At 39.4% G+C, this 57,671-nt stretch carries 45 protein-coding genes (2 of these 45 cut by a window edge); 10 read left to right on the top strand and 35 right to left on the bottom strand.

Going from position 1 to position 57,671, the window contains the following annotated elements:
• From AC07YT_RS15225 to AC07YT_RS15145, 17 genes are all read right to left on the bottom strand, one after another.
• Nucleotides 1-277, bottom strand: partial view of a contractile injection system tape measure protein gene (locus AC07YT_RS15225; RefSeq protein ID WP_086545867.1) — the beginning only. Its footprint begins 1,211 nt before the window's first position; only the first 277 of its 1,488 coding nucleotides appear in the window; its start codon is at nt 275-277; its stop codon lies off the left edge, out of view.
• A gap of 4 nt (nt 278-281) precedes the next feature.
• On the bottom strand, nt 282-3,944 hold the full coding sequence (locus AC07YT_RS15220; RefSeq protein ID WP_086545866.1) for a hypothetical protein: 3,663 nt from the start codon (nt 3,942-3,944) through the stop codon (nt 282-284).
• 11 nt (nt 3,945-3,955) lie between these two features.
• Nucleotides 3,956-7,903 (bottom strand): baseplate wedge protein, encoded by a 3,948-nt coding sequence (locus AC07YT_RS15215; RefSeq protein ID WP_086545865.1) that lies wholly within the window; start codon nt 7,901-7,903, stop codon nt 3,956-3,958.
• Entirely contained in the window at nt 7,904-10,993 is a 3,090-nt protein-coding gene (locus tag AC07YT_RS15210; protein ID WP_086545864.1) for a baseplate J/gp47 family protein, read from the bottom strand. It lies immediately after the preceding gene.
• A gap of 3 nt (nt 10,994-10,996) precedes the next feature.
• Complete coding sequence (locus tag AC07YT_RS15205; RefSeq protein WP_086545863.1) at nt 10,997-11,416, bottom strand: GPW/gp25 family protein; 420 nt, start codon at nt 11,414-11,416, stop codon at nt 10,997-10,999.
• Between the two features lies 1 nt (nt 11,417).
• On the bottom strand, nt 11,418-11,696 hold the full coding sequence (locus tag AC07YT_RS15200) for a PAAR domain-containing protein (RefSeq protein WP_086545862.1): 279 nt from the start codon (nt 11,694-11,696) through the stop codon (nt 11,418-11,420).
• A 2-nt stretch (nt 11,697-11,698) separates the two neighbouring features.
• Nucleotides 11,699-13,426: a type VI secretion system tip protein VgrG gene (gene vgrG, locus AC07YT_RS15195; RefSeq protein WP_086545861.1), complete on the bottom strand. Its 1,728-nt coding sequence runs from the start codon at nt 13,424-13,426 to the stop codon at nt 11,699-11,701.
• 6 nt (nt 13,427-13,432) lie between these two features.
• A complete protein-coding gene (locus AC07YT_RS15190) occupies nt 13,433-14,152 on the bottom strand; it encodes a CIS tube protein (protein WP_086545860.1) in 720 nt (239 codons plus the stop codon).
• Nucleotides 14,153-14,154: 2 nt separating this feature from the next.
• Complete coding sequence (locus tag AC07YT_RS15185) at nt 14,155-14,316, bottom strand: DUF5908 family protein (RefSeq protein ID WP_494945390.1); 162 nt, start codon at nt 14,314-14,316, stop codon at nt 14,155-14,157.
• Between the two features lie 12 nt (nt 14,317-14,328).
• The gene (locus AC07YT_RS15180; protein ID WP_086545859.1) at nt 14,329-14,787 is read right to left on the bottom strand and encodes a phage tail protein; all 459 of its coding nucleotides are present in this window, start codon (nt 14,785-14,787) and stop codon (nt 14,329-14,331) included.
• Nucleotides 14,788-14,792: 5 nt separating this feature from the next.
• On the bottom strand, nt 14,793-15,227 hold the full coding sequence (locus tag AC07YT_RS15175) for a phage tail protein (RefSeq protein ID WP_086545858.1): 435 nt from the start codon (nt 15,225-15,227) through the stop codon (nt 14,793-14,795).
• A gap of 22 nt (nt 15,228-15,249) precedes the next feature.
• The gene (locus AC07YT_RS15170) at nt 15,250-16,695 is read right to left on the bottom strand and encodes a phage tail sheath family protein (RefSeq protein ID WP_086545857.1); all 1,446 of its coding nucleotides are present in this window, start codon (nt 16,693-16,695) and stop codon (nt 15,250-15,252) included.
• 3 nt (nt 16,696-16,698) lie between these two features.
• A complete protein-coding gene (locus AC07YT_RS15165) occupies nt 16,699-18,483 on the bottom strand; it encodes a phage tail sheath family protein (protein WP_086545856.1) in 1,785 nt (594 codons plus the stop codon).
• Nucleotides 18,484-18,501: 18 nt separating this feature from the next.
• Nucleotides 18,502-19,611: a hypothetical protein gene (locus tag AC07YT_RS15160; protein ID WP_086545855.1), complete on the bottom strand. Its 1,110-nt coding sequence runs from the start codon at nt 19,609-19,611 to the stop codon at nt 18,502-18,504.
• Nucleotides 19,608-20,216: a Pvc16 family protein gene (locus AC07YT_RS15155; protein ID WP_086545854.1), complete on the bottom strand. Its 609-nt coding sequence runs from the start codon at nt 20,214-20,216 to the stop codon at nt 19,608-19,610. Before AC07YT_RS15155 ends, AC07YT_RS15160 begins: the two co-directional genes overlap by 4 nt.
• 411 nt (nt 20,217-20,627) lie before the next feature.
• Nucleotides 20,628-21,320, bottom strand: a complete 693-nt coding sequence (locus AC07YT_RS15150) for a lysoplasmalogenase (RefSeq protein ID WP_086545853.1) — start codon at nt 21,318-21,320, stop codon at nt 20,628-20,630.
• The gene (locus tag AC07YT_RS15145) at nt 21,310-22,527 is read right to left on the bottom strand and encodes a sterol desaturase family protein (RefSeq protein ID WP_086545852.1); all 1,218 of its coding nucleotides are present in this window, start codon (nt 22,525-22,527) and stop codon (nt 21,310-21,312) included. The genes AC07YT_RS15150 and AC07YT_RS15145 overlap by 11 nt, the downstream gene beginning before the upstream one ends.
• A 195-nt stretch (nt 22,528-22,722) precedes the next feature.
• Between AC07YT_RS15145 and AC07YT_RS15140 the strand changes: the two genes are divergently transcribed.
• Nucleotides 22,723-23,073: a hypothetical protein gene (locus AC07YT_RS15140; RefSeq protein WP_145954223.1), complete on the top strand. Its 351-nt coding sequence runs from the start codon at nt 22,723-22,725 to the stop codon at nt 23,071-23,073.
• 549 nt (nt 23,074-23,622) lie between these two features.
• Nucleotides 23,623-24,255 carry a phosphatase PAP2 family protein gene (locus AC07YT_RS15135; protein WP_086545850.1) on the top strand — a complete coding sequence of 211 codons (633 nt, stop codon included), beginning with the start codon at nt 23,623-23,625 and terminating at the stop codon, nt 24,253-24,255.
• Here AC07YT_RS15135 and AC07YT_RS15130 read toward each other — a convergent pair.
• The gene (locus AC07YT_RS15130; RefSeq protein ID WP_086545849.1) at nt 24,252-24,860 is read right to left on the bottom strand and encodes a Crp/Fnr family transcriptional regulator; all 609 of its coding nucleotides are present in this window, start codon (nt 24,858-24,860) and stop codon (nt 24,252-24,254) included. The two genes, AC07YT_RS15135 and AC07YT_RS15130, sit on opposite strands and share 4 nt — an antisense overlap.
• A gap of 222 nt (nt 24,861-25,082) precedes the next feature.
• On the opposite strand from AC07YT_RS15130, the gene AC07YT_RS15125 reads away from it, so the two are divergent.
• Nucleotides 25,083-25,748, top strand: coding sequence for an HAD family hydrolase (locus AC07YT_RS15125; protein WP_086545848.1), 666 nt, complete (start codon nt 25,083-25,085; stop codon nt 25,746-25,748).
• A 72-nt stretch (nt 25,749-25,820) separates the two neighbouring features.
• Here the strand turns inward: AC07YT_RS15125 and AC07YT_RS15120 are convergent, their stop codons facing one another.
• Complete coding sequence (locus AC07YT_RS15120) at nt 25,821-26,993, bottom strand: aldose epimerase family protein (protein ID WP_086545847.1); 1,173 nt, start codon at nt 26,991-26,993, stop codon at nt 25,821-25,823.
• A gap of 393 nt (nt 26,994-27,386) precedes the next feature.
• On the opposite strand from AC07YT_RS15120, the gene mgrA reads away from it, so the two are divergent.
• Entirely contained in the window at nt 27,387-28,376 is a 990-nt protein-coding gene (gene mgrA, locus AC07YT_RS15115; protein WP_086545846.1) for an L-glyceraldehyde 3-phosphate reductase, read from the top strand.
• 55 nt (nt 28,377-28,431) lie between these two features.
• On the opposite strand, the gene AC07YT_RS15110 is transcribed toward mgrA, so the two are convergent.
• Complete coding sequence (locus AC07YT_RS15110; RefSeq protein ID WP_086545845.1) at nt 28,432-29,577, bottom strand: PAS domain-containing sensor histidine kinase; 1,146 nt, start codon at nt 29,575-29,577, stop codon at nt 28,432-28,434.
• Between the two features lie 120 nt (nt 29,578-29,697).
• The gene (locus tag AC07YT_RS15105) at nt 29,698-30,867 is read right to left on the bottom strand and encodes a DUF3095 domain-containing protein (RefSeq protein WP_086545844.1); all 1,170 of its coding nucleotides are present in this window, start codon (nt 30,865-30,867) and stop codon (nt 29,698-29,700) included.
• A 159-nt stretch (nt 30,868-31,026) separates the two neighbouring features.
• On the opposite strand from AC07YT_RS15105, the gene AC07YT_RS15100 reads away from it, so the two are divergent.
• Nucleotides 31,027-33,429 carry a TonB-dependent receptor gene (locus AC07YT_RS15100; RefSeq protein ID WP_086545843.1) on the top strand — a complete coding sequence of 801 codons (2,403 nt, stop codon included), beginning with the start codon at nt 31,027-31,029 and terminating at the stop codon, nt 33,427-33,429.
• Between the two features lie 216 nt (nt 33,430-33,645).
• On the opposite strand, the gene AC07YT_RS15095 is transcribed toward AC07YT_RS15100, so the two are convergent.
• The 6 genes from AC07YT_RS15095 to AC07YT_RS15070 form a co-directional block, all read right to left on the bottom strand.
• Nucleotides 33,646-33,843, bottom strand: coding sequence for a hypothetical protein (locus AC07YT_RS15095; RefSeq protein WP_145954222.1), 198 nt, complete (start codon nt 33,841-33,843; stop codon nt 33,646-33,648).
• A 103-nt stretch (nt 33,844-33,946) separates the two neighbouring features.
• A complete protein-coding gene (locus tag AC07YT_RS15090) occupies nt 33,947-34,267 on the bottom strand; it encodes a hypothetical protein (protein WP_086545841.1) in 321 nt (106 codons plus the stop codon).
• A 133-nt stretch (nt 34,268-34,400) separates the two neighbouring features.
• Nucleotides 34,401-34,697 (bottom strand): Dabb family protein, encoded by a 297-nt coding sequence (locus AC07YT_RS15085; RefSeq protein ID WP_086545840.1) that lies wholly within the window; start codon nt 34,695-34,697, stop codon nt 34,401-34,403.
• 48 nt (nt 34,698-34,745) lie between these two features.
• On the bottom strand, nt 34,746-37,442 hold the full coding sequence (ligD, locus tag AC07YT_RS15080; protein WP_086545839.1) for a DNA ligase D: 2,697 nt from the start codon (nt 37,440-37,442) through the stop codon (nt 34,746-34,748).
• A gap of 10 nt (nt 37,443-37,452) precedes the next feature.
• Nucleotides 37,453-37,626, bottom strand: a complete 174-nt coding sequence (locus tag AC07YT_RS15075; protein WP_478356243.1) for a DUF3606 domain-containing protein — start codon at nt 37,624-37,626, stop codon at nt 37,453-37,455.
• 106 nt (nt 37,627-37,732) lie between these two features.
• Complete coding sequence (locus tag AC07YT_RS15070) at nt 37,733-38,944, bottom strand: glycosyltransferase family 87 protein (protein WP_086545838.1); 1,212 nt, start codon at nt 38,942-38,944, stop codon at nt 37,733-37,735.
• A 301-nt stretch (nt 38,945-39,245) separates the two neighbouring features.
• On the opposite strand from AC07YT_RS15070, the gene AC07YT_RS15065 reads away from it, so the two are divergent.
• Entirely contained in the window at nt 39,246-39,470 is a 225-nt protein-coding gene (locus tag AC07YT_RS15065) for a DUF3606 domain-containing protein (RefSeq protein ID WP_086545837.1), read from the top strand.
• A gap of 19 nt (nt 39,471-39,489) precedes the next feature.
• Here the strand turns inward: AC07YT_RS15065 and AC07YT_RS15060 are convergent, their stop codons facing one another.
• The 8 genes from AC07YT_RS15060 to AC07YT_RS15025 form a co-directional block, all read right to left on the bottom strand.
• The gene (locus tag AC07YT_RS15060; protein ID WP_086545836.1) at nt 39,490-40,626 is read right to left on the bottom strand and encodes a serine hydrolase domain-containing protein; all 1,137 of its coding nucleotides are present in this window, start codon (nt 40,624-40,626) and stop codon (nt 39,490-39,492) included.
• Between the two features lie 64 nt (nt 40,627-40,690).
• Nucleotides 40,691-41,152: a VOC family protein gene (locus AC07YT_RS15055; protein ID WP_494945389.1), complete on the bottom strand. Its 462-nt coding sequence runs from the start codon at nt 41,150-41,152 to the stop codon at nt 40,691-40,693.
• A 1,002-nt stretch (nt 41,153-42,154) separates the two neighbouring features.
• Nucleotides 42,155-43,588 carry a TolC family protein gene (locus AC07YT_RS15050; protein WP_086545834.1) on the bottom strand — a complete coding sequence of 478 codons (1,434 nt, stop codon included), beginning with the start codon at nt 43,586-43,588 and terminating at the stop codon, nt 42,155-42,157.
• A complete protein-coding gene (locus tag AC07YT_RS15045) occupies nt 43,581-46,751 on the bottom strand; it encodes an efflux RND transporter permease subunit (RefSeq protein ID WP_086545833.1) in 3,171 nt (1,056 codons plus the stop codon). Before AC07YT_RS15045 ends, AC07YT_RS15050 begins: the two co-directional genes overlap by 8 nt.
• Before the next feature lie 24 nt (nt 46,752-46,775).
• A complete protein-coding gene (locus AC07YT_RS15040; RefSeq protein ID WP_086545832.1) occupies nt 46,776-47,858 on the bottom strand; it encodes an efflux RND transporter periplasmic adaptor subunit in 1,083 nt (360 codons plus the stop codon).
• Between the two features lie 686 nt (nt 47,859-48,544).
• A complete protein-coding gene (locus tag AC07YT_RS15035; protein WP_145954221.1) occupies nt 48,545-49,048 on the bottom strand; it encodes a hypothetical protein in 504 nt (167 codons plus the stop codon).
• Entirely contained in the window at nt 49,045-50,259 is a 1,215-nt protein-coding gene (locus AC07YT_RS15030) for a hypothetical protein (protein WP_086545830.1), read from the bottom strand. The genes AC07YT_RS15035 and AC07YT_RS15030 overlap by 4 nt, the downstream gene beginning before the upstream one ends.
• Nucleotides 50,260-50,285: 26 nt before the next feature.
• Entirely contained in the window at nt 50,286-51,704 is a 1,419-nt protein-coding gene (locus AC07YT_RS15025) for an amidohydrolase family protein (protein WP_145954220.1), read from the bottom strand.
• 438 nt (nt 51,705-52,142) lie between these two features.
• On the opposite strand from AC07YT_RS15025, the gene AC07YT_RS15020 reads away from it, so the two are divergent.
• The 4 genes from AC07YT_RS15020 to AC07YT_RS15005 form a co-directional block, all read left to right on the top strand.
• The gene (locus tag AC07YT_RS15020) at nt 52,143-54,875 is read left to right on the top strand and encodes a hypothetical protein (RefSeq protein WP_086545828.1); all 2,733 of its coding nucleotides are present in this window, start codon (nt 52,143-52,145) and stop codon (nt 54,873-54,875) included.
• Nucleotides 54,868-55,887: an NAD(P)/FAD-dependent oxidoreductase gene (locus AC07YT_RS15015; protein ID WP_086545827.1), complete on the top strand. Its 1,020-nt coding sequence runs from the start codon at nt 54,868-54,870 to the stop codon at nt 55,885-55,887. Before AC07YT_RS15020 ends, AC07YT_RS15015 begins: the two co-directional genes overlap by 8 nt.
• 108 nt (nt 55,888-55,995) lie before the next feature.
• A complete protein-coding gene (locus AC07YT_RS15010; protein ID WP_494945388.1) occupies nt 55,996-56,130 on the top strand; it encodes a hypothetical protein in 135 nt (44 codons plus the stop codon).
• Nucleotides 56,131-56,756: 626 nt separating this feature from the next.
• On the top strand, nt 56,757-57,671 hold the 5' end (the start) of the coding sequence (locus AC07YT_RS15005) for a DUF11 domain-containing protein (RefSeq protein WP_086545826.1). 2,001 nt of this gene lie beyond the right edge of the window; 915 of the gene's 2,916 nt are visible here — the first part of the coding sequence; it begins with the start codon at nt 56,757-56,759; its stop codon lies beyond the right edge, outside the window.

Here is a 57,671-nt window from a genome sequence, read left to right as displayed (position 1 = left end):
TATGATAATTCTGGTTTCTAAAATAAGTACACACCTGAATAACAATCTGTTCTTCAATATTTTGAATCAGTTTATCTAAAGATAAATTTCCCAGATCTATATTTAACTGATCGATGCGAATGGTTTGGTTGAATGCAAATTCATCAAAGATAGAATTGAAAATATCGGGCAATCTTGTTTTACAAAAATCGCCGATTTCTGCCTGCACCTTTTCCCAATCCTGTTGACTGGCAACAGTGAGCAACATTTTTTGCGATTGGATGAGGTGTTTATTCATCACATTATTTTTTTCCTAAATCAAAATTTTCAACAACATCTTCGTCAACAATTTCAGTATCTCTTTCTTGTCTTCCCTGAGGTGCAATTCCTTCCATTACAATATGGTATTTGCCTGGATTTAAATTAAAACTGTATTTGTTTCCTGTAAACTCACCCTGCTGTATCGGTGCGCCAGCAGCATCTGTGATTGTAATTTTAAACTGTTTAGCATAAGCCACGTTACCACTTAATTCGTAAGTATCCTGACCAATACGTCCAACGCCAATAAAGAAAGTAATCAAGGCTGTACCTACCTCATTACCGGTTTCGCTTTCGATAACGGCATACTCCAATTCATCTACAGCAACTACCGATCTTCTGGCACGGCTATCTTTTGCAACCTTTTCCGGGTCGAGGGTATATACCAAAATCTGTTTATTCAGGTTTGGTTTAGGTTCATAAACTTCTTCCTCAAATTTTACCGATCCCAAATTGGGCCCGTTTTTAACAATAACCTTATAATCGCCGGGATGGTAAAGATTATTGAGTACCTGTATTTTAGCGGTATTAATTCTGCTTGGAGTATAGACCACAAAACGCGAAATGGGCGCTACCAAAGGTGTAAGTTCTTTATTGCGGTAATCTTTTGCATCGCATTCGCAACAGCCATCATCTTCGTAAAGTGTAAAATCGGCAATCACGTTATCGGCAATGTTTGGCAATCCTTCCCTACCTATTTCTTCTACCAGTTTATCATACTGTTCGTTAAAACTGGCTTCGAACTTGCTTAAATAATCTCCTCTTTTTCGCTTTCCCGTAACAATGATTTCTTCAAGCTCTTTTTCTCTGCCTTTTTCTACAGCTTTACGTTTTTCTGTAAGCACTTTTAAATGACCTTCGTATTCTTTTAAAGCCTCGGCCTCTTCTTTTCTGGCCTTTTCGATCACTTCTTCGCTGACTTTAAGTTTTTCTGCCAGCTCTGATTCCATAGTCCCGGTAAGTTCCTTCAGCTCTTTTGTTTTGTCGGCTTCGGTATTTTTCCTTAATAAGACTATTCTTTCTTTGTATTCTTTTTCGAGTGCTTCAGTTTTAACAGCATCTTCGCCTGTAGATTTTAAACTTCTTATTTTATTTTCAAGCTCGCTTTTTATGGCTAATTCTTCTTTCTTGATTTCATCAGCTGTAAACACTTTACGCTTATTAATTTCTTCGATCCTACCTGCTAAAGCTTCTTTATACTGGATTTTAACCTGGCCAAGTTCGTTTTCATGTTCCTCTATGCGTGTTTTTATTTCAGCGGACCGGGTTTCATAATTTGCCTTCACCGTTTTTTCAGCCTTCGTGATTTCTGCTATTTCAGTCTCTTTATGCGTAACTGGCACGGCCACTGGTGCTTTGCCAATAGTTTGGTATTCGATTTCACGACCTGTATGGTAGAGCAATAACAGCGTATTGCCCTTATTTACACCGGCCAAATGTTCTACCGCACCCGCCCTTCTGATATAATCATAAAACGAAATATTTGTACCGAGGCTTTTGTTCCGCTGCGACCTGATATCGGTTAAAGTACCAATATTGATATAAGGCCTGATCATAAATACATTTAGCGCCCTGTGCACAATGGTTGCCGCCATGAGATAAGCCATCAGTTCTACATTGCCCTCGTTATTAATGATTTTGACCATGAGTTTCATTCCCTTCACATAAAGCGAAATTAAACCTGTATACACCGATTTGAAACGGTTTTCGTCAAAGTCGGAAAATTCCAGGGTGAGGGTGGCAATCAGTTCTTCAATGTTATCGTTAAACTGGGCAACCATATTCAACGCATCACGCTGCAGGTCATTGGGCGTTTCTTCCAGTCTTCCTTTACTGTTATTTATTCTGGAATAATTGGCTTGGTTTATCCGTTCGTTAACCATGCCGGCTTTAATAAAAACATTGTTGATGTTGCCGAAAGTAGATGTTTTTTCTGTCTGGCCGTTTGTATCGTTAAAAGTTTCGTTTCCGCCAGCTTTTGCATTAAAACGGGTTTCTTTTTTGGTATTTACACCAACAACGGCATCTTTTGCCGCATCTTTTACATCATCAAACCTTGCGATCATTTTTTCGGCCAGGGTACTGTATTTGATCAGGTTATTGAGATAATACAGCATTACGTTCCGCCACACCAGGTACTGCGAATCGAGATCGGGATAACGGCAAATGTTTTTTGTTGTTCCTCCCTCGCCCATAAAGATGGAACGTACCTTAAAAGGAAGGTTCAGGTTACGCTGTAGTCTTTCATACTGTTTTACTGCCACATCTTCTTCAATGGCCAGGTGACCTTCCATCCTAAAAAATGTGGTGTCAGAAAAATTGTAAAGCAATGGTGCCTCCAGTTTGCTTTTACCGTAAGTCTGTAAATTTAAGGGCAGTTGATAATGGTAGCTGAGCGGTTTGCCATTATCGCAGCCATGGCATAAAGATTCGTTCCAGTAAGTTTCAAAATCGGCAATACCGCGGTCGAAGTAAATCGGCAAAGCCCTTTTGCCTATATTTTGCCACTTTTCTTTACTCGGGGTAGCCAAAATACCGCGGTCGTTTTTTTCGTTCTGGCTATCGTAAAAACCTGTTAACATGTTCAGGGTTCTTCCGAAAACCGTAACCAGTTTTTTGCTCCAGTCTTTATATTCGTTAAATAACGGCGAGTATTCAAACTCCTGACGAAAAACAGATGGCGGACAGGTATCGCTACCCAACATTAAATGCATAGGGAAAGCATCTTCATCGGGCAAACAAACACTGTTGAGGTGCATGGCGATGCAGCGCAACTCTTCGTACGATTTTATAATATCTTCAAAGGCATCGTACACGTATTGAAATCCATAAGCCTTACCGCTTAGGTACTGCGCAGAAAGTTCGATCAGTTTTGCCTCCCATGTGGCGCGTATGCTATCAAAATCGTAATTGGGAAAATGGCGAGTCAGTGCCGGCAGTTCACTATAAATAATCGCCAGTTGTTTGGTGAGCTTCTCTAGTATTGCCGCAACCGGACTTAGATAAGTATTAACCAAAGCAGGGTAATTAGCTGCAGCAATTGGTGTAATTAAAGCCCTTGGATAATCGATCGTTTCCAACTCATACAGAGCAGGATACATAGCGCCGCCTTTATTTTTATTTGAGGTATTGATATTGATCAGATCGGTTCTTTTGATCAGCAATTTGCGGATAGTAAAGGTATTTTCTTTACCAAGGTCATCGCAGCTTTTGCCCAAACAGCTTTTAAGGTCGCGGGCTGCCGATTCCAAAAATAAAACCACTACATAATCGCTCAAAACCAATGCACCAGTAATTGGGCCGGCTCCCATGGCAGCCGCATTTTCTGCGGTAACCAATTCTAAAAGCGGGGCATTATTAAAATATTTATAATCTAAGCCATCGGGTAAGGTATAAGGTTTATAGTGTGTTAAATCGCAATCGCCAAGTGAAATGAGAAAACCCCATGAAGTTACGCCGAGCCCTTTTGAAATGTGTACGGTATTTTCGCCGTAGCTTGCATGTAGACCACAAACGATCCCCCTGCCGATCAATCTAATCCTGGTTAACCTGCTTTCCTGAAACAAAAACTGCTGTGTATTATTCAGCTGACCTGCTGTTAGTACCTGATTTTCTTCAAAAACCGTTGTTTTATTAATGAGTTCCATAGCTAGATTAGTTAAAAAATACCAATGTTAGTTTGATTTAGGATTAATGGATTTTTCTGCACTTCGTTTTCGTTACAGCTATGCAGTTTGCCGGATGGATAAACGCTTCTTAAACCCTGAATTGCTTCTATAAAGTTTTTCAGCGCTTTTACCCTTTCTGCGTCTCCTGGACTGCTTGTATTGATCTGGATCAGCCAGTTTTTATAGGCTGTTTCGAACTGGTTCATCTGTAAGGGGTTTACCCAGCATACATTGAGTACTACATGTGCCGGGCATTCTTCTCTCAGCGTTTTTTCAATAAATGTTCTGAAATTCCGTTCCCTGAAACGGTTTGGCCAATAAGGTAATACCGCGGTCATCACGAAACTGTAGGTATCGGCAATTTTGCATTGCACACAATCTACATCCGTGTGGATATCCAATAAAGTATCAAAATCACGTTTTTTAGGTCTTAAGAGTAGATGTTCGATCAAATGTAGTCCTTCACGATCGATAAATATCCTGTTAAAGAAATTCACCATATCCAGTCTGGCCAATTTTTCCATACCGGCCCTGATGATAATGGTTTTAGGCGTTACATTTTTGATTTCGAACAATTTGGTGTAGCTCAATTTTGGCGCTACCACAAAATCGAGCAGGATATCCGAAATAATAGTGGTCTTATTATTGGCAAAACTGATGTTCAATATTTCGAATTCAGTTCTCTCTGCTGAAGGTATAATGAAATTCATTTTATCACCTATGCGCAGCCTGTTGGTTAAATCGCTGCCGGTAACAGTAAGCTTGCGGCCATTTTCGAATATATAAGCGTTAAATGTTTCGCTGAAGCTTAATTTACCATCAGGATAATTATTTGGTAGTGTTTCATTAATTTCTACTTTAATATTTGGCCCAAGGGCCACCGTATTTTTCACGGTATAAGTGCCATTATTGGATAGAGAATCAACAATATTAACTACTGGAGAGGCTGTGCTGTCTTCAATAATTTCAGCCAGCTGATGGTTATAATTCTTGCCTTTATGTTTGCCCAATGTTTCGCCGTAAATATCGAATATTTCGAAATGGTAATTTGGATCGTACACTGTTACATTTTCGGGCACAAAACGATAATAATCTTCATCTGAAGCGAAACGGATAAATTTCCAAAGTAAATTTGCAATGGTATTACTGGTGGTTTCCGCAGCATCAGCACCTTTTACTTCCGGGCCTTCAACCTCTCCGGTGATGATTACTTTTCTACCTGCATCTTCTGTTGGCAAATCGAACAGTTCATATTTAATCGTATGCAATGGCGGCGTTGTAGTGCCATCTACGGTGTGAGAAGTAACCTCGAAATAATTAAATATGGGCGCAGCTAAATTTTTACGATTGCTTAAAATATTACCACATAATTCTTTAGTACATAGATCACTATGACTATTAATTAACGTATTGCTATCGGCTTTAGTTAATGCGGTATTTTTACTTTTTGCGATAACTTTTTGTTCAATTAAATCGGCATAAAGCAAAACCTGGAATTTGCCCGCAGCAGTTCCTGCGATTATCTTATAATTATTGATGTGTACGGCAGCACTGATCAGTTCTTCCATTGCGGCTTTTGCCAATAACTGATCATTAAAACTATTGATGCCTTCGAAAAGGATTTTTGTAGATACTTTGGTATCGATGCTCCATTTATTGCTTACAGGCAGGATCCTGAAAGCATTAGAAAAATGTAAATCATCAGTTTTTTTAGCATCAATCCCAAGGAGCATACCCACACGTTTTTCGTAACCTGAAACATTTTGATAAAACCAGTTCAGTTCATTTTTGTAATTAAAAGCCTTCCCGCGATTACTGCTGATTTCGGGATAGGCATTTAAAAATGAAAGTTTATCTTTAATCAGTTCCGCCCCTGCTTTTTGTCCCTCGTTGGTATAAGCAATGAGTGCATAATCGCTAAACTGTTCACAAAAACGCGCCAAAAGATGATCGAGAAACCGGTTTTTACGCTTTTCGTAAACGCTTTTACTTTCGGTAATGCCCTGTAGCCTGGTTGCGTAATCATTTACGAAAATCTTTTGATCTGTAGCATGGGGCACGATATCGGCATGCACGGCTGTTTTTATTAAAGACTCACTGAAGTAAGTTTTATTCAGCAAAGGCTGACCAAATTCATCAAGTTCCTGGTTTAGGCTAAACAAGGCTTTTAAACCGTTTATCTGCTGCAGGTAATTGTACAATAACTGATCGAAAAAAGAAAGGAAACCTTTAAACTGCTTGGCCTGTGCCAATCGCAGGTTTCTTTCATCATCTACAGTTGGTAAATTAGGAATACCTTCACTGCCTACACCATATATTAAAGGAAAATCTTCCTGTACAGAGGTGTAATCAGTTATTTCACGCCAGTTCCCGATGGGCAAAGCCCTATCCAGAATTGGATTTTCGGGGTAACGTTTTCTTGCGGTTGCGAAAAGTCCCCTGTATCTGGCTTCCATTTCATGCTGATCGAAAGCAAAAGGAAGTTTGTGTTTGAAAAACGACAAATTGGAAAGCTCGGTTGATAACCTTGGCACATAAAATTTATCGATGGCTAATGAAAGGCACCATTTTACACTTTTTTGGGTAATATCATTACTGCCATTATCTTCAGGGAAATTAGCCAGCTGCAAACCACTAACGGATTGCACCACCTGTTTACCATCAATTTTAACATCCATAATAATCCTGATCAGATCACTTACATGGATGGTACATTGCTGTTCAGAAGCATTTAACTCGTCATCATCGATAAAACCATGTGTTAAAGCAGGTCCGTCGAAAATTTCTTCAGTAGTTTTGCCTTTATTTTTCATATCAGGTAAACTGTAAAAATATACATCCGGAGAAAGAAACTGCGCCAGCTGAAAATAGATTTCGGCAGCAACAGTAGCAGCATCAACAAAAGGATCGATCTCAATATCGCCGCATATTGCTATTTCTTCCACTTTTAAAGCCCGGGTTTGGAAATAATCCTCGCATAGCGGTCTGTTATCATTTAACCTGTCTTCTGCCTTTTTAATGATGTTTTTAATGATGGCTATTTTGCGTTTATAACTTTGTAACAGTCCATTTGGCGCATCAAAAATGAAATGATTCAGTTCAGTATCTATTTCGCTCAAACCGGTAATGGCTACAGGTACCCCAGCCACTTTCTTGGTTCCTGCAAGTGTAACCGTATGATCCAGATCGTTACTATCAATCAATTCATATCCTGTCGGAAGTTTCTCAGCCTTGATTTTAAGACTTTTAATGTTATTGATAATGTTTGTATCACTATTAAAATCTATAGTAAGATCATCCCAGCGGGGAAAATGGATGGTTACATTAATTTCTACACCTTCCAACCATAAATCGCTGCTAAAATTATTAATGATGTAGGTTCCTTCCATGGCATTGGAGTTTAAATCGCCATAAATAATGGATTGATCAAACTCGATCAGGAAATTATACAGGCCCTTTACAAAATAACCTGTCCCATCTGTTGCGGTAGGGAAATACTCCAGTTTTTGTTGTGCCTGGTTTACGTAAATTTTCATTTCGGCATCCTCAGCAGGAATCACCCAGGCGTTTTTTATGCCCAAAGTTTCCTGATCAACCTGTACGGCCACATCCATTAACAGTTTCCTGAAATCTTTAATGGTAACCGGCGCATTATGCAGAATCTGCCTTGCGGTAAAAAAGTTATGAAAATCGACCTGGTCAATATTGGGATTATTGGCCAGCAGATCCTGCATATCGAAAGTTAAACGGTAACCCAGGTCGGTTATGGCATAACACAGTGCTTCAAGCGTAGTGATACCCGGATCGTGCAGGTTATAATCAGTCCAGTTTTGCTGGCTCAAAGCCTGTATCCGGTTAATACCCATTTCCCGCAGTTTATCAAACTGCATGCTTTCCTGTTGAGGACTGTTTTTCGATATGGTTTTTAAATCGCTCATTTAATTACAACCGCATTCGTTAACGGGAACAAATTCACCTTTTGCTATAATGGTATTATCATTGCAATCCACACAATCGCAATCGGGATTGCTGATTCCGGCAATGTCGTTGATGTTGATAATGGAGTGATCGGGATAAGCAGTTAAAATACTTGCTGCTGTAGCTGTTTCTGCTGTTTCCAAATCTTTCGACGAGATATCTTCCAATCCTGCAGGCCGGTAGAGGTACATTTTAAAACAGGTAATATAATCTACATAAGCCAACTTCTCCAGCTGATAGATGATGGTCGATTTTTCTATTTTACCACCAAATTCCATTTGAATGGAAGCATTGCCTGTCCAGGGGGCCAAAAGCAACCTGATCTGGTTTTTAAGTTGTGGGAGGTAAATATTTTCTTCGTAACCGTCTCTCAGTTTTACATGGAAATGCAGCTTTATTTCTTCAAAAATTGGGTTCTGAACATTCAGCCTCGCAAATGCCGAATTGGTTTTGGCCAGGTATGCTTTAATCATTTCCAAAGTATTTTTAGAAACCTTTGGTTTTAACGGGTTTGGCGCATTGCTGATGGCTATATCAGGTACGGCAATAATGGTTACATCGCCCGGCGACAAAGCGTTGTAGCTGCTCACGTTACCGTTGTAAAAAGTATGGTTAATGCATTTGGTGGTATACACATTGGGAAATTGTGCCAAAATAAGGCGTTCGTAATCCCACTGGGTGATGGCCCTTCTTTTATGCCTTAATATTTCGCTCACACGCAAATGATAATCGTTGGCATTTTCGGTTCCTTTTCCATCAAAAGAACCATAGGGCTGTACTACTTTTTTTACTGCATTATCGGGGTCTTTTAATTTTGAAATCACGCCTGCTTCGATGGCAATTTTTTCGGGCACCACGTCATTGTAAACTTCAAATTCGGCTTCTGCAGCCTGGGTTGTGATGGAAATAATATCGCATACGGCAGCGGCATTTGCAGTTACCGCAGCCCTGATCCATAACAGGCCATTTGCCAGGAGTGTATTATCAGTATTTACGGTTTTAGGAATATTTAAGGTAACAATGCCCGTGGTTAAAAGTCCGTTGGTTTGTTCTCTTAAAATGTTTATTTTTTCAAATTCTATCCAGATATTATGCTGAAGATAGGCCCATTTGATTATTGCCTTATCAAAATCAGGATTGGCACTACCCTCGCTTACCTGAAACAGCAAACTTAAATTCTGCGGTACAATAGCATCACTTAAACCCATATACAGTTCACCTTCATTAGGTTTAACAGGAAGCAACTGTACGGCACCATGGGTAAACGGATGCGCTTCGGCAAGGCCGAAAGGTTCGATAAAATAAAACCGGTGTATGCGGTTATCATAAGTTGATTTAACATCAGCACTTACCGAAAGATCTATTGTTGCTGCACTGCTATAATCGATTGTTAAATTCTGAATGAGCGGCAAATAGGGTGGATTGGGCAATTTAGGTACCGTGGTTTTGCCTATAACAGCTGTACTGAATACCAGCTGATAATCAGCCTGGCCAAATGTACCTTTGGTGAATTTAAGTTTTAAATAACCGCGCTCGGTTTCGAGGTTATAAGCATCGTTTACTTTGGTGTTGTAATCTGCTTCAAAATCAGCTGGTATACTTAAATCTGTTGAAAACAATGCATTGGGTGCATCGCCATCTGCTGCAGTAAAAAGTGCAACCTCTGGCGCTGTCGAATTGATCCAATTGCGGTGTAAAAGAAAGGAAACTTCGGCTTTAAAATCGCTGTTTTTAACGTAAGTGGATTTATCACGTCCGTTACTGTCGTTAGCCAGATTAACATAGAGATCGTAGTATGTGGCAAAAGTAACGGCAGGTAAACCTAAATATTCGAAATTCAACCTTAAGCTGCTGAGGTTATGCTGAAAAACCTCGTTGCTGCCTACATAAAAATTGGCACCTACACCTGGTACCGGACCAAAAATCTCCATGGGTTTAGCGGCATCCAGCTTACCCAAACTGTTTTGTACGAATAGGTTTTTTACGCCCTGAACATCCGTTTTAATAGCTACGCTATCAATTGCAGCAAAGGTTAAACCGGCATAAAGGTTTGGTGCCGGTAGTAATTCCACTTTTAATACCGGGAAATCGGTCCTGAAATCCTCTACATGAAGTTTTTGACTATAATCGACCAGTTTAGGTATGCTTTCGTCGGCGAAGAGTACCATTTCGAGCAAGCCAGGATTGGGAAATGTTACCGAAGTAATTTCTACTGTTGTCCATCCTTTTTCTGCGGTAATACTGGCCTTAAAATTTTCGGGTTTAATTACCGGCGCTACCAGATAAGGTGCATGATAGCTAAATGACAGGGTTATTTTACGTTTTCCTTCGGCCATCCTGAATAAAGGAGAACTGATGGCAAAACCGATATTGGCGGGAGGCCGCGTTTCGTTACCAAATGTATCCCAGCTGCCATCTTGGTTTACCACTTCTGCACCAATGCCATCGCCCGAATTTGCAACCGGCGAAGCCTTAATCCTTGACTTTTCCGTCTGATCAACCAAAATAGATTTAATACTGGCTACCTGTGCATGGCTAAAGCTAAAATCAGACAGGAGTTTATAAAATTGCTCCTGTTTTTTACTGTTTTTACCCGCCTTAAATTCCGTTTTATCGTTTAAAACATATTGCGATATGTGTTTGGCCAGCGCTACAATGAGGTATACTTTATCGGGGGCGGCAGCCTTTTTTTCAAAACCCAAAACGGTTTCGAAGAAATAATCCAAATGTTTGCCGGTAAACTGGTTAAGGTCTTTTTGAGCAATGGCATATAATTCGAGGAAAGAATCGAAAAGCGCCAGATGGGGTTCGGAAGTACCATCTTTTTTTAATTCATCTATATTGAAAACACTTTGCCAGTCGGTTTTTTTCTCCAGCCCATCATAATAATAGTAATTGATATAGGCTGCAAGGTTATCGCAAAACTGATAAAGGCTTTTTTTATCTCTTTCATCAATAGCAATAAAAGATGTATCCAAGGCTTTGGGTAAGCGGTTTAAACGGTTGGTTCCGTTTCTTGGGTCATTATTTTTATTGCAGTTGGTACTCATTTCTTAAATATTTGTGCCTTCGGTTAAATAATAAGGGTAAACAATATTGTTCCTGGTATTGGTACTCCTGACGGTGTATTCTATTACCAGGTTGATGATTCCGTTTTCTTCATTTTTAAAAACATCCAGTTTATCGAGTTTAATGCGTGGCTCGTAATAAATTATGGCCCTTCTTATCCTTTCGGTGATCCTGGTCACCAGTGTAACATTAATGGGCTCGAAAATCATATCTTCCACATTGCAACCATATTCGGCCTGCATTACCCTTTCGCCCACTGCCGTACCAAAAAGGATTTCGAGGCTCTGGTTAATATCAATCACGTCGCTTACCATGCCGGTTGCAAAGCGATCGGTACCTTCATACTTGGTAATTACTGGCGGAAAAGTCCAGCCTTTGCCTAAAAAGTTATTTTCAGTATCCATTTTATCCTATTGTTACAGTTGGGCAGCCCACTACGGCACTTGCGCCACAAATACAGCTATCGCCGGTTCTTACCGCAGGCAAACCACCAATAAATACCGTTGCACTACCTGCCGGAAAAGGACTTACGGTTGGCTGATGACTATTTGGCGGCAATACACAAACATGGTTATCGCCAACCACGCTGGCAGGCATGCCACCTATTAAAACGGTAGGTACCCCAGGGCCAATTATAGTTCCACCGTGGTTAGTGGTATCGGTTACTCTTGCTGCGTTTGCCATTTTTAATTAATTTGAACCATGCTTCCCTTCACTTTTGTAATCGCCGACGAACTTAATTCGGTGCCTCCGCTTCCGCTTAGTTTTAATTGTGCATTGGCGTTGGTCGTAATGTTTGTTCCATCGATTTTTAAATCGCCTGATGCTTTTAGCGTAATGTCTTTAATACTTTCAATCTTGATCCCGTCCTCTCCCATTTCTATTTTGTTGCCATTCATATCCTGAATAGCGATTTGTTTCTGGTCTTCATCGAGCTTTATGGAATGACCTCCCGGTGTTTCTATTTTGATGATTTTCTTTTCATCATCAAACGATAACTGCAGTTTCGATTTCGTGGATAATCCCTTCAGGTAATTATCATCTTTAGCCTCTACATGTGGTGGAAATGAACTGCTATATAATCGGCCTAAAATCACGGCATCCCTCGGATCGTCGTTTATGAAACCGACAATTACTTCATCGTCTATTTCGGGATTCCAAACCCATCCATGGTCTTTCCCGGCATCTACGGCCGCCAATCTGGCCCAAATCCCATCACCTTCCTTTTCAACGGTAGGCAAACGCACCCTGATCCGGTTTTCACCATCGGGATCACTTTCCAGCTGGGTAACGATACCGATCTGCAATCCATTTACCGGTGGAATGATTCCGGAAGCAGGTTTTTCTACAATATCATCGAAGCTGTAGCTGTGAAGGTTTTTATCAAGTCCGAACTGGACATGACTGTACCACGCTGCTTCGCCTGAATAGGAATGGATTACACCGGTTACCCAGCATTTACCGCTAAAACGTTCACCTATGCCCAACAGTTCCACAATAATTCCAGGTTTCAACTTATGATCACCCTGCACCCTAAAATTGCCGATAAGCCTGTTTAACCTGCTCCTGAACAGTTGTGCACTTGCCCATTCGGCCGATTCCTGTTCGGCAACATTGCCCGAATGATAAAGACTGTTATCTTCCCATCCGAGTACACCTGACAAATCATCGCCCGAAATATTTCCCTGTTGGGGCAACGATTTTGCTGTTGATGTTTCTTCTTTTACTTCCTGGCTGGTATAATTCCAGTTTTTGGTAATCACCTGAGGATATTGCGTACGGGCGTCCATCTGGGCTTCGAAATCGTAAATTTCGGAGCCATAAGTATAGGTAGCCGTAATCTCCTGCCCCGCATCGGGCAAGGCAATGCTTAGTTTTCCTGCCTCAGTTATGATCAAAGCACTATTTAATTCGGCACGGGTAACAATAAAATCCCAATTGCTGCAATTAAACTGTACCAATTGCTTGTGCTGCAAGTCTAATCCATCTATATCGGCAGTAATGCCATTTTGCCCAGCCAGATCGGTAATGGCATCAGCATCACTGGTGTTTTCCCAGATTTTATTTTTACGTCCTGCGGTAAGTTTAACGGCTTTATCCCTGCATTCTATTTCCATCTGACTGCCACTTTCGTTGGCTTTAATGGTTTGACTAATGATTAAACCTGAAAATATCACTTCATTTTCGCCGTTGTAACCAGCGGCAATCTCAATTTCGGCTCCGGGTATAAAATCTGTGCCATTGCTCAATTCAAAATTTTGGGCTGCTGCACTCCCGTCCATCACCACCACCCTGGCCTTTGGTATGGCATTAACCAGGTTGGTAACCACAATTTCCAAAATACCAACCGCATCAGACAAAGCCTGTCCGTTTACTTTAATACTAAAACTCTGAGCACCTGAATTAGCTGGCATGGTAAATTATTTTTCGATTGGAGGGAACGTAATACGCGCTCCCTGTTTTAATTTTCTAAAATTATTCAGACTGTTGGCCTTAGCCACTTCCAAATAATACCTGTCGTTTTTATAAATATGGTATGTCATTAAAGGCAGCGGATTATTGCCCTCTACATTTCTGTAATGTGTTAAATCGGGTGAACTGCGTCGTTGTTCGTTCGATTGTTCGGTGAGTGAGGTATAACTGGTAAAAGTGCAGTCGGTTTTTGCCCTAAGTGGTTTTCCGCTATTATCGAACAGCGTGTAGGTAACTTTAACCGCGGTAAGCATACCCTGAAAAGTAAGCTCGCCCCAGTGTATTTTCAAAAAGTTTGGCTGATGCGTATCTTCCTTAATCTTGAAACAGCTATCGATAAAATGCTCGATCACCTTGTGTACGGTCTTATCATTTTGTACATCGGCCTGAAAGGTTGAACTGCCCGAATAAGAAGCAGATGTGGCATCCCAAAGCAAGTCTAAATTAAGCTCTTTTCCCCTCGACGATTTAAACTCCCCAACCCCATCGGCAGCATTTACCGGTGCATCGTGATCGAGTTCGTTTTTATAATCGATAAAATAAGTATTGGGATTGTACAACACCTTAAAAGTTTCGATGGGTGAACCCGAAAAATTGTTATCTGAATAAACATCTATGACGAGTTTTTCCAGATTGCCCAATCGATCATGCAGTTGACTTAAAGCCATAGTTACCTCTCATTCTTATTTTTGATCTGTAATCTCAACTCCTCCAATGCCTTCTTTAATTTCTTATCCGTAGCCGTTTGTCCGGTTGCACTTGGTGGCGCAGATCTGGCAACATTGTTGGTTACGGTTGCTGTAATATTCAGTTCCCTAATTTCTACTGGCATGTGTACTTGTGGTTAAAAAATTTCGATCCTTCTAAAATACTGGTGTGCAAACTCTATACTTTCTATTACCAGGCCGTTCTGCTGTGCATTAAAACCCTCTACCGACCACTTTACAGGATAAGCATTTACAAAATTCCAGGCCTGCAGGGGAACATGTGCATCGTTCAGCAAAATCAGGGTAATATCTTTAGGGTTGAATGTAAACGCCTCTACCGATTCTTTAAACCATTTCATTGCTGCCGAGCCAATCAACAATCCCCTTTTTAATGTAAGGTTGCTGTAAGTTACCGCAGTTGGCAATTTATGTGCAAAGCGGTTTTCTCCTCCTTCTTTATACTCTTCTGTCGCAATATTTGCCTCAAAACCCGTTGCATCCGTAAAACCAATATCGGGCAGGCCATCATATTGTGGAGATAAACCTTCTATGCGGAGCAAAAAATGGAAACCAACAGGAGGATTTACAATCTTCATAACAGCTAGGTAAACTCAATACTTAAACCTTCGTGTGCCAGTTCAACCGTTTCTATGGCGACTTCGTTACCGGTAGAGTTTAATGTTGGCCCGTCTACTTTTGACGGCCATGCGCCCCTAACTTTCCAAACCACCACCGGTTCGTGACTTTCGTTAAGCAAACTGATTGTTAAATCCCTGCGTTCAATTTTATTCAAACTCACGGTATTAAACCATTGAAAAAGTTCGTTATCGCCTTTTGTTATGCCTCTTTTCATCGAAATGGCAGTATATTGCTGCATTCCGGGCATTTTGGTAACATGGTATTCTGGCGAGTTTCCTTCGCGATAATCAATAGACTGGGTTTCAACGGTTAAACCGCTAACCTCTGTAAAACCAATTCGCGAACCGCCCCATTCCACCTGAAAGTGAAACACCGGCAATGGATAAGTATTTGCCATAATTTTTATAATTTATGATGAATTATTCTTGTAATTTATGTGAGAATTTTAAGATGATAAATTCTGCCGGGCGCACGGCTGCCATGCCGATTTCTACATTCATTCTGCCTTCGAGGATATCAAGCGAGGTCATGGTTACCCCCAAACCAATGCGCACGAAGTAGGCGTCGTCGGGTTTTGCGCCCTGTAATGCCCCCTGACGCCAGAGCTGGTTTAAGAAATTCTCGCACATGGTTTTTACGCGCAGCCAGGTATTGGCATCATTGGGTTCGAAAACCACAAACTCAGTGGCTTTTTTAACGCTCTCTTCAACAAAATTATAAAAACGCCTTACCGAAATGTACCGCCATTCGTTATCGTTTCCTGCCAGGGTACGTGCTCCCCAAACCAAAGTTCCCTTGCCTGTAAAAAAGCGGATTACGTTAATTGATTTACCCGTAGTTGGGTCTATATTAAGTGTTTCCTGCTGTTGTGCGGTAACTTTTAATGAGGGGCCAGTAACCAGGTTTACGCTCTCGTTAGCCGGTGCTTTCCAAACGCCACGGTTGTTATCAACCCTTGCCATTATCCCTGCTACTGCGCCCGAAGGCGGCAAATCGATTACATTTTTATCCATTTCGTTTACCAGTGCACGATAGGTACTTAAATCCAGGGCTTTAATGTCAGCTAAGGTTAGATCGTTATAAGGTCCGTTACCGGCATTTACCTGGTGTTTTACTTTTACCTGTTCGTTATAGGCATAACTTAATGTACTTTGCAGCCAGGGATAATAAGCGGCACCATATTTTAAATTTGCTGTACCAATATCGTTCCGCACAATACCGGCATCGGCATAGGGAGAATCGGATAATACCCAGGCATCAAAAATGGCTATACGGTCTTGCAGTTTCGCGCATTGCATTAATGCATAATCATAAACATCTTTATAGCCTGATTTGGTACTATTTAATAATTTATGCTTATCGGTAAATACCAGCATCGTTGGTTCGTCAACTTTTGCAATTGCATCTAAACCCGCTTTGGCAGCATCTGTGGTTAAATCGGTACTGTAACTTCCGCTCGAAACAATATAACAGGCTCCGCCACCATTTGCATAGAACATTTGTATCGCATAATACATGTATTTACCGCTCGTCTCGCTTTTTTTGGCATCACAGCTTATTACCCGTTTTACTATTTTACCGTCAACTTCAGTGTCGGTTATAGTGGGTATACCACTGGTTTCGAAAACCGTTGTTTCTGAATTGGCACCGCCAAAATATTTTTGATAGTCAAGAAACGAAGTAATCCGGATGGGGGTTGGCAACTTCGTTGGCGCAGCAGGTAAAACATCGTTCCCATTTTCATCTTTGGCAAATTCGGTACGGCCGATAAATGCAGGAATAGCCGTTTCAACTGCTGCTATTGATGCCGGCAGTTTACTTATTTCCTCTATGTAAACGCCAGGGGTTTTATAATTGGTTGCCATAATTTAAGATTTTGCTAATAGGTGAGAAAATTTAAGGACAATAAACTCTGCTGGTCTAACGGCGGCCATTCCAATTTCTATGATCAGGCGTCCTTCCAGAATGTCGAGCGAGGTCATGGTGATGCCCAAACCCACATTGACAAAAAATGCATCTTCGGCTTTGGCTCCGGCCAATGCACCCTGCCTCCATAATACCGTGAGGTAATTTTGGCACATGTTTTTTACGCGCATCCATGTTCTGGCATCATTTGGTTCGAAAACAACAAACTCCGTTGCTTTTTTGATCGATTCTTCTACCATGATAAAAAAACGCCTTACAGGAACATAACGCCATTCGTTATCGTTACCAGCCAATGTTCTGGCTCCCCAAACCAAAGTTCCCCGGCCAGCAAATTTCCTGATTACGTTGATGCTTTTGCCCGATGTGGCATCTACATTAAGATAATCCTGCTCCTCATCGCTTACGGTAAGTAAAGGTTTATCAACGGTTAATAAACTTACATTTGCGGGCGCTTTCCACACCCCACGGTCGCTATCAACGCGTGCCATAACCCCAGCTATAATGCCCGAAGGATAAAGCGGAACGGTATAAGCATCAAGCGCTGCCTGGATCTGATTAAACAAGCCAAAGTCTGTGCTATCAAAGCCTCCGGTTAGCAATGAACTGCTTAAGGTAATCTGAGGCGTAGTTCCTTTTGGATCGTAAACAATGGAAATTGCATTGCCTTCGTTACCTGCAGTTTTAGCATTTACAGTTAATACCGATGTTGTTACCGAAGTTTCTACCAGCGCAGCCAGTTCTGTATTGCCATCAATTGCCGTTTTTAAAGCCGTCGCCGTTATACTTGTGCTTGCACCGATTGCAATTCCAGTCGGACCAAAAGTAAAGCTAAAGCCGGCTATGGAAATCGAATGACCCGTTATGGCTAAACCATCAAAGGTGATGGTTGCCGAAGCTTTTACAGCCGCTACAGATTTATCGGTAATCTTCGTAATTGCTTTTTTAGTAGAGCCAACTTTTTTATAAATTCCATTATTGGCACCTGTTCGGTTATCGGCCGCTATTTTAATATCTTCATTGGCTACCCGGCCATAACTTGCACCAGTTTGTACCTGCGGGTAATATGCGGCGCCATATTTAAGGTTATCGGCACTTACCAGGTCGTTCCTGAATTTATCGGCATCCGAATAGGTTGTTGATAAATTGACCTGTGGGGCATCTATAATGGTAAAACGATCTTGCAGTTTGGCGCACTGTGCGAGCATGCCATCGTTTAATTCTTTAATATCAGCAGCAGAACTTAATGCTGTAATTTCGGGGATGAGCAGCAGGGTAATTTCATCTTCCCTTTCGCAGGCCTGCAAACCGAGTTTTAAAGCAGCCTTGGTTATTGCCGGCGTACTATTGTACGTACCTGCAGAAATTACCCAACATGGACCGCCGCCGTTTTCGTAAAACATTTTTACATGATAGTATAAAATATAGCCCGAAACACCCGTAACTGTTGTTGCGGCGCTTACATCAATTTTTGGTGTCAATTTACCTTTTTCGGGCTCATTGATGGTTACTTCGAGTACTTCAGGGAAGGCACCACCAAAGAAAACCTCAAACTCTAATAATGAGGTAATGCGTACCGGTGTATTAGCAGCAAAGGCTACACCATTTTTTTCCCGTTTTGCAGTATAACCGATAAAGCCGGGGATGGCCGTATCTACCTGTGCAATAGAAGGCGGGATAGTCGAAATCTCTTCAACGTAAACCCCTGGATGTTTATATGTTAGCGCCATATCATGATTAATTATTTTTTAAACATATACATATATTTTACTCTCATCACCTGCTTGCTTTTCGGGTACCGGATTGGGCAAATTCCTGGTTAGTACCACCTCTGCGCCGGTGTCTTTTTTACTCAGCTCTATACCCAGTTTTACTTTTTGAAAAAAAGGGATCTTTACATTGCTTTTAAAAAGCAGTATATCGGCATCGGCAATTTTATTTATCGGGTCGGGATCATTGGCAGGCACCGGATTTCCGGTAAAGGTATATTTGGCATAAACCGGATTTCCGCTTGGTGTACCATCCTGACTCTTATCTTTTACAAACAAATCAAAATCATCCAAATCGATACCGCTCTGGTTAATGATATAATATTTCCAGATGGTTGATTTCCTTGAAAAACTGATCAAAAACCTGGTTTCGGTAACTACGGCATTGCTTGCAGGCATTTTAATTTCCAGTACACCAAAAATAGACTGTGCACTTAATTCGTTGCTTTTAAAAATTTTATAACTCAACAAATCGTTACCGGTATCGGCTGCATTTTTGATGGATATATGGTAAAGTCCATCGGGCAACTTGCCAAAATTGATCGGTTTTTCGAAAACCTTATTGCCGTTGAGCTTAATTTTATAAGGACCGTTAACAGGTAGTCCCTCGCTGTCGAAATCCACTATTAGGTTATTTTCAGTTAGGGAGTTTACCCTTAGCGTTACTTCTGTATTTACAGGTGGAAGTGTAAAGTTCAGATTCATCAGGTCGCCAACAATGCTGTCAATAATCTGGTATTCGAGATTGGGATTTAACGCATTATTAGAAAAATAAACCTTTTTATTACTCAAAAAATCCTTATTCGGTGCGATCTCATTTAATTGTGTAACGGCTAAAAATTTGGCGGCATTATTTAAGTTGATACCAAAATGCAGCGTGGTATCTAAAAGATCGATCTTATTTTTTAAGTCGGCGCCTATTTCTGTAATCACGCTAAACCCCGAGCCAAATGTTTTAAATAACCAGCGCTGATTGCGCATGATAGCTATTGAGGCACTGGTAGGCATGAATCCAAAATCATCGCAAAGGTTATCCTCGTAATAATTGTGGTTTACACCAACAGAAAGTAATTTACGGTATGCACTCATAACTTGGTTCTTGTGTTTAACAAAATGTTTTCAACTAATCCATCTGGTGCCAGCTGTACATTTTCCTGCACGGTAATCATCCTGATTTTATACAACACCGATGGCAGGTAACTGTGACCAATGATGCTCCAAAAGTGGTTCATCTGTTCAAAATTGAAACTGAAAAGCTCGATACTTAAACGTTCAATATTTTTATCAATAGTGGCCAGCAAAGGCGAATTGGCCTGTGTAAATACATTTTTACCCTGAAAAAAAGCAATTACCTGTGAGAGTTTCTTTAAACCTTCCAAATAATCGAGGGTTGGTGATTCGGTATCAGCATGGTTAAAATTTGCTGAAATGAGTACGTAAAGGTTGAGGTAGATATCGGGGTTTCTTGTTTCAATATCACCGAGCATATTTTTGACCGTAACGCGCTGATCTTTAACAACCCTGTCTTCTTCAATGTTCATCAAAGTGATGCCCATCGTTTTTTCGGGTATAGCAAGTTTTCCTTCCGAAACCACACTGCTCACCACGATATAATCTTCACCTGTGGTGTTGGCGATATTGTTTAGATAGCCATTAATTTCTTTCGAAAAAAAATCTAATGCTGCGTTAATCATAGATAAAAATTCGTTTTGGAACTATTGGTATTCAAAGGATTAACATAAACTTAGACAGGAAAACACCGATAGTTATTAACAATTACAAAAAAAAGTTATTAACAGATTCGCTAACTGAAAAGTGGCGATTGGAAGACGCAGACGTAATTTTTATGAAAAATAAACTTACTAAGAAGTCAGTTTTTAACACACTGAAAATCAATTTGTTAAAAACAACACACAGGAATAAATACTTTTTGATGGCAAAAGAGCTTGATTACTTCTACCAATTACAAATTTGAGCAAATAAAACTTACTTAAACTGAAACAAAAAAGATATCACACGTATTAGAAATACTACTCAAGAATGATTAAAACCAACTATATCGTTAATTATCAACAAATTACATAACAAACGGATAATGACCAAAACTAAATTTCGGTCCTTTTAACCACCAGCTGCCGAGAAATTGTTCCATAAACAATCAGGTACTGCGCAATCATGTATGTGGCCATAATTAAAGCGCCACTTTGTGGGATGGGTTGAGCGAATTTATTCACTGCTAATGCACTATCTGACAATAAGAAAAACAGTGCACCATAGAGAATCAGTTTAAAACTAAAAATATTCACTTTCCCGTAACGGTTAACCGCCATAAGTGCCATTACACAAATAATGATCGCGTACATCAGCACCGGAAACTGTAGTGCACCTAATTTTGGCTGGAGGTAAAAAAATAAGCCTGAGCAGAAAATAGCAAAGGCCCCAACTGCCCATAAAAAATAAGGCGTTTTGTGACTGGGATTGGATTTATGATCGAGTGTAAATGCCCTGATGTAAAAAATATGGCAGACTAGAAAGGCGATTAACCCGTAAATAAAAAAACCTGGTTTACCGCTTTGAAGCATCAGCAAAATATCGCCAACTCCGGCAAAAATTAATCCTGTAAAAATTCTTTTGTGGAAACGCCCCTTCAAATTTGTACTGAGGTATAGCCATACTAAAAGTACTACTACAATTAGTGGCTTGGAGAAATTACGTAATTCGATGTTATTGGCATATTCTGCATATAGCTGAATTACAAATACAAGGAAAAATATAAATGAAAATAGCTTAGTCTTCATCAGGGTCGGGATTTGCCTTTTGCAAATTAAAAAACCAAATTACGGATATTAACTGGATAGCCACAAAAATTACTTGATATCCGACTGGAAATTTCAAAAACAAAACCAGCAAAACACCAAACAATAACCTAAAATACTCAAACCTGATTTGCCACGCCTTTTGTTCTAATAAAGCACCACAGGTAATTAAGGTGAATATGGTAAAAACAGCTCCAGATACCAAAGTAATGGTTTCCATTTTATGGTAAGCAAACAATATCGCAGCGCCTGCACTTAAAGCAATCAAAAACTGCATTAAAACATAAGCTGTAAGCTTAGATTGATATACTGGATTATATTTTTTATAGGTTTCTACATTTATTTCAGGTGCAGATTGAAACCCACCGAGGTGTGAAGGAAACCAGCCCGGTGGTTTAAGAAAAACTTTAATTTTATCGCTGAACTTTGGCGATTGCTTTGCAGTTTTAACCAGATCGTCCCAATAATGAAGATTTGCCCAGACTGGATTCCAACTGGCCAGCGGTTTGGTGATTCCATAATAAACCTCTTCTTCTTCTTTCTGGAAAGTTCCAAAAAAGCGATCCCAGATAATTAACGTACCGGCATGGTTTTTATCAATATATTTCGGATTAGAACCATGGTGTACGCGATGATGTGAAGGGGTATTTAAAATATACTCTAAAAAGCCCATACTTTTAATGGCCCTGGTATGAATCCAGAACTGATACAACGTATTGAACGAACTTAAGGTTAAAAACATGATCGGATCAAAACCAATAAATGCCAAAGGGAGATAAAATACCCAACTAAACCAGCCCTGAAACCAACTTTGACGTAAAGCCACGGTTAAATTATATTCTTCTGATTGGTGATGTACAATATGCGCTGCCCATAAAGCATTTACTTCGTGGCTCATCCGGTGAAACCAATAATAGAAAAAGTCGACTCCAATAAACAGCAGTATCCAAACCCATATTGTTTTGGGTAATTCAAATAAACGCCAGTGTTCAAAAATATATTTGTAGCCAAAAAACAATGCGGTTTTCATAAAAATCCCGGTGAGCTGCTGCCCTATACCCTGACTTAAATTCGCAATACTGTCATTAAGCCGGTAATAATTTAGTTTTTTATAAAAATTATAAGCCAATTCTATTCCGATCAGTATAAAAAAAACCGGTACAGATAAGGCGATGTAGTCTACTTTCATATCAACAAAAAAATATTTGGCCAGCGATATTAACTTTACAATTTAGAAAATTTTCAGGTCAACCTAAAATCTAATTCTTGTAATATTTGTGCTTGTTTGGTTTTAGTTATTGATTTCTGTCAAATTCACCTTACCTTTGAAAGGCTAAACTCATGCTTTTGGCGTTATTAAATTTTCATTTAAATCATCCCATCTATGAAAAAATTATCTCTCCTTCTTTTGCTAATGGCGACAGCATTTTATGCAAAGAGCCAAACGCTGGTATTAGCCAAAGACGCCGCTCAATATATCGGTAAAAATGTAACTATTTGCGATTCGGTATATAGTGCAAAGGCTTTAGATAAATTAACCTTAATTAATTTAGGTGGAGCCTATCCAAAAGAGCTAATTACTGTAGTGATCAATAAAGAAGACCTGGGTAAATTTCCTTCAGAACCTTCAAGCATGTTTATGGGAAATAAAATTTGTGTTACCGGAATCGTATCTGATTACAAGGGCAAAAAACAGATTTTAGTTACCGATCCGAAGCAGATTATTGTAAAATAATTAAACCATCATATAATTTCTAGTGCTGTGGCGTAAAAACCAGCACATTTTCCTCCGCGCGGCTTTAATCGCTCATCTTTATATTGTCTAAGCTCCGTACCTCAGAAAAACACAGCATCAATTGCGGAAAATTGGTGGTAGAAAGGGCACCATATGAATCAACCTAAGCACCTCCTCATTGAAAGGAGGTAGGCTTCGGCTGGAGCGTTAATACAAAAAGTATAATTTATGTTTAAATTTTCGAATGGAGTGCCTCTTCAGTCGGCAGGAAATTAATCCTGCCAACCTCGTAAGCATAGATATCCTTATTATCTGATTCGAAGATTAAAAATCATTTTTACATATCATAACAGATTATACAGATAGGCATATTTCCTTGATGAATCGTTTTATTTCCTTGATGAATATTTTTGGTCTTGTAGTTTTTCTTATACTCAAAGTCACCCTTTCATGAATTAGATGAGCAAATCGCACCATTGCTAAAAAGCTGAAAATTTTGCATCTATTGCCATAAAATCCATAGTTTTGGTTTTTCATCAACCTATACCTATGCTTTTAAAACGAAATACACTCATTTTTATACTCATCATACTGGTTGCTGCTTTTACTTATTTAAGTTTTTTTATTGCGCAGCACCCCCTATTTGATTTTGACATTAAAACATCGTTATTTATTCAGCAATACCATGCAGATTGGTTGGATAAATTGATGTTGGCCATCAGTTTTTTTGGCGAACTCCCCTATTCATTACTTTCAGTAGTAGTGGTGGCTGTTATATTCTATCAGCAGAAATATAAACGCGAAGGTTTATTCATTTCAACGGTTTTACTATCCGGATTAATTATCCTGGGGATTAAAAATGTAATTAACCGCCCACGTCCTACTGCATTTTATGTACGATTGGTGGAGGTAAACCGGTTTCAGAGCTATCCCAGTGGACATGTACTTTCTTATACGCTCTTTTTTGGCTTCTTAATTATTTTGATGAATACGCTGAAAAACATGCCTAAGCTCACCAGAAATATAGTCACTTATTTATCAGCATTTTTGATGATTACCATTGCCCCATCCAGAATTTATTTAGGTGCACACTGGTTTACGGATACCGTTGGTGGTTTTCTGCTGGGTTTAATTTGCCTTTTCCCGCTTTGTTATTTTTACTTCAAGAAGAAAACAGATTAACGCTTTTCTTCCAGTTTTTCTTTCTTTCTGATCCTGCTTAAGGTTTCAATCCGCATTCCCAGATAACTGGCCAAAAATTTTAACGGAACCCTGGACTTTATTGTAGGATATCCGATCTTAAATTGTTTGTACCTGATTTCTGCTGAAGGGATTCGGGATAAGATAGATCGCTCTTGCGACATATGGTAATGTATAGCCAATAATTTTCTAGCTAAAATGTTCGTTTCAGGAAATTGTGCGTACATGTCATCAATAAAACGATATGGAAGTATAAGTAATTCCGAATCTTCCAGTGCCTGATATTCTTCCTGGTAAGTTGGCGTAAGTGTCCCTGGATTTCGAATACTGCCAATCAGATGGTTTTCGTCGGTTAACCATGCGGTAATATCTTTCCCCTCATCAAGCACAAAAGCCCGTACCAGCCCTTTAACAATAAAGAATAAACAATCGCCACTGATATCGCTCAGGTTAGGCAAAACCTCGTTTTTGCGAACAGAGATTTTAAATGTTTCGGTTTTTACCCGCTCTATTATTTCTTTTTTTAATGGCTGCAACTCATTTAAATACTTGATAAGCGGATCACTTTCATGATGGGCAGCGGTCATAATATTTATCCCGGGTTTTAAAACTATGCAAGCTATTACTTGAATACCGGATTTCCAAATATGAAAACGAGTATAACAACCTAAAAATTACAGTTGTGGAAAATTTATTTTCCACAACATTTGTTTTTGGCACCACTTTAAGGAATAAATTATTCATTAAATTTTCGTTTTGATCACGGTATTTTGACTTAATCCTAAAAAAAATCTGATAATTTTGCCGCCATGACGAACAATAAACCTAAAGCTTTCCTTTTCGATCTGAATGGAACCATGATTGATGATATGGCTTTCCACAACCATGCCTGGCATAATATCCTTACACAGGATTTAGGTGCAAGCATAAGCTTCGATGCCGTTAAAAAACAGATGTATGGTAAAAACCAGGATTTGTTGGAACGTGTTTTTGGTGTTGGTCATTTCTCACAGGAACAGATTGATCAGATTTCTATCGAAAAAGAACACAGGTATCAGGCTGCGTATAAAAAACATTTGACGTTAATAGCCGGACTGGGTGATTTTTTAGAAAAAGCAAAACAATCAGGCGTTCAAATGGCAATTGGTTCGGCAGCTATTCCCTTCAATATCAACTTCGTACTCGATAATTTAAATATCCGCTCTTATTTTAAAACTATAGTAAGCGCCGAAGATGTGGTAAACAGTAAACCAGATCCTGAAACCTTTAGCAAAGGGGCTGAAATTTTAGGTGTTGCAGCCAGCGAATGTATTGTTTTTGAAGATGCACCAAAAGGTGTTGAAGCAGCACTGCATGCCGGAATGAGGTGTGTTGCACTGACAACCATGCACACCAAGGAAGAATTTGCAGCTTACACGAACATTATAGCTTTTATAGACAATTATACAGATCCTGTTTTACAGGAGCTTTTCTAAATAAAAACGGCCTGCATTTCTACAGGCCGTTTTTATTTTTTCATTGCTGGAATATGGTGATCACCAAAATAATTATTTGGTAAATTTATATAACGAGCTCGTTTTATACACTTGCCCAGGCTTTAAAACCGTTGATGGGAAATTTGGCTGATTTGGTGAATCTGGAAAATGTTGTGTTTCTAATGCAATTGCTGTTCTAAAATCATCTTTAGCACCCGTTTTAAAGGTATTTTTACTTTGCATAAAGTTTCCGCTGTAAAATTGCAAGCCTGGTTCCTGTGTATAAATATCCATCACGATGCCCGACTGATCTCCTTTAACAGTAGCTGCATGAAACATGCCCATTGCCTTGGTTTTATTCAGCACATAGTTATGATCATAACCTTTCCCAAAAGTTAACTGTTCGTTTTTATCATTTATACGCGCACCAATAGTCGTTTCTGTGGTGAAATCGAACGGCGTTCCCTTAACCTTTTCAATTTTTCCTGTCGGGATCAAGGTAGAATCAACCGGTGTATATTCATCGGCATAAATCTGCACCTTGTGGTTCAAAATCTCACCGCTTCCATCGCCATTTAAATTAAAGAATGCGTGGTTGGTTAAATTTACGATAGTGGTTTTATCGGTTTTAGCCTCATAGTCCATTTTCAACTCATTATCATCCGTTAAAGTATAAGTTACCTTAACATCTAAATTACCCGGAAAATTTTCATCACCATCTTTTGATAAATAATGAAGCACCAAAGTATTATCATTGGGCTGACTGGCGTCCCAAACTACATATTGATAACCTTTTTTTCCACCATGAAGGGTATTCTGCCCGTTATTGGTGAATAATGAGTAGCTTTTACCCTCAAGCGTAAACTTACCCTTTGCTATGCGGTTACCATAGCGACCAATAGTTGCCCCAAAATACGGCTCGGTTGATTTTTCGTAATCAGTAACACTTTTAAAACCCACTACCACATCAACTAACTTACCAGCTTTATCAGGTACCAATAAGCTAACCAGGCGCCCACCGTAATTGGTAAAAATAGCTTCCGCATTATTCTTATTTTTTAAGGTATACAATGCGGTTTGCTTACCATCAATTTCCTTTTTAAACGAATCGGCCACAAGTTTTACAACTGCTACCGAGTCGCTTTTTAAGCTATCTGTTGATGAAGTCTTGTGGGTTCCGGATTGGCAAGATGCAAAGCCTATTGCAGCCAGTACACCGAGGCTGGTGAATGATTGTAATTTCATAAAATGGATACTTGGTTTAGATTTTTTAATTAAGTTTTAAATATAAAGATAGCACTTAACTTGATAAATAAAACGATTTAGAAGAATCCAAATGCATAAGTTGGAGAATAATTTTTTTACACACCCATCATGATACAATTTGTAGAAGTGGTGATAACAAAATGTAGAATGATTAATAATCTTTGATTTATTTATATCCTGATCGGATAGTGATCGGATTTATTTCAGTTTTCTTAAGAAGATGAGGAAAAGATAATGAAAGGTTTAGCGTGACGATGGATCATACGTTTGAATTGAACTTTCTGAATTTTATTGATTTGAAGATAATATATTAACTAATATCAATTAAAATCCACTAAAACTGATTATTATTGCTGCTATCAAATCCCAAATATGAATCAAAACATTTCAACAGATCGTTACGACAAAATGTTATATCGCCGTTGTGGAAACAGCGGCATAAAATTGCCCGCAATATCGTTGGGTTTATGGCATAATTTCGGACATGTAAACGTTTTTGAAAACAGCAAAAACTTAATTTATACCGCTTTTAACAATGGCATTACCCATTTCGATTTAGCCAATAACTATGGTCCCCCTCCCGGGTCGGCTGAAGAAGTTTTCGGAAAAATCCTTCACGAAGATTTTAAAGGTTATCGTGATGAAATGATTATTTCAAGCAAAGCCGGATATACCATGTGGGATGGTCCTTATGGCGACTGGGGTTCGAAAAAATACTTGGTTTCCAGTTTAGATCAAAGCTTAAAACGCATGAAACTGGATTATGTTGATATTTTTTACCACCACCGTCCTGATCCTGAAACCCCGCTTGAAGAAACCATGGGTGCCTTAAGTCTCCTGGTTCAGCAAGGAAAAGCTTTGTATGTTGGTATTTCGAATTATAAGGCAGAAGAAGCTGCAAAAGCAATTAAAATTTTAAAAGATAACGGCACGCCCTGTTTAATCCACCAGCCTAAATACTCGATGTTTGAACGTTGGGTTGAAGATGGTTTGCTTGATGTTTTGGCCCAAAATGGTGTAGGCTGTATTCCATTTTCACCATTGGCACAAGGTTTACTTACCGATAAATATTTACACGGTATTCCTTCCGATTCGAGAGTAGCAACCAGTGGTATCTTCCTGAAAGAAAGCAACATCACACCCGAAAAATTAGCTGTCATTGCCAAATTAAACGATGTTGCCAAATCACGCGGACAAAAATTAGCACATATGGCTTTATCGTGGATATTGAAAGACAATAGAATTACCACAGTTTTAATAGGTGCCAGTAAACCAGAACAGATTACGGATTCAATTAAAGCTTTAGATAATATCGAATTTAGTGATGCGGAAGTAAAACTGATTGATGAAATTTTAAGTTAAAAAACTAATCGTCATTCTCAAAGCTATTGAGGATGACGATTTTAAAAATCACTTGTCACTGACCTACAGGTAGTGAAAAGTGAAAGGTTGAACCAGTACCATAATCACTTTCTGCCCAGATTTTACCATTGTGCAAATTTATAATCTCTGCACTCAGGTATAAGCCTATCCCAAAGCCCGAAATGGTTTTAGTTTGCTGGTTTTCTACCCGGTAAAACCGGTCAAAAAGTTTGTCCAGCTCATGAGACTGAATACCTATACCGTTATCGGTTACAGAAACATGCATTTTATCTCCTATGACTTCTGATTTGACCAAAATAGTACTGCCATGATCTGAATATTTTACGGCATTACTAATCAAATTTGAAATCACTGAACCTATTTTATCTCTGTCAGCATTAATCAATTTAGGCGCTCCTGCTACAAAAGTAATCTGATTAGTGGAATGGATCAATCCCAAATCTTCTACAACCTCAAAAATCAGTTTACTGAGATCGAAATCGGATAGGTTCAAATGGATTTTTCCAAATTCTAAACGGGATACGTTTAAAAAAGAACTGATCATGGTGCTCATTTTCCGGATCTGCTTTTGGACCTTATCTAAAGTATTTACAATAAAAAGATCGTTTAAACTTCGGTTCTGCATTAATTGAACATAAGCACTAATAGAGGTTATGGGTGTTTTTAACTCATGGCTTATCATGCTGATAAAATCATTCTTTTGCCGCTCTTCCTTTATGCTGATTAAAACCTGTTCCTGATCTAGTGCCTCCCGCTGTAATTCAGTCTCTCTAATGGCATTTTTAGCCTTAACCATATCGGTCACATCACTTGCGGTATGTAGAATACAATAAGGCAGTCCGGTTTCATCCTTAATGGCCCGGTATTCGTAGGCATAGTAAGCGGTGTGTAACGTCCCGTTTCTTATTGTTTCAGCCGGAATAGCATCACCTTTATCTGTAATCCCAGTTAGCAACACATTTTTCAGCATATTGATAAAAGGTTGCCCCTTTAACTCAGGCACGGCATCTTCTAAAGGTTTACCGATTACCGAGCGGTCTTTACCCCAAAAAGCAATCATCGCATCGTTGGCCATTTCGATTACAATTTGCTCTGATGTGTATATGGCTGTAGCATCTTTTGATAAGGAAAGCACCTCTAAAAGTTGATTATTATTTAAAACCTTTGAATAACTTCCCATTTATATTTTAAAATTAAAACCCGACTATGCTGATATTTTTTTGATTAAAATGAAATCGTACTCCTTATCATACAAGTTGGCCCTACAAATGTTTGGTTAGTCCCGTTTTATTATTAAATTTTATTGGCCGGCACTTAATTTATCGCGTATTTTCTGTTTAAGTATGCCTGCGGCCTGGGTATATCCGCCATCTGCTCCGTCAACAAAATGGATATGGTCATCCTCCAGGTCCCTAACATAACAAGACATAATCGATTCGCCACTGACGTAAAGGGCATATAAAATTTTATTATCCTTTTCGAGCTGGTTAAGCTCCTTCTGTAATGCCAGGCGCTGCTGTGCAGTTCCGGTAATGACCGTGTTTATCCTTCCGTCTATCACCAGCGTATCCGACATTTCTACAAGCTGTTTAAGGTATTTTTTACCACGCGCTGTTCGGAAATAGATATATCCGTAAATATTAATGAACCACGATTTTAGGAGTTCAAAAAACTTAATTTTTCCAAGCCGGTGTTTCATCTCCTTCCCTAAACTATTAAAGCTCGTTTTGAAAATCAATTTAGAAACAGAAATGGGCTGACGCTTTTCCGGGCTGCCATAAATTTGATCGAGGTGATGGATCACTTTGCTGAAAACGCTGGCCTGTTGCTCCGTTTCTGAAGCTATAACAATCAACGTAACTACTTCATCACTGTTTTCGGGTGGTTCGATCTTGTCCCAGCGGCATTGCATACCACTTAAATCGATTTCATCGCTTGCGGTATCATGGCCGGCTAGCAGGTAATGCTCTCCCTTGATAACCTGTTCTGCATAGGCCAGGCCATCGCCTAAAACAATGGGTATGGAAAACGTTTCAGCACTACTAAATCTACAAATGTTAAGGCTGTGGCCTTCTTTATAAATTTCGGCAACAGGTATAATACCAGTTCTTAATTCGAGGTTAAAATTTTGCAAGGTATTGTCTTTGTATTTCAGCAGCGATTTCATCACATCATCCACAATACCGGGCGGAACAATAAAAGTGGCCCCATCGCCACCAAAGAAAAATGGTACCGAAATATTTGCTTTGAACGCAATATTAAGTACCGCAACAATACTACCCGTTGCCACCAGATTTACATTTTCATGCAGTCCCAGATTGACTGCAGCTGTTGAACTTTTGATATCAGTGATGATGACATACCAGCTTGCAACCACTTTTTCAAATAATCGATTTTGAATCAATAACTGATGCAAAGGCATTTTATGAACGGGCAGATTGGAATAGAAATGATCTTCGTTATTTGACATAATTGAATATGGAACAGCTCTAATATACGCATTAGAAAAATTTAAGTTTTCTAATCGGGAGACTAATAACAAATCTTATTTAGAACAAATAAAAATAATTTTGCTATTTAGACGCAAAAACCCTTCCTTTGCGCCAACTAAGAATTAATCTAAATAAAAATGGATAAAAAATTTACTTTTTTTTTAAATATTATAGCTTTTTTTCTGCTTTTAGCAGGAAATACAATGGCACAAAGCAAAAACGGATCTGTTTCAGGTTCGGTTAAAACCAGCGATGGCAATCCGGCAAGTTATGTAAGTGTGGGTTTAAAAAATACCGGTAAAACGACACAAACTGATGAGAAAGGTAATTTCACGATCAAAAATGTAATACCAGGCACTTATACCATTAAAACATCAGCTATAGGTGTAGCTGCACAGGAAAAATCAGTTACTGTTGTTGCTGGTGCGACTGCAAATGCTGATTTCACCATTGCAGAATCTTCATCGCAATTGGACGAAGTCGCCATTAACGGATACAAAACACCTAACAGAAAGCCAGCTAACTTAGGTAAAATCGCCATTGCTCCTATGGATCTTCCACAGGCAGTGCAGATTATTGGAAGGCAGATCATTACGGATCAGCAGGTAAATAGTTTGGGCGACGTAATGAAAAATGTGAATGGTGTAGCCTTAGGTGCTAATCGTGGTGCAGTTGGCGAAAATTTCTTTGCAAGGGGTTATAGCTTAGGAAGCAATAACATTTTCAAAAATGGAGCAAGAACAACTATTGGTGGCAGCCCTGAGGCAAGTACATTAGAATCGGTAGAGGTTTTAAAAGGAAGTGCCGCTTTACTTTATGGTGGTGTTAGTGGTGGAGCTGTTGTGAATATGGTTACCAAGAAACCTAAATTTGAAAACGGTGGTGAGGTAAGTATGAGAACAGGTAGTTATGATCAATACAAACCAATGGTTGATCTTTATGGTCCAATATCAAAGAAACTTGCTTTTAGAGCAATTGGTACTTACGAAAATGCCGGAAGCTTTAGAGATTATGTAAAATCAAAACGTATTTACATTAACCCATCATTATTATATAAGATAAGTGAGCAAACTGAGGTTTTGGTTCAAGGTGATTATTTGAAAAGCGATTTCACTCCAGATTTTGGTGTAGGATCGGTGAATAGTCAGATTGTAGATTTTGGCCGCGATAAATTCATTAATACCCCTTGGGCTTACAATAAAACAAATACCACTACTGCCCAAGCCAATTTAACGCATAAATTTAACGAAAACTGGAAATTAAATGCAATTGGATCTTTCCAGGCTTATAATCGTAATTATTATGGATCAGACCGCATCCAGGCCAATACAGCAGGTATTTCTGCAAGAAATCTTTCCAGAGCACTAAGTAAAGAATATACTTACAACCAACAAATTAACATTAACGGAAGTTTTAGCACAGGAAGCATTAAACATACTGTTTTGTTTGGGGTAGATGCAGATCAATCGAGAGTAACCAGCAATGCATTCGCTTATGGCAAAGATGCTAAAGGTGCTTACATTACTACTTTAAATTATGGTAATGTTAACGTTTTCGATGAATCTACTTATTACGGTTCGGGATTAATGCCTGAAGCATTTGCCATAACAAGCACACTTGCACCAATTTATAGATATGGTGCTTTCTTTCAGGATTTAATCGAAGTAACTGAACAATTTAAAGTATTGGCAGGCTTACGTTATACAGATCAGAAAAATGCAAGTTCAAGGGCTTTAAACATAGAAAGTGGAATAACAGCACCAGGTGCTACAAAGTTTGATGATGCTTTTTCTCCGAAATTGGGTTTAATTTATCAACCCCTCAAAACCATGTCAATGTATGTGAGTTATGCAAATAACTTTATTCCAAATACGGGTGTTGATATTAACAATAATGCACTTCCACCATCAACTGTAAATCAATACGAAGCTGGACTTAAAAATGATTTCTTCGGCGGGAAGTTATCAGCCAATCTAACTTATTATAAAATAATCAATGATAATATTTCACAGGCCGCTATACTTCCAGACGGAACGACCAGCAGTGTTTATAAACAATTAAACGGTCAAACAACCAGTGATGGATTGGAACTTGATGTTAACGGAAATCTCGCTAAAGGACTCAACTTTTTATTAGGTTATAGTTATAACTTTATGCGTTACACCAATACAGCTGATGTTACCGGGATGATTGAGGATGTTCGTTTAGTAGGTACAACCAAAAACACGGCGAATGCGACTTTATTTTACACTTTCCAGGACGGTGCGGTTAAAGGCTTAAAATTAGGTGCCTCTGCATTTTATACGGGCAAACGTAATGGAGGTTGGAACGATGCTAAAAATGCACCAACTTTGAGGTTAATTCCACTAAGTGCATTTACCACCCTGGATTTTTCTGCAGGATATAACTGGAAAAAATTCTCGCTTCTTGCTAAAGTTTCGAACATTACCAATGAGCTGAATTATTTCGTTCACGAAAACTATAGCGTAAACCCTATTGCCCCACGCCAGTTTGTAACGACCCTGTCTTATAGATTCTAATCAAAAAATAGGTTAAATAAAAAGCTCCAGGTCGGTTGATCTGGAGCTTTTTGCTTTTTACGTGGTTGGCCTATTACTCAAATATCCATTTGCTGGTATGTGGTCTTCGATGGCTGAATTTATGCTTTAATGACCTCACTGATGAGCAAAGCAAAGCCAATGGTTACAAGACATATCCTCATAACCACACTATCCATTTGTTAAGCTAAGAAAGAATTAAAGAATAATCAGGATGGTGCCTGACTTCAGCAGTTTAAAATAGTAGTGATATTCCCCGTGGCGGTTGACTTTTTCAATTTCGCATACCTTACCCGATTTGCCATACTCATCAGCTAATAAATCGCCAATTTTAATGTTATCTAACTGATTTACGTTAAGGGATGCTCTTTTAATTAATGTAGCTGTTTTTTCCATAAGATTGCAGTTTGAAGTATTTACGTAACTAAAAACCATTAGGTTTTGTAGTTTCATAAATTACCTACTAATAAGTATCAAACATACAAAATTGTAGTGTTAATTAGCAATACACAATCTCATAAACTCTTTTCATGTATAAGGCTTCGTCTATCTTGGTAAAAAACTCATACCATTCTTCCCGCGTAAAGACTAAACTGATGTCAGGGAAAGGTGTCGATAAAATCACAACCTGCCTCCCATCTGGCCTGTTCTCTAAATAATCATCGAAATCGAGTTTTTTGGTAGCCACATAAAAAGCATCAAACTGATCAAAAGAAAAATTCATTAAAACACCCGAGCGCCATATATTTAAAACTTTACAATTATTGCATTGTGCGATGGTGATATTTTCGTTTTGAGCAAGTACAGTTGTTTTACACATGGGCTTTACATTTAATATTGATCGATAGATTTAACAAATATCTTATTATTTAGAATAATTCCAAATAATAAATTCAATTTATAAATAAAAGCCAAAAAAAAATACCTCCGATTTTCATCGGAGGTATTTTCTATTATGCTGCATCGTAAATGACAACCTTTTCGAAATAAACCCTGAATTCATCCAGGAAAGCTTTATGTAGTGGGTGTACCTGATAAACATCATGTGCAGCCAAATCTTCAAAGAAAAGAATGAGGCTAAAGGTATAAGTGGTATCTACCACAGCACGCTCAATCGGTGCCGGTACGCCAATGTGAAAAGTTTTTACAACTTCAATGTTCTCTAATGTTTGTAAGCTATTGCGGAAAGCAATTTTCTGCTCATCGGTGGTATCGGCTTTGAGCCAGAATAAAACGTGGTGTGCGATCATTTTTTAATTTTTTCCAAATATAAGGAAAGCCGGAAAAGATCATAAGTTTTATCCAAAAACACTTTTGGCTTTATCAATGGCCTTCATTAAATCAATTCCCTTGCCCAGTACACCTTTAAACAAATCTCCCTCCACTTTTAAGCGATCGATGGTATTAAAAATATTAAAATCTTTCATTTTCAAGCCAGGTTTAACTTCATCCCAATGCAGAGGCATTGATACGGTTGCACCAATTTTCGGGCGCAATGAATAAGGTCCGGCAATGGTTGCCCCTGGCCTATTCTGCAAAAAATCTAAATACATTTTACCTTTTCTGGCCGCCACCATCCGCTCGAGCGAAGTATATTCAGGGATTTGATTGTGCACCAGGTTGACCACTATTTTAGCAAACATCTGACTTTGCTCATAAGTATATTTGGCATTTAAGGGAATGTAAATATGCATTCCGGTTGAACCTGAGGTTTTACAATAACCGGGAACATTTATGGCATCCAATACTTTTTTAGTTTCCAGAGCGGCCTGTACCACCTGATCAAAAGTATGCTTATCGGGATCTAAATCAATTACACAGTAATCTGGATTATCGGGACTTTGTACCCGGCTAAACCAGGGATTCATTTCTATACAGCCTAAACTGGCCATCCAGAGTAATGAAGCTTCATCCGTTCCCACCAGGTATTCTTTTTTTTCACCTTCGCCATTTTCATAGGGGAAAGTTTCGGCCCAGTCTGGTGCTTTTCCCTTTACATCTTTCTGGTAAAAACTCGGACCATGTATTCCACCCGGAAAGCGGTTAAGCGATTGAGGCCGGTCTTTCAGGTAAGGCATTATATATTCAGCAACCTGGTAATAGTAGTTAAACATATCTCTTTTGGTTACCTTATCTTCGGGCCAATATATTTTACTTAAGTTGGTGAATTTAAGTTCGTGGCCTTTAACTTTCCTGACCTGTGTTTCATCTTTCGGATTTAACAAAGTTTTAGGTTCTTTACCTTTTGGAGCTTTTATTGCCGCTGCATGGGGACTTTTCTCTTTAGTGTCGTCGACAATTTGATCTGTAGGCATTTCGGCTTCCCTTACCACTTCTTTGGCTTTTTTATCTTCACGCATGCCCTGGAAAGACGGGTGACGGAAAACACCATCTTCCGTTACTTCAGTAAAAGCAACCTCGCATACCAATTCTGGCTTTAACCAGGTGGCTTGTGCTTTTGGTGGATTTGGCCTGAAGCGGGAGGGTTTATTTACATCAGGAATACTCTCGAAGGGGCTTTTATCGATAATAATCGGCTTAAACTGCTCCATCATGGTTTTCTGAAGTTTATCTGAAAAACCAGTCCCTACTTTGCCCACATATTGTAGTTTTCCCTTTTCATACACGCCTAATAGTAAAGAGCTGAAAGATTTAGCAGTATCGGCGTTTTTGGTGAAACCGGCAATAACCACTTCCTGCCGCTTCTGTACCTTAATTTTCAGCCATTCTTTCGATCTCCGGTCTGTTGCATAAATACTATCCGTTTTTTTGGCAATAATGCCTTCCAAGCCCATTCTGCTGGCCGCATCAAAAAAGTCTACTCCACTGGCTTTAAAAACTTTCCCAAGGCGCACACGGTCATCATCAGTTGGCAGTACCTCGTTCAATATGGCTTGTCGCTGGTAAAGTGGCAGTTCCATCAGGTTTTTACCATCGTACCAGAGAATATCGAACACATAAAAAACAAGTTCTCCGTCAGCTTCGCTTCGCCAGTTCTGCAGCGAGCCAAAATTAGACACACCTTTGCTATTTAAAACCAAAATCTCACCATCCAATACCGCATTCATTTTCCAGCCCAAAAGCAGATCGTAAATGGGATAAAATTTTTCGTTAAAGGATTTATTATTTCTTGACAACAGATCAACCTTTCCTTTATTGACAAAGGCCAGGGCACGATAACCATCCCATTTTACCTCATATTGCCAATCAGGATCGTCGAAAGGTTCGTCAACCAAGGTGGCCAGCATGGGTTTTATGCCTTTTGGAATAGCGGTTTTAGGGGCTTTCTTCAGTATGGCTTTTACATCTACCACGACGTCATCACCCACCGCTTTGGTTTCTTTCTTTACTTTTCCTTTCGGGCTTTTTTTTTCAGTTTTTAAATCCTGCTCCTTCCCTTCTTTCCAAACCTTATCGGATGTTTTTTCCATCTTTTCGATTGTTTTTCCAGAAAGCACCGATTTATCTTCTTTGGTAATGTCTTTTACAGAAGCATAATCATCTTTATGTTTGATTAACAGCCAGCCGTTTTCGCCCATCCCATGGGTTTTCACAAGTGCAAACTCGCCATGAAGTTTTTCTCCGTTGAGCTTGATTTTTAAAGAACCATCTTTTAACTGACCTAATAAATGTTTTTCCTGTGCTTTTTTGCCCTTAATCGTTTCAATAGGCTCATAAGTTCCTTCATCCCATACAATAACGGTTCCGCCACCGTATTCGCCTTGTGGGATAATGCCTTCAAAATCTTTATAATCGTATGGATGATCCTCTACCATCATGGCCAGACGTTTGGTTTTTGGATCGGTTGAGGGGCCTTTCGGTACGGCCCAGCTTTTTAGCACACCTTCCATTTCGAGTCTGAAATCGTAATGCAGCCGCGAAGCATCATGTTTTTGGATTACAAAATGTAATTTATTCCGATCGCTGCTTTTGCCCGATTTTGGTTCGGTAGTTTTGGAGAAATCGCGTTTGGCAACATACTTTTTCAGACTCATAACCCAGGTTTTACTTTTTTAAATAATTTTCCACTTCACGGGCAGAGGTACCAACTGTTTGCACCACGGCTTTCAGTTTATCTTTGCTCACCCCAAATTTGTTAGACCAATAATCCAGCTCATAACCTTCGTTAATGTTGATCTTAGCCCGATCAGCACTACCGTTTTTTAGTTTATCATCCATAATTATTTTGATTAGACGGTTATAAAACAGCCCAATAACAAAAAAGGTTTTAACAGCCATTTTTTACAAACGGATATTAAAACCTTAAAAAAATAAAATTTAAATATTAATCTACAAACGCAGTAACCATCTCTGGTTTGGTTTCTTCCTCATATGCGAACTTATTCATGGTGGCCATATTAATGACCCTTAACCACACCAAAAAATAAGGAAAGCTAATGATCGCGAGCGACAAGGGATGGGCTTTTGCAAAGGATGGGAACAGCAATAACGGGAAATTGCAGGTAATGACGAGTAAAACGGGTAACAAGACTTTTTTCATGGCCTTATTATTTTCTTTAACATACCAGATGCCCACGCCTATTACTGAAATAATAAAAGTACAATCTTCAGCTCCGGTACTAAATAATACTGGAAACAGCATCACTGAAGACAGGATCATGAATTGAAACTTAGCTTTCGAAAAACTTGCTGTACGACTAAAAGGCAGCATAAATATCAAAGAACCGATGATTAAAAAGAGAGAATTGGATATTCCCGGCTGATCAAAAAGCTGCCTAAAGAAACCCATAATCGAAATATCTATTCCTTCACCTGAAACATTAAGCATATTTTTCCCGATCAGCGAGTTTTTCCAATCGATATAACTTTGTACAACAAAATCCGGATCGGCCAATAACATCGGCAGTAAGAATATCACTATCGACCACATGATTAACCACAAAACAAAAACAGGCTTTTTCTTCGCAAAAAAGAAGAATACTAAACCTACAATACCATAAAGTTTAATAAATGTACCCAGCACAATACAAAGGGCAGACCATATTCCTTTATCTTTATTTATTTGCGTATAACTTAGTATCATTAAGGCCGCGGCACCTGCATTAAACTGCTGATTCAGCATCGATTCTATTAAACAGGGAATGGCAATATAACCGATAATAACTTTTTTATCCTCGCTTAAAGGTAAAGTTTGAACAGCTTTAAAGAGCAGGAAACAATTAAACAGGTTCCAAAAGAGTAAGCCAACCCAGTTATGCATTAAAGCAAAGGGCGCCATTAAAATACTGAAAACGGGGCCGTAATGATTGGCATCTTCGTGATAAGCCGGATAAGGGGCGTAAAGAGATTTTTCCTGAAGAAGATTCCTGAAGGTATTCTCAAAAATGAGGTAGTTATTATACCTGTGTGTTGCCCACGAATCGATCACAAAAATAAGTGTGATGAGTACCCAAAGGAATAATACAAAACGATTGTCCTGATAAAATTTTTGACGCGGAGATAGACCGGGAGTGTCAGGTATGGGATGGCTTAACATTTGTAAAAATTATATTACAATACAATAATAAATATGTTAAATGACAAAACCAAGTGTTTTTGTAAGGAAAATGTTACTCTTTTTTAGGATAAAAATATCTGCTTTAAATGACACACCTAAATCGATTTTCAAGAACAGTTTGGCAATTGGTTTAAGATAAACATTCGATTCCGATCCAAATCGTTAACTATTAAAGCCCTTGTAGCTTTATATTTGACAATCTTTTGGCAAAACTCCAAAACCAAATCAGAATTAGCGGTGTTTGTAATCACATATTAACTAACCAAAAAATCGGTAAAAGATGGAATATCAAATTAATTCGATGAATGCCAGAAAAGAGTTTATTGAGATCGCTGATGAGCAGGATCGCAATTATTGGGCAGCCAGATTAGGCATTACAGCTGAAAAATTAAAATCGGTAGTTAAAGCGATCCAGAGCATGGAATTTTCTATTGTAAAAGAATATTTAACAATGGAAAAAATTAAATCCGGAAATGCTTATCAACGTTTTCTTAACCCTTCATAGGTTTAAAATTAATTTCAGTTTAATTAATAAAGGCCTGATATAAACTATTGATAGCCGCCCTGCTAAAATCAGGGAAGCCATCGGTATAAGTGGCGTTTATACCGTTTGTAATGATAACGAAGCCAAACTTTTCTTTCGGATTAAAAAACATGGTGCTGAACAGGCCATAAGCTGAACCTGTATGTCCTTTCAGTTTTACACCTGGAATAAGCTGGTCAGCAGTCCTGATGGCAAGGCCATATCCTTCCTCATCAGTTAAGGCAGTCTGCATCTTTTTTGCACTCTTTTTACTAATGATCTGCACACCATTTGATCGACCATAATTCATGTGCATGATCATGTATTTAGCTAAATCAGTTGCCGAAATCTTCATGCCCCCTGTGGGTGAAAAAACAGGTGTACTATAACCCATGATATAATTTGCAATTTCTGCCCTTCGTGGCGCATATGCCATTGGTGAGAGTGTATAAGTCTTCGTATCGGCATGATACTCATATAAATTAACAAAACGTGTACTATCTAAAGAATCGACGCAATAACCGGCGTAAAGTCCTAATGGTTTCAATACGTGGTTTTTCACATAATTATCAAAGCGTTCACCCGATTTCTTTTCGATGATGGTGCCAATCAGGTTAAAATTCAGGTTGCAATAATCAAATTTGCTTCCAGGAGCATAATCGTTATAACATTTGGCCCAGTTTGGGTTTTTAGCCGGATTAATCACATCCAGGTTTAAATAACCCTGCGAATCGTTTAAACTTGAAGTATGTGACAAAGCCATTTTTAAGGTAATTTTGTTATCTGGAAATTTTGGGTTCCTGATTTTAAATCCCACCAGATCACCAAAATCATCATCTAAAGAAATTTTACCTGCTTCTACCAGTTGCATAATGGATGTTGCCGAAAAAGATTTAGAGATCGAAGCAATCCTGAAAATATCCTGCTCGGTTAAAGGCTTTTTATTTTCTAAATCTTTTAAGCCAAAAGCATGGGTATAAATGATCTTGCCATCTTTAACCACGGCTACAGCAGCTCCTACCGCACTAAATTTCTCCATGATTTGCCTGAAATCTGCTTCAGCTTTTTCATTTTGCGCTTTTGATTGCGTGATTAAACCAACGATCAGGATAAATGCATAAAAATATTTAAGTTTCATAGCTTATGGGATAAGAAATAAATAGAAATGTTTTGCTAAAACAAAGCACTGCGCTACCGGAAATTTATCTGGCATCGTTTACTTCCAGCCAATGTCCATCGGGATCTTTAAAATAAATCTGCTTTACGCCATCTACGCGTAATGTGATTCCTTTCTCTTTCCCGGCCCAATCCTCAAAGCTGATATTTTTGGCATTCAGTTTTTTTACAAAATCGTCAACAGATGGAACACTGAAACATAAATGTCCGTTTTTATCGAAAACTTCATTTCCTTTTGCACCCTGGATTAAATGTAATTGTCCGGCTGAGCCTAAACTAAACCAGGTATGGCGGTTATCTTTAAAAGGTTCGGGAATGATTTTAAGGTTGAACACACTTTCGTAAAAAGTGGTTGCTTTGCTCAAATCAGCCACATAAACTGCAATATGATTTAAAACAGCAGGTAAATTTTCGATTTTATTTTGCGCCATGGCTTTCTGAAAAGTGATAGAAAATAAGATGATGGTAAACAGGAAGATTTTTTTCATGTTTAAATATCAAATTTATAAAGGAATAATTTTAATAAAAGTTAAACATTCTTTCCTGATCTTTCCTATTGTATGGACTCATTTCTGTTAATTTACATTTGTTTTTAGCGTCGTTCTCTAGATCGATCGTCATGCTACGGAGGCTCCCCTCATTCTAAAAAAACTATCGAGTGTCGACACCAATATTTATTTATTTTCCGCTCTATGCCGCGGCGGCATGGTACTTTGGAGCGCCAAAGTACCCAAAACGCTTTGTCAATCCAGCAATGAGCCGTTTGCACAATCCCATGCACATCAAAAAAACAGCGGCACTTCGTTTTGTGTTCAATATTTTTTTTTTAAAAAAAGTTAAATCATCGTTAGTGAACACAAAACCACTGCGTTTCAGGCTTGTTAGTACTAATTGACCTAGACAGCACCTGTTTTTTTGATTTTTCCGGCTCTTGGGATTGACAGCGTACTTGGTTAAAACCCGTGCTTTATTAAAGTTGGTTAGCATTATGCCTAAACTATTCTTAAAAAAGATGTGTCCACACGGTAGCATATTTCGGGAGATAAAAAGGATGTACACCTAAATAATTTTATGTTTAATACCAGAGTTGGAAAGATCCTGAAACAAGTTCAGGAAGACGCTGTGAGAAGAAAAAATCAACGCGTTTAGTCTGCGATCTTCTGAAATAGGTTTAACATAGAAATCAGTAAGGGCCCTTCAACTACATTACCATTGACAGGTTTAGAAAATCGGTCGTCATCTCGACCGGAGCAACGCGCAGTGGAGAGATCTTTGGTCTATGTTAAAAGATCTCTCCACTGCGGTCGAGATGACGATTTATCTTAACCTGTCATCCAAGTCCTTTGTTTTTTTTCTAAAACTGACCGCTCAGGGTGACAAAGTTTTATCCATAGCAACAATGTGCCCTGTGTTAAAACAAAAAAAAGGCTGCTTCAATAACCCTAAGCAGCCTTAACAGAAATATAACGATATGAATTGTGATTATTCTTCTAATTCCATCCCCCACCAAGGGCGTGATAAATATCGACTACAGCATTTAACTGCTGTTTTTTGGTTTCGATCAACTCTAACTTCGATTGCAAAGCATCGCGCTGGGTCATCAATACCTCAAAATAATCAGCCCTTGCCGATTTAAACAAATCGTTAGAAATATCGATCGACTGGGTTAGTGCAGTGACCTGTTTCGATTTTAGATCGTAGCTTTTTTGCAGGTTACTGATCTTCGACATCTGGTTGGCCACTTCTATATAACCGTTCAGAATCGTTTTTTCGTAATCGTAAACGGCCTGCAATTGTTTTGCATTTGCGGTTAAATACTCCGCTTTAATGGCGTTGCGGTTAATTAGCGGTCCAGCCAAATCTCCTGCTAATGAATAGATTAAAGATTCTGGCGTTCTTAATAAATACGATGGATTAAATGCCTGATAACCAATAGTTGCCGAAATACCCAAAGAAGGATAAAACTGAGCTTTAGCCACTTTAACATCTAATTTAGCCGCAGCGAGTTCTAACTCCGCCTGTTTAATATCGGGTCGGTTGGCTAATAATTGTGAAGGTAAACCTGTTTGAACGGTTGGTGGTACCAGGTCAGTAAAACTCGATTTATCCCTTATAATGAGCTGAGGAAAACGGCCTAGCAGGAAATTAATTTTATTCTCCGTTTCGGTAATGTTCTGTTGAATATCGAATTCCAGGCTCTTAGAGCTTAACACTTCAGCCTCAAATTTACGCACGGCAAGTTCGTTAACCCTACTGGCCTCTTTCTGGATTTTCATCAGTTCTAAGGCGTTTTTCTGCAGCTCAATGTTCTTTTTCACCGTCTCTAACTGATTATCGGCAGCCAGCAGCTCGTAATATGAATTTGCAACCTCCGCAATTAAATTGGTTACTACGAAATTTTTACCTTCTACTGTCGCTAAATAATGACTTATAGCTCCTTTTTTCGCATTGCGTAATTTGTGCCAGATGTCGGCTTCCCAATTGGCTTGCAAACCAAAAGTATAATCCGGCAATATTTCAGGAACTTCTTTGCCCGGTGTAATTTCTGTTGAAGCATCGCCGGCACCCGAACTGGTGTAACGGCCAACTTTATCCAGACCAGCGCCAACACGGTAGTTTACACTTGGCAAGAGCTCTCCTTTTTTCGCTTTGATTTCGTTTTTCGCAATTTCGATATCCTGCAGCGTAATATTCAGCTCCTGGTTATTTTTCAATGCTGTATCGATCAGGTTGACCAGATTTGGATCGGTGAAAAACTTACGCCATTGTATACTGGCTGTACTTACAGTATCCTGCGCGCTACCAAAGGCCACAGGAACATTTTTATTTTCGGTGCGTTGGGCCACTTCTGGTAATCTACAGGCAGTATATGCGGCGCATATCAGCACTAAACCAAGGCCTTTATAAATATTATTCTTAAACATTATCTTCTACTTCTTCAGTTAATGGATGTTCTTCTTCAATTTTGATCAGCTTGTGCCTGGCTGCTATTGTTCCAAATACATAATACAATCCGGGAATAATCACCACGCCGAAAATGGTACCGAAAAGCATACCACCGGCAGCAGCCGAGCCAATCGTTCTGTTACCGATTTTCCCTGGTCCGGAAGCAATCATTAAAGGAATTAAACCTGCAATAAAGGCAAAAGAGGTCATTAAAATCGGGCGGAAACGTACACTTGCACCTTCCATTGCTGCTTTTAATACCGATGCACCCTGGGCATGCCGTTGTGCAGCAAACTCCACAATTAATACGGCGTTTTTGCCGAGTAAGCCAATCAACATCACCATCGCCACCTGCGCATAAATGTTGTTTTCCAATCCCAATAATTTCAGGAACAAGAAAGCGCCAAAAATACCGGCAGGTAAAGAAAGGATCACAGAAAGTGGCAGGATAAAACTTTCGTATTGGGCTGCGAGCACCAGGTAAACGAACCCTAAACAGATCAGGAAGATATAAATAGCTTCGTTGCCTCTTGATACTTCATCTTTTGAAATACCCGCCCAGTCGATACCGAATCCTCTTGGAAGTGACTTCTTGGCAACTTCAGTAATGGCTTTGATGGCTTCACCAGAACTGTAACCAGGAGCAGATTGTCCGCTGATTTCCGAGGCATTGTACATGTTGTGTCTCGTAATCTCAGATAAACCGTACACTTTCCGCATTTTGATAAAGGCCGAGAAAGGCACCATTTCATCGCGGTCGTTTTTAACCGAAAGTTTTAAAATATCTTCTGGTAAGGCCCTGTACTGAGGCAATGCCTGTACAATTACTTTATACTGGTGATCGTATTTAATAAAACTGGTTTCATAATTACTCCCTACAAAAGTTGATAGCGTATTCATGGCATTATCAATACTCACCCCTTTTTGTTGCGCAATATCGTTGTCGACATCTAACATGTACTGAGGGAAACTTGCACTGTAAAAAGTAAATACCGATGATAGTTCTTTACGTTTATTCAGCTCTTTTACAAAATCGTTGGCAACAGTTTCCATTTTTTTATAATCGCCGCTACCTGCCTTATCGAGTAAACGAAGCTCGAAACCGCCCGCAGCACCATACCCAGGAACAGCTGGTGGCTGGAAAAATTCGATGGTTGCACCTGGAATAGATTTGGATTTCTCTTCAAGCTCCTCAATAATCTCTACGGCCGAGTGTTTACGCTCGCTCCAATCTTTCAGGTTGATTAAACAGGTACCCGAATTCGATCCGGTACCTTCTGTTAGAATTTCGTATCCGGCCAGAGATGAAACGGATTTTACACCATCAATATCTTCGCACATTTTCTGCAGTTTCTCTGAAATCTGATCAGTACGTTCTAAAGTAGATCCCGGAGGGGTTTGGATAATGGCGTACACCATCCCCTGATCTTCATTCGGAATAAAACCTGATGGCACACTTCCACTTAATCCCCAAACACCTAAACAAAAGGCGATCAGGATTCCAAAAGTTAAGATCCTGCGACTTACTACCTTGGTTAATACCAGTTCATATTTACCCGAAAGTTTAGCAAAACCATTGTTGAAACCGTCTAAAAAGCGATCGATAATCGTTTTCTTTTTCTTCGATCCATGATTATTCTTCAACATGATGGCACATAATGCCGGGGTTAGTGTTAATGCCACAATACCCGAAAGGATAATTGCCGTTGCCATGGTGATCGAGAACTGACGGTAGAAAATACCCACCGGCCCCGACATAAAAGCAACCGGGATAAATACCGATGCCATTAAAAAGGTAATGGCGATAATTGCCCCACCAATTTCTTTCATAGCCTGTTGCGTAGCTTTCAGCACGGAGAGCTTCCTGTTGTGCTCCATCTTGGCATGCACCGCTTCAATTACCACAATCGCATCATCTACCACTACCCCAATGGCCAATACTAAGGCGAACAAGGTAATCAGGTTGAGCGTAATACCGAAGAACTGCATAAACACAAAGGTTCCGATTAAGGATACCGGAACAGCGATAGCCGGAATGAGCGTTGACCGCCAGTCGCCAAGGAACAGGAACACCACCAAACCCACCAAAATAAAGGCTTCAACCAGGGTGTGAATCACTTTTTCAATGGAGGCATCCAGGAATTTGGAAACGTCGTAACTTACTTCATAATCCAACCCTTTAGGAAAAGAGCTCGATTTGATCTCGGCCATTTTCGCTTTCACATCTTTAATTACCTGACTGGCGTTACTACCATAAGATTGTTTCAATACAATAGCTGCTGAAGCCTTTCCGTTTAAGGTAGAATATAAATTGTAAGCAGAAGCACTAAAATCTACATCTGCCACATCTTTTAAACGCAGTAATTCGCCATTTGCACTGGCCCTTAGCACCACATTTTCATACCCTTCTTTGGTACTAAAACGTCCGGAATATTTTAACACATATTCGAAAGCCTGAGAGCGTTTACCAGAACTCTCGCCGGTTTTACCCGGAGAAGCTTCTAAACTTTGCTCATCCAGTGCTTTCATCACTTCATCCACAGAGATTTTATAGGCCTGCATACGATCTGGTTTAAGCCAGATCCGCATGGCGTAATCCCTATCACCCAAAATATCGGCAAAACCTACACCATCAACCCTTTTCAACTCAGAAAGCAAGTTGATATCGGCATAATTATACAGGAAATTCTGGTTCATTTTAGGGTCTTTACTGTACAAATTGATGTACATTAACATGTTAGACTCCTCGCGGGTGATTTTTACCCCCTCACGAACCACTAAAGGAGGAAGTTTGTTGGTAACAGCCGCTACACGGTTCTGCACATTGAGCGAGGCCTGATTCGGATCAGTACCTAAGTTAAATACCACCTGAATAGAGGCTTCACCGTCGTTACCGGCATCAGAAGCGATATATTTCATGCCCGGTACACCGTTGAGTGCACGTTCGAGTGGAATAACCACCGATTTGATCAACAATTCGTTATTTGCCCCTGGGTACTCTGCCGTAATATTAACTTTAGGCGGCGAAATAGAAGGGAATTGTGTAACAGGCAGGTAGCTGATGGCCAACACCCCAAGAAACACAATGATAAGCGATATGACAATAGAAAGGACGGGCCTTTGTATGAATTTACTAAACATAAAATAAGTATGGAGGGTGCTGGATTATTCTGTTTTCAATCTTAATTGTTTCATCACTTCCTGAGGCTGCTGAAATTTGAAAGCGATTTTATCATCATCTTTAACTTTCTGCACACCTTCAAGCAATATTTTGTCGCCGGTTGTGATGCCATCACCTACAATGTATAAATCAGGAAGATCGCCTGCGATGGTGATTGCTCTGGAATGTACTTTATTGTTTTTATCAATCACAAAAACATAAGTTTTATCCTGAATATCATAAGTAGCCTTTTGCGGAATTACCAAGGCATTTTTTAAAGGCACTACCATTTGGATCTTGCCCGTTTCACCGTTTCTCAATAGGTTATCAGAATTGTTAAACCTGGCCCTGAAAGCGATGTTTCCTGTTTCGTTATCAAATTCGCTTTCAATTACTTCAACTTTTCCTTTCGATTTCAACAACTCATTATTCGCCAATAACAGGCTAACTTCCTGCTGCCCCTTTGCTTTTGCTGTACTTTGGTAGTTCAGGTATTCTGGCTCTGAAACATTAAAATAGGCAAAAACCTGACTGTTATCTGAGAGGCTGGTCAATAATGCACCTTCATCAACCAAACTACCCAGTTTTAAAGGAATACGATCGATGGTACCCTCAAAAGGCGCCCTGATTTCGGTATTGGATAAATGAAATTTGGCCAATGAAGTTTCGGCATTTGCCGATTGCAGCTTGGCTTTAGCCATAGCCAGTTCATTTTTAGAAACGATGTTTTTATCAGACAATAGTTTCGTGTTTTCTAATTCAATTTCTGCCGATTTTGTTTCTGCCTGTGCTTTTAACAGCTCAGATTGTGCTGCTTTAGGCATAATCTTAAACAACAGCTGGCCTGCTTTTACATGCTGACCTTCATCTACATAAATATTTTGGAGATAACCCTTTTCCTGGGCCCTAACTTCGATATTCCGAACAGATTTAATCTGCGAAACATATTCTTTGGTAAACGAAGTATCCATTTTTAACGGCGTGGTTACCGCATAAGTAGCTACTTCTTCTTTTTCTTCTTTCTTCGAAGTACAACCCGTTACGTAAAGCAAAGTACATAAGCCTAAGCACATGACAACTCTTTTCATCTTTTTTTGTTGAATGGTTTTAATCTGATTTATTTTTTTTCTAATTAGTTTCCCTTGGCAACCAATTTATGATGAAAAGTAGCCTACAACCGATGTGCAGATACCCAATTGACTTCAATAAATTATGGTTACGCAATGATTTAATTCGAAAGCGAAATAAATACAGATTTATGAAGTTATAATGAAGTTGAACTTCAGGTTTGGATGAGCGAAATTGTGTTTAAATCAAGCAAAAGATGATTTATTGATACAACCAGCACATTAAACCTACTTTTTTGAACGGATTGTTAATTAACAGAAAGATTTAGATAGAGAAATTACGATTTTTAATACAATGGCTCCGTCCCAAACCATTTTTGAGTAATTTTCAGAATGAAGAATAAATTGGATTTATTGACGATAAGCTTACATAAGTTAACCTACAAACATCATCTTTATATAAAAATGAATACGAATGACAGTGAATTTTAATGAATTGAATTAATACATTTTTAAGGAATCGTAATCTAATAAACTATAAGATTCCCGCCTGCGCGGGAATGACGATCATTCTATTAGGGTCTGTCAATGATAGCGGACCCGATGGATTACTGGAGCACAGGGCTGCTAAGCGATCAGGGCTATTTAACATTAGACCAGAATTACATCAATAATCTTAATTTCTTAATGATCCACAACAACCAAAATCACTTACGCCAGTAGCCCTTAATTACGGAGAAAAGATAGACCAGAATTACCCAGCCAGCCATCACAAATTTAGGCCATGCGATAAAATCTGTTCGCCAAAATTCATCCAGATTTCCCGGGTGATGAAAACTGTGGAGTAACCTGATGTTCTCAATAACATCAAGTGCGCCAATCAAAAATGCCAGGAATAAATTAAGCCGCAGCAATTCATTTAGCCAGCTTGTTTTTTCTCTTTGCATCTGCGCATTGGATAAAGTCATGATCAGCAGCACATATACCAAAATAAACAGAAAATCTAGGTGTGTATTCTTTTGAGCCAGGTTTAAAAGTGTCTGGTCGCCATAAAGCGTATCGCTCCAAAGCCCAATAATTTCTACTCCTGTACCTTTATTGGCAAGCTCTAAGCTGACAATTCCTTTCCCACTAAAGCGCTGAAGGATGTTTCCCTGAAAGGACATCACAGCACAAACGATGATCAATCCTAAAATCAATATCTTTTTCATCGCTGGCCTCCTTCCTGTTTTACCACTTCGATAACTGCACTTCCGCTTTTATTCGGATAATTTATACAATGGATAAAGGCTGCTGCTGTTTTTTTAAAGTGAGCAGGTAATGGATGCAATTCATCTGTCCAACCGTTTTGACCAACTGACCCTCTTGAATCGATATGGAATACCCGATTCTCCCCTAACATTTCGCTAAAAACGCGACCGATATCGATCATCATTTCGTTAAAGAGATAAATCATAGCATAAACAATCTTTCGCTGATCTTCCGGATTGTAAATTCCCCTGAGTTGTAAGGGTGTTTTTAGCCATCCGCCATGGCCGAGAAAAGTTCGTGCAAACAACCGGTACCATTTGAGTGGATTATATCCGGCTATCTTTTTATCACTGGGAATGGCGTAATCGTAACCTTGTGTAATAATCTGTATGCCCGGGAATTTCCCGTTTTCACCTTTTCCTTTACCTCCGGTGAGAATTCCATTTATAATAAAGTAATACTGAAGCTGAAAAAAAGCCAGCAAAGCATAAAAATCTTTAGATATGAACTGGGTGCCCCGCTTAAAATCTGCTGGATTATCGGGCGCCTTAGCCGCGTTCTGATACAGATATTTAGCGAATTCACTATTTTCAAATTCATTAGAGTCTCCTTTATGGGTAACCATGGCTGCTATCCTTCGGTTTCCAACCAGGTCGTTTCCTCCCCCACTAATGATAAATACATCCGGTTGCAGCGTAGAAAGCTGTTCGACATATTTTTTGGCACTTACCATATTCATCAGCCAGTCGCCTCCTGAGGCCAGGCTATAAACCGCCATATTCTCTTCCATAGAAACCCAGTCGATCACATCGCTCAAAAGAATGGGGTAATTAAACCAAGAATCGCCCTCTACTACCACCACCCTGTTTTTAAGTCCATTATGTTTGGCCGTATGTTTACGAAAGTTATTTTTTACCTTTTTGATAAAACGGGTATTACGCTGACTGTTTTTCAATGCATCTACTTTAGCCATAACGGGTTCCAGTGCCGCTATTTTCCGTACCTGCTCCAGATTAAGGTCGTAGATGTGTTGAATAATTTCAGAGAGATCAAACTCATTAATTTCAGGCCGCAGTTTAATGAGTTCGCTAACCGAAATTTTGTTATTGAGCAGTTTACCGATAAGCTCTTTTTTTATCTTAGGGTCCATGGTTTCAAGATCGTTGTTCATATCATTTTCTTTAGGTTAATGTGTGATTACCTGAAATTTTTCTCCATAAAGCTGAGCATATTCCTGCTCATAAACTTCTCTACAATTTCCGCTCCTGATATGAGGTTGCCTGGCATCGACATGCTGTAATCTGGATTTTCAACAAAGGCATTTGCATGAACAAGAAGTCTGTCTTTGAGCAATCCAAAGTCAGCAGAAGTCCATATCCCATCAATAGGATTAACAATACCATCATTATCGCTCCCCAAACATTGGATATCCCAGGCCGGAAGTCTATTGATATCAAGCAGCACCGCCATATAACGGATCTGCCGCCACACAAATAGTGCCGCATGGAGCAAGATGGCCTCTGTCCCAAGGTGCTTTCTAAAGAGAGCAATTTCATGACTACTGGCAATACGCCGTTCATCTAACTGTATCCCGAACAGCCCTTCACTTTGCCCGATACGTACAATTTCGCGATCAGAAAAGTTGATATCTGCACTTAAAAACCAATTGTAAGCATATTCGTCGCCACATATTGCACCATGGCTAACGATTATGGGGATGTGCTCATTTTTATATTCCTCGTCTAAAAGTTCGAAATATTCTTTTCTGGCCGCAACGCTCATATGTTTAATGTCGATCAGGATTCGCTTACCGTTTGTTTTAGCCAACAAAGCCCTGATCATATCCTTGCCCAATGCATTGAGACCTGTTCCAAGCATCACACTTTGATTGGTGATCAGTTTCACAGAAAAATCGGTTAAACTAGCTGCATGCCCGCATAAACCATTATAAAAATGATGGGCAAAAGTAACAAACAAAGGGCAGTGTGGCCATGCTTTTACCTTAGCCAGGTTATCCATTAAACTTTGTTTTACCAAAGGATCATCGCTTCCCACATCCTCAAATCGATTGTAAAGCGCATGCATCCCTTCAAAAGATAATCCAATGTACACGGTATACACCTCATCATCGGTGCTCTGGGCGATATGCTGGAAATCAATTAATAATACATACCTAAGTTTCTTCGATCCAAAGGTGAATACCCTTCCATCTAAAGCCTTTAAAAAAGCATATTCATTTTCGAGGTCGGTAAAATACCCATTGTTTTGATCCTGGATATAATGTATGCGTTCTTTTCCAATGCCAGTAACCAGATTTACACTATCTGTAACCAAATCACCAGGTAAGGCATTTTTCCGCACAAATCCTTTTTCGAAAGGATAAAGTGAACAGAAAACAAGTCCGACGCCTCCTTGTTCAAGTGCCTGAATACCTGCCTGGGGAAAGCTGGTGATACCTAAAATTTTATTGAGAATCTTTTTAACAAAGGGCGGATTACCATAGTAATATATGCAGTCTTTTACCAAAGGGTCTGCACCAGGTATCCTATCGGGAAAGCTACGTCCGTAAGGTTTCATCGAAGGATGGCAATGTAAATCTGCAATGGAGATATTCATGAGCTGAAAGGTTTTAGATGAAATACGCCCTAAGGCACTGCACAAAATCCGCTTGGGGATATACTGGTAACATTAATTCAAAAGAAAACAGCACTTAAACGGCAGATAACGTGACGCTTCTACATTAAAAGTGAACAGTTATCGAATACGTAAATATAACGGAACAGCTGATAGATTCCAATACCCGCTACTGGGTATAAATCCATTTGTACCGTATCGAAAAAATACCGTAAATACCGGCTATTGGGTATTTGCATTCTGCACCACATTGGTTAAATTGGCCTAACCAATACATACTACTGTTATGCCTGACGATAACTTAGAATAATGCAGGAGACAAACCGGAACAGACCGTTGTTATTCGTTATCATGCTGATCAACTTTCAGTCACAGGCATCATTAAAATTTAAACTCTAACGCGCTTAAACCAACAACTAAATGAAACGCAGAAAATTTATTCAGGACTTAGGAATTGGCTTGACGCTCGCTGGCGCAGTTCCTTCAGCAGTTTTGGCAACCAGCTCTCAGGCGAAGAAGGAGGATGATATTTTTGAATTTTTAACATCCTCTACCTCTCCTGCAGTGGTGCATGCAAATTTTATCTCACTATTAGCATGGTTGAAAAACAATCAATGGATTGCCTATCTTAAAAATATCACAGGCATTGAACTCGATGAATTGGATACTGAACTTGCCCATAAATTGACACAGCCCTTCCAGCCCATCGGTACTCCAACAGGATTTGAAGATTTTGCAGGGATGTGTTTGATTGAAGCTGGCCGCCCTTCGATGAGTTTGTTATACCATGCACTGGCCAGTCCACGGGTACGTCCAACTTTGGATGGTGTCCCATTTACTCCTGCACAATATCCCTCACTCCAGCAAATTGATCAGCTGGAAGATTATATTTATTCGTTACAGACCTTTAAATACCCGTTAAACCAATTACCGACAGGTTATGTGCTGGCCATGTTTGCCTACGAATACCGTCCGGCGTATAAAACACCCGATAAAGCACCCTATGCCGATTTGGTTTTTTCGAGAACGGGTATTTCGAGAATCGGCGAATATGGCAAAAACTATGATGCCGAAAAACGTTGTTTTATTAATGCCCCATCTGACGGCATCGATCAGAAAGCAATAGCAGTAACACCATCAAGATTTGGGCTTTTCATTGCAAAGGTTGTTCCTTGCAGGGCAGTCAAACTTTACAGCGAAGAATCTGATGATTATAAATTATTCCGGCAACGCAGCTTCTTACAGCCCATTCGTAAGGTATTTAACTCAGACCTATTAATTAACGGCGGGGAACTTGTTTTTTACGAGACACACCTGAACGAAAAACTACGAAAACTGGCTGTTAGCAAACAGGTAGACATGTCTGCTGCTTACCGAACCAATGAAGCCCCATTTGTTCGCAAAAGCAGATCGAGCAGTGATGGAACTTTACAACCTGCAAGCAACAACCAGTTGGTTGATCTTGAAAAGCAGGGTTCTTCTTTGCTGGTAAGTTCTTTTCCTTCCAAATTATTATCAGTTGCCAAACAAGATGGATTAATTGTAAGCATTAATGTAAAACCGAAGCAAGGTACAGGATTAAGGTCTGACAGAAGATATACATCGCTTAAACTTTTGGAAAATAAAAATTTAAACATCCTTGACTACATCCTCACGGAGGGAATTTATCCGAGTTTAAAAGCCACCCGGTTTAATGCGCCCAGAAATGTTCCCATGTTTTTAAACATCAGGAATAAAGTCTCGGCAGATTCCCGGCAATATAAAAATATGGGCGCAGGTACCAGTAATTTTGAATCTGAAATTAAAAATGGCAATTATAAAACCGCCTTATTTGAAGACAATATTTGTGAAGGCAGTATTTCCTGTAAGATAAAGGGAAGCCCGGCGGTAAACCTCGACGATAAAATCCTGCCGGCATATTCGCTTGTTGCTGCACCAGATTTCTTCCCTTTTGCCGATAGTTACGACCTGACTAAATATGATCAAACTGACACCAGCTTTTTAGAAGGTGGAATTGAAAATTTGAGTTATTGCCGTCTTCAGCCAAACCCATCCATTGTAGATCCTGTTAACCAAAGCAAGCCTGCATTTTCGGCTCAGGAAAACCTTAATGCCTATCAGCTTCAACATACCATGCTGGCCATCGTATCTAGTGCGGGAAAAACCTGTAATGCCAACTATGAGGGTGATGCGAAATATCAATCACCTGAGTTACGTGATTATATGGCCACCAGTTTTCTGCCCGATACCGCAGCTTTTGTATTTGCCCCAGGCTGGGAAGCGTCCTATTCTTCTCCGGATAATGACAAAAATCATCCCTTTCTCGCCACATTTGGATTGGGTTCGCCCTTTCCAGAGGATATGAAACTTTGTGCGGCAGCCAATGGCATGTGGCCTGTGGCTTCGCCCGATGCGGCGAGAACATTTCAAGGTTCCTTATCGGCATTGCCTACCCCACAAAAAAAAGGACTTCATTTAACCGATACAACCGTTCCGCCTACAGCTATTCCGTTACTTGATGAGGAAATCGGCATCCATCAAGGGCATCCCGGGCTTTTTGACCCCAGAACGAAGCTTAAGGAATGTTATGGCTGGGATGGAGAACAAGGTCCTTTTTTAGAATATACTAAGGGTAGTTTCCAGATCAATTTTACCGATATCGGGCGAGCTGACTATGTAGAAAACCTGCTAAATCCTGCCGTTGGATTCAACATGTCCTTAATCAGAAATATGGATTGCCAGGAATTGATGGCCCGTATAGAATGCCTTAGAAAATGTAAAACCGCTGTGGAGGGCAATACCTTTCGATTTTCAAAACACTGGCTAATTAGTGCTGAAAAAGTATCCGATTGGGGCACGGGCGCGCTTGGAATTGGCATACCTGACAATCTGATTGGCCTGTCGAAACAATGGTCAACACAGGCAAAAGACGGCATTCAAGGCAGCGGGTATCTTTATTTGTTCGCTCAACCGCAATATGATAAACAGGATGATCCGCAAACTTACCATTGGGTAGCACCTGATAGCAAACGCAGAAGAATGGGTTTTGACTACCTGGTTATTTGTCAGGTTACCCAAAATCGCTTAGCCTGGTGTAAACTCCTCCCTAAAGATCTTGGTGGCCAGCCTCAACTCAATTGGAAGTATGCCTGAAAAATGTTACGATGTTATTATTATTGGTGGAGGCACCGCAGGTATTTCTGCGGCCATACGCTGTTTGCAACAGGACTTGACCTGTGTGATGATAACCAAAGATATCACCAGGCTGGATTATCCTTTTCAGTCTACACCTGCTGAGAGTGTTCATCCTGGCCTGGACACGATTATGAACATGCTTTCTGCCCATGAAGCAATTACTTTAAATGCCAGAGGTAGTTATACCCGGATTTATGACGGTGAATCTTTTCAGGAATTGGGGCGGGATGAAAATGGCGCCTGGACCGGAACTCATATCGATAAACCTGGATTTGTAAAAAGCCTTTTTGCGGTTGCGCTTTCTTATGGATTAGCTACCATAACTGATGAAAAGATCAGAACCATCAGAAGGGAAAAAGATTATATCGAGGTAAGCATGTCAAATGGAAGCCAGATCAGATCGAGATTTATGATCGATGGCAGCGGTAAAGAGCAGCTGGCAGGCAAGTTATTTAAAATCAGTAAAACCAACTTTTCCAATCCAATTATTTGCTGGAGCGGACTTAGCCGGATAAGCGATAGCAAGCTGATGGCCAGCTTAAAAACATCTTTCCAGAAAGATAGGCAGAACTGGCTATGGCTGGCACCAGAAATTAATCATTATTGCACCTGGACACAGGTATCATCTACTAAAAACAAAGTCTACGAGGTTCCGGCAGTTTTATCGAATGCCCTGCTGGTTTCTCCAATTCAAGTGCATAGCATGCGCTGGAGATTATACGATCAGGTTTATAGCAATCGCACTTTCTTATGTGGCGATGCAGCAGGACTATTAGATCCTTCATCTGGTCAGGGAATATTGATGTCTGCAATGTCGGGCATTTTTGCGGCCGATACGATTGCCGGCATTTTGAGCAAAGGACATTCAGAAAGCATTGCTAGTGCGCATTACCAGCAATGGTTCCGGCAGATTTTCCGGAATAAGGTCAGCCAGTTAAATCAATATTACACCGAAACGGTTAATGGTTAAAAACATGATCCTTAACATTTAGACAACAGTAAACTTACATTAAAGGATTACCTTCGTTAACACAAAACCAGCCTTTCTTTGTTTCGATAAAGATTAAAGCGGCACAACATGGAAAACGAAATACAATCTGACAGGGATATCCAATGTGAATTCCTAAATATTTTTAAATTTATCTGGGCAGCTTGCGGAATAGAAGCCTTAGATGAAACGCCCAATACGCCTGAGCCGGACAACACCAACTAAAATTAATCTTCAATTAAACTGGGGTGAATTATACCTTGTTACGTCAAGAAATTTCGGTTTGACTTTTTAGCGTGAACTAAACAAAACTGATCAACTACCAACGCAAGATCATTATAAACCTTTGGTTTATTCGAAATGAAAATTAACAATCTGGGCTCGAAAAATGAGCTCATATTTTCTTTTAATTTTCCAGTTTTTATAAAAAAAATCATTTTTTCTCATACAAACGCTTTCCGCTGTAGTTTTAGACTTGCTACAGCATCATAATTAATTGACTACAAATCAGTTACCCATCAATCAAATTCTAATAATCTAAAAGAAGATAATCGGTTTTTAATTAAAGGTGTATCAGTAGAAATACAGGTGCTAATTTTTATGCAAAAAATGCCTTTAAACAGCTTTAAAGTGCATTAAAAATTAATATTGAGGGTAATTTTTAGTGCATTTTTTTAATTACTTTCGACCAAAGAACCCAACAAACTGACACATTCGAACTACACGATAAATCAAACCTAACCTACATAGGCAAGTGATTTATTATGCTAAAATTTATTAAAACGCCATCAGCCTTTAATGAATGATTAGGTCCATGTTAAGCAACATATGGGTTTAACAACAGGTTATTTATGATTAAGGCTTTTCTGCTGTTTTTATTTAACGGGTTACTGGGATTAATATTGCTATGCTCAGCAAATATTGCATTTGCGCGCCATGAAATTAAAAGCGTAACCAACGCGGGCTTTAGCAATTTACCAATCCCTTCTCCTTCAAAAGCTAGTGCCAGAACCATAAAAAACTTACCTGCAATTAGTTACACTAAACATTATATTGCGCCTGCCCCCTGGCAATATTGGAGTAAGGCCAATGAAATTGTGATTACATCAGATATCGGAACCGTTACCGGAACAATATATAAAAGCGACGGTACTGTTGTTACCACTTTTACCTGTGTGCAGGGAACGCCTTTTGTTTATCGCTTTACCGGACTACCTAAAGATGTACCTGCGCATCAGCTAAACACTGTACTAACCGGAGCCGGATTAATAGTAGAAGCTACCGGATCTATTTCAGTGAATTTAAGAAATGTAGCATCAGATGATTTAGGAACTAATGGTACGGATACGGATATTAAGGGTAATGCCTCTCTTTTCAGCTTTGGTGATGCCGCAATCGGAACCTCTTTCCGCGTAGGTTACTATAGGAATGGTAATCTTGCCAGTACACATCCACCGATCTATAGCATTATGGCTACCGAAAATAACACGATTGTTAAAATAGCTGGTGTAGCAAAGGCAACATTAAATGCCGGACAGAGTTATTTATTTACTGCGCCTATGGGAACTTTGGTAGAATCTTCAGGGGCTGCTGTAATGAATACCGCTGCAGATCTGGATGCTCCCGGAGGCTGTGGAGATGGTGCATACAATCCAATTCCACCAATAGCATCACTAGGCCGGGAGTATGTAGTGGTTAGAGGCGAGGGTAATTCAACTGCCGAGCAAACAACAGTGATTGCAACAGAGGCTAACACCGTGGTTACG

The organism is Pedobacter sp. GW460-11-11-14-TSB4, assembly GCF_059423705.1.
The sequence above is the reverse complement of the archived record's forward strand: the minus strand, read 5'-3'. Positions and strand labels throughout refer to the sequence as shown.

What these genes read in the sequence shown, in the direction of transcription:
- AC07YT_RS15145 (WP_086545852.1), bottom strand. Translation starts at nt 22,527, where the DNA reads ATGAAAGTAGACTACATCGCCTTATCTGTACCGGTTTTTTTTATACTG.
- AC07YT_RS15090 (WP_086545841.1), bottom strand. Translation starts at nt 34,267, where the DNA reads ATGTGTAAAACAACTGTACTTGCTCAAAACGAAAATATCACCATCGCA.
- AC07YT_RS15055 (WP_494945389.1), bottom strand. Translation starts at nt 41,152, where the DNA reads ATGAAAAAAATCTTCCTGTTTACCATCATCTTATTTTCTATCACTTTT.
- AC07YT_RS15025 (WP_145954220.1), bottom strand. Translation starts at nt 51,704, where the DNA reads ATGAATATCTCCATTGCAGATTTACATTGCCATCCTTCGATGAAACCT.
- AC07YT_RS15205 (WP_086545863.1), bottom strand. Translation starts at nt 11,416, where the DNA reads ATGGATACTGAAAATAACTTTTTAGGCAAAGGCTGGACTTTTCCGCCA.
- AC07YT_RS15160 (WP_086545855.1), bottom strand. Translation starts at nt 19,611, where the DNA reads ATGAGTGCATACCGTAAATTACTTTCTGTTGGTGTAAACCACAATTAT.
- AC07YT_RS15130 (WP_086545849.1), bottom strand. Translation starts at nt 24,860, where the DNA reads ATGACCGCTGCCCATCATGAAAGTGATCCGCTTATCAAGTATTTAAAT.
- AC07YT_RS15120 (WP_086545847.1), bottom strand. Translation starts at nt 26,993, where the DNA reads ATGAAATTACAATCATTCACCAGCCTCGGTGTACTGGCTGCAATAGGC.
- AC07YT_RS15045 (WP_086545833.1), bottom strand. Translation starts at nt 46,751, where the DNA reads ATGTTTAGTAAATTCATACAAAGGCCCGTCCTTTCTATTGTCATATCG.
- AC07YT_RS15110 (WP_086545845.1), bottom strand. Translation starts at nt 29,577, where the DNA reads ATGGGAAGTTATTCAAAGGTTTTAAATAATAATCAACTTTTAGAGGTG.
- AC07YT_RS15015 (WP_086545827.1), top strand. Translation starts at nt 54,868, where the DNA reads ATGCCTGAAAAATGTTACGATGTTATTATTATTGGTGGAGGCACCGCA.
- AC07YT_RS15140 (WP_145954223.1), top strand. Translation starts at nt 22,723, where the DNA reads ATGAAAAAATTATCTCTCCTTCTTTTGCTAATGGCGACAGCATTTTAT.
- AC07YT_RS15220 (WP_086545866.1), bottom strand. Translation starts at nt 3,944, where the DNA reads ATGGAACTCATTAATAAAACAACGGTTTTTGAAGAAAATCAGGTACTA.
- AC07YT_RS15050 (WP_086545834.1), bottom strand. Translation starts at nt 43,588, where the DNA reads ATGTTTAAGAATAATATTTATAAAGGCCTTGGTTTAGTGCTGATATGC.
- AC07YT_RS15035 (WP_145954221.1), bottom strand. Translation starts at nt 49,048, where the DNA reads ATGAAAAAGATATTGATTTTAGGATTGATCATCGTTTGTGCTGTGATG.
- AC07YT_RS15020 (WP_086545828.1), top strand. Translation starts at nt 52,143, where the DNA reads ATGAAACGCAGAAAATTTATTCAGGACTTAGGAATTGGCTTGACGCTC.
- AC07YT_RS15170 (WP_086545857.1), bottom strand. Translation starts at nt 16,695, where the DNA reads ATGGCAACCAATTATAAAACCCCTGGCGTTTACATAGAGGAAATAAGT.
- AC07YT_RS15135 (WP_086545850.1), top strand. Translation starts at nt 23,623, where the DNA reads ATGCTTTTAAAACGAAATACACTCATTTTTATACTCATCATACTGGTT.
- AC07YT_RS15180 (WP_086545859.1), bottom strand. Translation starts at nt 14,787, where the DNA reads ATGAAGATTGTAAATCCTCCTGTTGGTTTCCATTTTTTGCTCCGCATA.
- AC07YT_RS15105 (WP_086545844.1), bottom strand. Translation starts at nt 30,867, where the DNA reads ATGTCAAATAACGAAGATCATTTCTATTCCAATCTGCCCGTTCATAAA.
- vgrG (WP_086545861.1), bottom strand. Translation starts at nt 13,426, where the DNA reads ATGCCAGCTAATTCAGGTGCTCAGAGTTTTAGTATTAAAGTAAACGGA.
- AC07YT_RS15175 (WP_086545858.1), bottom strand. Translation starts at nt 15,227, where the DNA reads ATGGCAAATACTTATCCATTGCCGGTGTTTCACTTTCAGGTGGAATGG.
- AC07YT_RS15100 (WP_086545843.1), top strand. Translation starts at nt 31,027, where the DNA reads ATGGATAAAAAATTTACTTTTTTTTTAAATATTATAGCTTTTTTTCTG.
- AC07YT_RS15165 (WP_086545856.1), bottom strand. Translation starts at nt 18,483, where the DNA reads ATGGCGCTAACATATAAACATCCAGGGGTTTACGTTGAAGAGATTTCG.
- AC07YT_RS15075 (WP_478356243.1), bottom strand. Translation starts at nt 37,626, where the DNA reads ATGGATGATAAACTAAAAAACGGTAGTGCTGATCGGGCTAAGATCAAC.
- AC07YT_RS15040 (WP_086545832.1), bottom strand. Translation starts at nt 47,858, where the DNA reads ATGAAAAGAGTTGTCATGTGCTTAGGCTTATGTACTTTGCTTTACGTA.
- AC07YT_RS15190 (WP_086545860.1), bottom strand. Translation starts at nt 14,152, where the DNA reads ATGGCTTTAAGTCAACTGCATGATCGATTGGGCAATCTGGAAAAACTC.
- AC07YT_RS15125 (WP_086545848.1), top strand. Translation starts at nt 25,083, where the DNA reads ATGACGAACAATAAACCTAAAGCTTTCCTTTTCGATCTGAATGGAACC.
- AC07YT_RS15010 (WP_494945388.1), top strand. Translation starts at nt 55,996, where the DNA reads ATGGAAAACGAAATACAATCTGACAGGGATATCCAATGTGAATTCCTA.
- AC07YT_RS15070 (WP_086545838.1), bottom strand. Translation starts at nt 38,944, where the DNA reads ATGTTAAGCCATCCCATACCTGACACTCCCGGTCTATCTCCGCGTCAA.
- AC07YT_RS15030 (WP_086545830.1), bottom strand. Translation starts at nt 50,259, where the DNA reads ATGAACAACGATCTTGAAACCATGGACCCTAAGATAAAAAAAGAGCTT.
- AC07YT_RS15065 (WP_086545837.1), top strand. Translation starts at nt 39,246, where the DNA reads ATGGAATATCAAATTAATTCGATGAATGCCAGAAAAGAGTTTATTGAG.
- AC07YT_RS15060 (WP_086545836.1), bottom strand. Translation starts at nt 40,626, where the DNA reads ATGAAACTTAAATATTTTTATGCATTTATCCTGATCGTTGGTTTAATC.
- AC07YT_RS15185 (WP_494945390.1), bottom strand. Translation starts at nt 14,316, where the DNA reads ATGCCAGTAGAAATTAGGGAACTGAATATTACAGCAACCGTAACCAAC.
- AC07YT_RS15155 (WP_086545854.1), bottom strand. Translation starts at nt 20,216, where the DNA reads ATGATTAACGCAGCATTAGATTTTTTTTCGAAAGAAATTAATGGCTAT.
- AC07YT_RS15215 (WP_086545865.1), bottom strand. Translation starts at nt 7,903, where the DNA reads ATGAGCGATTTAAAAACCATATCGAAAAACAGTCCTCAACAGGAAAGC.
- AC07YT_RS15150 (WP_086545853.1), bottom strand. Translation starts at nt 21,320, where the DNA reads ATGAAGACTAAGCTATTTTCATTTATATTTTTCCTTGTATTTGTAATT.
- AC07YT_RS15095 (WP_145954222.1), bottom strand. Translation starts at nt 33,843, where the DNA reads ATGGAAAAAACAGCTACATTAATTAAAAGAGCATCCCTTAACGTAAAT.
- AC07YT_RS15200 (WP_086545862.1), bottom strand. Translation starts at nt 11,696, where the DNA reads ATGGCAAACGCAGCAAGAGTAACCGATACCACTAACCACGGTGGAACT.
- AC07YT_RS15085 (WP_086545840.1), bottom strand. Translation starts at nt 34,697, where the DNA reads ATGATCGCACACCACGTTTTATTCTGGCTCAAAGCCGATACCACCGAT.
- mgrA (WP_086545846.1), top strand. Translation starts at nt 27,387, where the DNA reads ATGAATCAAAACATTTCAACAGATCGTTACGACAAAATGTTATATCGC.
- AC07YT_RS15210 (WP_086545864.1), bottom strand. Translation starts at nt 10,993, where the DNA reads ATGAGTACCAACTGCAATAAAAATAATGACCCAAGAAACGGAACCAAC.
- ligD (WP_086545839.1), bottom strand. Translation starts at nt 37,442, where the DNA reads ATGAGTCTGAAAAAGTATGTTGCCAAACGCGATTTCTCCAAAACTACC.